Source organism: Acidobacteriota bacterium (assembly GCA_033549365.1).
Taxonomy (GTDB): domain Bacteria; phylum Acidobacteriota; class Aminicenantia; order Aminicenantales; family Saccharicenantaceae; genus JAWSUF01.
The window spans coordinates 113,353-170,057 of sequence record JAWSUF010000002.1 but is presented as its reverse complement, the minus strand read 5'-3'; the positions used below and the strand labels follow the sequence as shown (position 1 = coordinate 170,057).

General features: G+C 60.2%; 57 protein-coding genes (2 of these 57 only partly in view). 23 read left to right on the top strand and 34 right to left on the bottom strand.

Annotated features, from left to right (window positions below; all coding sequences use genetic code 11):
* The 5 genes in view from raiA to recJ are tightly spaced (at most 16 nt apart) and all read right to left on the bottom strand, a layout consistent with a single transcriptional unit that may run on beyond the window.
* Window positions 1–318, bottom strand: partial view of a ribosome-associated translation inhibitor RaiA gene (gene raiA, locus SCM96_03575; GenBank protein ID MDW7759701.1) — the 5' portion only. It extends 228 nt beyond the left edge of the window; 318 of the gene's 546 nt are visible here — the first part of the coding sequence; it begins with the start codon at window positions 316–318; its stop codon lies beyond the left edge, outside the window.
* A gap of 2 nt (window positions 319–320) precedes the next feature.
* A complete protein-coding gene (rpoN, locus tag SCM96_03570) occupies window positions 321–1,757 on the bottom strand; it encodes an RNA polymerase factor sigma-54 (protein MDW7759700.1) in 1,437 nt (478 codons plus the stop codon).
* Window positions 1,758–1,769: 12 nt separating this feature from the next.
* Complete coding sequence (gene lptB, locus SCM96_03565) at window positions 1,770–2,495, bottom strand: LPS export ABC transporter ATP-binding protein (protein ID MDW7759699.1); 726 nt, start codon at window positions 2,493–2,495, stop codon at window positions 1,770–1,772.
* Between the two features lie 16 nt (window positions 2,496–2,511).
* The gene (locus SCM96_03560; protein MDW7759698.1) at window positions 2,512–4,347 is read right to left on the bottom strand and encodes an LptA/OstA family protein; all 1,836 of its coding nucleotides are present in this window, start codon (window positions 4,345–4,347) and stop codon (window positions 2,512–2,514) included.
* The gene (gene recJ / locus SCM96_03555; protein ID MDW7759697.1) at window positions 4,344–6,035 is read right to left on the bottom strand and encodes a single-stranded-DNA-specific exonuclease RecJ; all 1,692 of its coding nucleotides are present in this window, start codon (window positions 6,033–6,035) and stop codon (window positions 4,344–4,346) included. The genes SCM96_03560 and recJ overlap by 4 nt, the downstream gene beginning before the upstream one ends.
* A 91-nt stretch (window positions 6,036–6,126) precedes the next feature.
* On the opposite strand from recJ, the gene ftsY reads away from it, so the two are divergent.
* The 5 genes from ftsY to SCM96_03530 are packed head-to-tail and all read left to right on the top strand — an operon-like array spanning window position 6,127 to window position 10,454.
* Entirely contained in the window at window positions 6,127–7,017 is an 891-nt protein-coding gene (ftsY, locus tag SCM96_03550) for a signal recognition particle-docking protein FtsY (GenBank protein MDW7759696.1), read from the top strand.
* A complete protein-coding gene (ribD, locus tag SCM96_03545) occupies window positions 7,014–8,138 on the top strand; it encodes a bifunctional diaminohydroxyphosphoribosylaminopyrimidine deaminase/5-amino-6-(5-phosphoribosylamino)uracil reductase RibD (GenBank protein ID MDW7759695.1) in 1,125 nt (374 codons plus the stop codon). The genes ftsY and ribD overlap by 4 nt, the downstream gene beginning before the upstream one ends.
* Window positions 8,114–8,698, top strand: coding sequence for a riboflavin synthase (locus SCM96_03540; GenBank protein ID MDW7759694.1), 585 nt, complete (start codon window positions 8,114–8,116; stop codon window positions 8,696–8,698). Before ribD ends, SCM96_03540 begins: the two co-directional genes overlap by 25 nt.
* Window positions 8,695–9,912, top strand: a complete 1,218-nt coding sequence (locus SCM96_03535; GenBank protein ID MDW7759693.1) for a bifunctional 3,4-dihydroxy-2-butanone-4-phosphate synthase/GTP cyclohydrolase II — start codon at window positions 8,695–8,697, stop codon at window positions 9,910–9,912. The genes SCM96_03540 and SCM96_03535 overlap by 4 nt, the downstream gene beginning before the upstream one ends.
* Window positions 9,913–9,950: 38 nt before the next feature.
* Window positions 9,951–10,454 carry a HEAT repeat domain-containing protein gene (locus tag SCM96_03530; protein ID MDW7759692.1) on the top strand — a complete coding sequence of 168 codons (504 nt, stop codon included), beginning with the start codon at window positions 9,951–9,953 and terminating at the stop codon, window positions 10,452–10,454.
* On the opposite strand, the gene dtd is transcribed toward SCM96_03530, so the two are convergent.
* Complete coding sequence (gene dtd / locus SCM96_03525) at window positions 10,455–10,913, bottom strand: D-aminoacyl-tRNA deacylase (protein ID MDW7759691.1); 459 nt, start codon at window positions 10,911–10,913, stop codon at window positions 10,455–10,457.
* Entirely contained in the window at window positions 10,910–12,496 is a 1,587-nt protein-coding gene (gene murJ / locus SCM96_03520) for a murein biosynthesis integral membrane protein MurJ (GenBank protein ID MDW7759690.1), read from the bottom strand. The genes dtd and murJ overlap by 4 nt, the downstream gene beginning before the upstream one ends.
* A 76-nt stretch (window positions 12,497–12,572) precedes the next feature.
* On the opposite strand from murJ, the gene rpsT reads away from it, so the two are divergent.
* On the top strand, window positions 12,573–12,851 hold the full coding sequence (gene rpsT, locus SCM96_03515; GenBank protein ID MDW7759689.1) for a 30S ribosomal protein S20: 279 nt from the start codon (window positions 12,573–12,575) through the stop codon (window positions 12,849–12,851).
* On the opposite strand, the gene holA is transcribed toward rpsT, so the two are convergent.
* Complete coding sequence (gene holA, locus SCM96_03510) at window positions 12,835–13,938, bottom strand: DNA polymerase III subunit delta (protein MDW7759688.1); 1,104 nt, start codon at window positions 13,936–13,938, stop codon at window positions 12,835–12,837. The two genes, rpsT and holA, sit on opposite strands and share 17 nt — an antisense overlap.
* Window positions 13,935–14,450, bottom strand: a complete 516-nt coding sequence (gene lptE, locus SCM96_03505; protein MDW7759687.1) for an LPS assembly lipoprotein LptE — start codon at window positions 14,448–14,450, stop codon at window positions 13,935–13,937. Before lptE ends, holA begins: the two co-directional genes overlap by 4 nt.
* Before the next feature lie 81 nt (window positions 14,451–14,531).
* On the opposite strand from lptE, the gene SCM96_03500 reads away from it, so the two are divergent.
* The 8 genes from SCM96_03500 to SCM96_03465 all read left to right on the top strand — a co-directional run bounded on the left by SCM96_03500 (window position 14,532) and on the right by SCM96_03465 (window position 22,769).
* Window positions 14,532–15,332, top strand: a complete 801-nt coding sequence (locus SCM96_03500) for an ABC transporter ATP-binding protein (protein ID MDW7759686.1) — start codon at window positions 14,532–14,534, stop codon at window positions 15,330–15,332.
* Window positions 15,329–16,249 (top strand): helical backbone metal receptor, encoded by a 921-nt coding sequence (locus SCM96_03495; GenBank protein ID MDW7759685.1) that lies wholly within the window; start codon window positions 15,329–15,331, stop codon window positions 16,247–16,249. Before SCM96_03500 ends, SCM96_03495 begins: the two co-directional genes overlap by 4 nt.
* The gene (locus SCM96_03490) at window positions 16,246–17,238 is read left to right on the top strand and encodes an iron ABC transporter permease (protein MDW7759684.1); all 993 of its coding nucleotides are present in this window, start codon (window positions 16,246–16,248) and stop codon (window positions 17,236–17,238) included. Before SCM96_03495 ends, SCM96_03490 begins: the two co-directional genes overlap by 4 nt.
* Window positions 17,235–17,843, top strand: a complete 609-nt coding sequence (locus SCM96_03485; GenBank protein ID MDW7759683.1) for a hypothetical protein — start codon at window positions 17,235–17,237, stop codon at window positions 17,841–17,843. Before SCM96_03490 ends, SCM96_03485 begins: the two co-directional genes overlap by 4 nt.
* 50 nt (window positions 17,844–17,893) lie before the next feature.
* Window positions 17,894–18,265 (top strand): hypothetical protein, encoded by a 372-nt coding sequence (locus tag SCM96_03480; GenBank protein MDW7759682.1) that lies wholly within the window; start codon window positions 17,894–17,896, stop codon window positions 18,263–18,265.
* Window positions 18,255–18,581: a YtxH domain-containing protein gene (locus SCM96_03475; protein MDW7759681.1), complete on the top strand. Its 327-nt coding sequence runs from the start codon at window positions 18,255–18,257 to the stop codon at window positions 18,579–18,581. The genes SCM96_03480 and SCM96_03475 overlap by 11 nt, the downstream gene beginning before the upstream one ends.
* Before the next feature lie 78 nt (window positions 18,582–18,659).
* Window positions 18,660–19,979, top strand: a complete 1,320-nt coding sequence (locus SCM96_03470) for a M20 family metallopeptidase (GenBank protein MDW7759680.1) — start codon at window positions 18,660–18,662, stop codon at window positions 19,977–19,979.
* Between the two features lie 402 nt (window positions 19,980–20,381).
* Window positions 20,382–22,769 (top strand): DNA internalization-related competence protein ComEC/Rec2, encoded by a 2,388-nt coding sequence (locus SCM96_03465; protein ID MDW7759679.1) that lies wholly within the window; start codon window positions 20,382–20,384, stop codon window positions 22,767–22,769.
* 8 nt (window positions 22,770–22,777) lie between these two features.
* Here SCM96_03465 and SCM96_03460 read toward each other — a convergent pair whose 3' ends face one another.
* Entirely contained in the window at window positions 22,778–23,641 is an 864-nt protein-coding gene (locus tag SCM96_03460; protein MDW7759678.1) for a hypothetical protein, read from the bottom strand.
* Between the two features lie 107 nt (window positions 23,642–23,748).
* Between SCM96_03460 and lpxK the strand changes: the two genes are divergently transcribed.
* From lpxK to SCM96_03425, 7 genes are all read left to right on the top strand, one after another.
* Window positions 23,749–24,762, top strand: coding sequence for a tetraacyldisaccharide 4'-kinase (lpxK, locus tag SCM96_03455; protein ID MDW7759677.1), 1,014 nt, complete (start codon window positions 23,749–23,751; stop codon window positions 24,760–24,762).
* Window positions 24,759–25,658, top strand: a complete 900-nt coding sequence (locus tag SCM96_03450) for a hypothetical protein (GenBank protein MDW7759676.1) — start codon at window positions 24,759–24,761, stop codon at window positions 25,656–25,658. Before lpxK ends, SCM96_03450 begins: the two co-directional genes overlap by 4 nt.
* Complete coding sequence (gene rph / locus SCM96_03445; protein ID MDW7759675.1) at window positions 25,655–26,455, top strand: ribonuclease PH; 801 nt, start codon at window positions 25,655–25,657, stop codon at window positions 26,453–26,455. Before SCM96_03450 ends, rph begins: the two co-directional genes overlap by 4 nt.
* Window positions 26,452–27,381, top strand: coding sequence for a UDP-glucuronic acid decarboxylase family protein (locus SCM96_03440; GenBank protein MDW7759674.1), 930 nt, complete (start codon window positions 26,452–26,454; stop codon window positions 27,379–27,381). Before rph ends, SCM96_03440 begins: the two co-directional genes overlap by 4 nt.
* Complete coding sequence (locus SCM96_03435; GenBank protein MDW7759673.1) at window positions 27,378–28,064, top strand: glycosyltransferase family 2 protein; 687 nt, start codon at window positions 27,378–27,380, stop codon at window positions 28,062–28,064. The genes SCM96_03440 and SCM96_03435 overlap by 4 nt, the downstream gene beginning before the upstream one ends.
* Before the next feature lie 106 nt (window positions 28,065–28,170).
* Window positions 28,171–29,592: an SPFH domain-containing protein gene (locus tag SCM96_03430; protein MDW7759672.1), complete on the top strand. Its 1,422-nt coding sequence runs from the start codon at window positions 28,171–28,173 to the stop codon at window positions 29,590–29,592.
* 15 nt (window positions 29,593–29,607) lie between these two features.
* Window positions 29,608–31,902, top strand: a complete 2,295-nt coding sequence (locus SCM96_03425; protein MDW7759671.1) for an aminotransferase class I/II-fold pyridoxal phosphate-dependent enzyme — start codon at window positions 29,608–29,610, stop codon at window positions 31,900–31,902.
* A 203-nt stretch (window positions 31,903–32,105) separates the two neighbouring features.
* On the opposite strand, the gene SCM96_03420 is transcribed toward SCM96_03425, so the two are convergent.
* From SCM96_03420 to SCM96_03355, 14 genes are all read right to left on the bottom strand, one after another.
* Window positions 32,106–33,329 (bottom strand): AAA family ATPase, encoded by a 1,224-nt coding sequence (locus tag SCM96_03420; protein ID MDW7759670.1) that lies wholly within the window; start codon window positions 33,327–33,329, stop codon window positions 32,106–32,108.
* A gap of 73 nt (window positions 33,330–33,402) precedes the next feature.
* Complete coding sequence (locus SCM96_03415) at window positions 33,403–33,978, bottom strand: SIS domain-containing protein (GenBank protein MDW7759669.1); 576 nt, start codon at window positions 33,976–33,978, stop codon at window positions 33,403–33,405.
* 135 nt (window positions 33,979–34,113) lie between these two features.
* Window positions 34,114–34,809 carry a lysophospholipid acyltransferase family protein gene (locus SCM96_03410; GenBank protein ID MDW7759668.1) on the bottom strand — a complete coding sequence of 232 codons (696 nt, stop codon included), beginning with the start codon at window positions 34,807–34,809 and terminating at the stop codon, window positions 34,114–34,116.
* Window positions 34,810–34,820: 11 nt separating this feature from the next.
* Window positions 34,821–36,611: a Na(+)/H(+) antiporter subunit D gene (locus SCM96_03405; protein ID MDW7759667.1), complete on the bottom strand. Its 1,791-nt coding sequence runs from the start codon at window positions 36,609–36,611 to the stop codon at window positions 34,821–34,823.
* Window positions 36,598–36,858 (bottom strand): hypothetical protein, encoded by a 261-nt coding sequence (locus SCM96_03400; GenBank protein ID MDW7759666.1) that lies wholly within the window; start codon window positions 36,856–36,858, stop codon window positions 36,598–36,600. The genes SCM96_03405 and SCM96_03400 overlap by 14 nt, the downstream gene beginning before the upstream one ends.
* Window positions 36,855–38,339: a monovalent cation/H+ antiporter subunit D family protein gene (locus SCM96_03395; GenBank protein ID MDW7759665.1), complete on the bottom strand. Its 1,485-nt coding sequence runs from the start codon at window positions 38,337–38,339 to the stop codon at window positions 36,855–36,857. Before SCM96_03395 ends, SCM96_03400 begins: the two co-directional genes overlap by 4 nt.
* Window positions 38,339–39,880: a monovalent cation/H+ antiporter subunit D family protein gene (locus SCM96_03390; GenBank protein MDW7759664.1), complete on the bottom strand. Its 1,542-nt coding sequence runs from the start codon at window positions 39,878–39,880 to the stop codon at window positions 38,339–38,341. The genes SCM96_03395 and SCM96_03390 overlap by 1 nt, the downstream gene beginning before the upstream one ends.
* Window positions 39,873–40,286, bottom strand: a complete 414-nt coding sequence (locus SCM96_03385; protein MDW7759663.1) for a cation:proton antiporter subunit C — start codon at window positions 40,284–40,286, stop codon at window positions 39,873–39,875. Before SCM96_03385 ends, SCM96_03390 begins: the two co-directional genes overlap by 8 nt.
* Complete coding sequence (locus tag SCM96_03380) at window positions 40,283–40,717, bottom strand: MnhB domain-containing protein (protein MDW7759662.1); 435 nt, start codon at window positions 40,715–40,717, stop codon at window positions 40,283–40,285. The genes SCM96_03385 and SCM96_03380 overlap by 4 nt, the downstream gene beginning before the upstream one ends.
* On the bottom strand, window positions 40,714–41,037 hold the full coding sequence (gene mbhE, locus SCM96_03375; protein MDW7759661.1) for a hydrogen gas-evolving membrane-bound hydrogenase subunit E: 324 nt from the start codon (window positions 41,035–41,037) through the stop codon (window positions 40,714–40,716). Before mbhE ends, SCM96_03380 begins: the two co-directional genes overlap by 4 nt.
* A complete protein-coding gene (locus SCM96_03370; protein MDW7759660.1) occupies window positions 41,034–41,279 on the bottom strand; it encodes a hydrogenase subunit MbhD domain-containing protein in 246 nt (81 codons plus the stop codon). The genes mbhE and SCM96_03370 overlap by 4 nt, the downstream gene beginning before the upstream one ends.
* Window positions 41,280–41,774: a monovalent cation/H(+) antiporter subunit G gene (gene mnhG / locus SCM96_03365; GenBank protein ID MDW7759659.1), complete on the bottom strand. Its 495-nt coding sequence runs from the start codon at window positions 41,772–41,774 to the stop codon at window positions 41,280–41,282. It lies immediately after the preceding gene.
* Window positions 41,774–42,046, bottom strand: coding sequence for a monovalent cation/H+ antiporter complex subunit F (locus tag SCM96_03360; protein MDW7759658.1), 273 nt, complete (start codon window positions 42,044–42,046; stop codon window positions 41,774–41,776). Before SCM96_03360 ends, mnhG begins: the two co-directional genes overlap by 1 nt.
* Window positions 42,046–42,801, bottom strand: a complete 756-nt coding sequence (locus SCM96_03355; protein ID MDW7759657.1) for a Na+/H+ antiporter subunit E — start codon at window positions 42,799–42,801, stop codon at window positions 42,046–42,048. The genes SCM96_03360 and SCM96_03355 overlap by 1 nt, the downstream gene beginning before the upstream one ends.
* A gap of 360 nt (window positions 42,802–43,161) precedes the next feature.
* Here SCM96_03355 and SCM96_03350 point away from each other — a divergent pair, with 360 nt between their 5' ends.
* On the top strand, window positions 43,162–44,508 hold the full coding sequence (locus tag SCM96_03350) for an AAA family ATPase (protein ID MDW7759656.1): 1,347 nt from the start codon (window positions 43,162–43,164) through the stop codon (window positions 44,506–44,508).
* A gap of 9 nt (window positions 44,509–44,517) precedes the next feature.
* Here SCM96_03350 and SCM96_03345 read toward each other — a convergent pair whose 3' ends face one another.
* From SCM96_03345 to SCM96_03330, 4 genes are all read right to left on the bottom strand, one after another.
* The gene (locus tag SCM96_03345; protein ID MDW7759655.1) at window positions 44,518–45,678 is read right to left on the bottom strand and encodes an ATP-binding protein; all 1,161 of its coding nucleotides are present in this window, start codon (window positions 45,676–45,678) and stop codon (window positions 44,518–44,520) included.
* A 61-nt stretch (window positions 45,679–45,739) separates the two neighbouring features.
* On the bottom strand, window positions 45,740–45,994 hold the full coding sequence (locus tag SCM96_03340) for a hypothetical protein (protein MDW7759654.1): 255 nt from the start codon (window positions 45,992–45,994) through the stop codon (window positions 45,740–45,742).
* A gap of 355 nt (window positions 45,995–46,349) precedes the next feature.
* Window positions 46,350–47,651, bottom strand: a complete 1,302-nt coding sequence (locus SCM96_03335) for an amidohydrolase family protein (protein MDW7759653.1) — start codon at window positions 47,649–47,651, stop codon at window positions 46,350–46,352.
* A 23-nt stretch (window positions 47,652–47,674) separates the two neighbouring features.
* Window positions 47,675–49,039 (bottom strand): amidohydrolase family protein, encoded by a 1,365-nt coding sequence (locus SCM96_03330; protein MDW7759652.1) that lies wholly within the window; start codon window positions 49,037–49,039, stop codon window positions 47,675–47,677.
* Window positions 49,040–49,415: 376 nt separating this feature from the next.
* Here SCM96_03330 and SCM96_03325 point away from each other — a divergent pair, with 376 nt between their 5' ends.
* Window positions 49,416–49,775 (top strand): nucleotidyl transferase AbiEii/AbiGii toxin family protein, encoded by a 360-nt coding sequence (locus SCM96_03325; GenBank protein MDW7759651.1) that lies wholly within the window; start codon window positions 49,416–49,418, stop codon window positions 49,773–49,775.
* A 384-nt stretch (window positions 49,776–50,159) separates the two neighbouring features.
* On the opposite strand, the gene SCM96_03320 is transcribed toward SCM96_03325, so the two are convergent.
* The 6 genes from SCM96_03320 to pilB all read right to left on the bottom strand — a co-directional run.
* Window positions 50,160–50,735 carry a type II secretion system protein gene (locus SCM96_03320; protein MDW7759650.1) on the bottom strand — a complete coding sequence of 192 codons (576 nt, stop codon included), beginning with the start codon at window positions 50,733–50,735 and terminating at the stop codon, window positions 50,160–50,162.
* Window positions 50,736–50,932: 197 nt separating this feature from the next.
* Window positions 50,933–52,333: a sigma-54 dependent transcriptional regulator gene (locus SCM96_03315; GenBank protein ID MDW7759649.1), complete on the bottom strand. Its 1,401-nt coding sequence runs from the start codon at window positions 52,331–52,333 to the stop codon at window positions 50,933–50,935.
* Between the two features lie 4 nt (window positions 52,334–52,337).
* Window positions 52,338–53,618 carry an ATP-binding protein gene (locus tag SCM96_03310; protein ID MDW7759648.1) on the bottom strand — a complete coding sequence of 427 codons (1,281 nt, stop codon included), beginning with the start codon at window positions 53,616–53,618 and terminating at the stop codon, window positions 52,338–52,340.
* A 19-nt stretch (window positions 53,619–53,637) separates the two neighbouring features.
* Window positions 53,638–54,840, bottom strand: a complete 1,203-nt coding sequence (locus tag SCM96_03305; GenBank protein ID MDW7759647.1) for a type II secretion system F family protein — start codon at window positions 54,838–54,840, stop codon at window positions 53,638–53,640.
* Window positions 54,841–54,843: 3 nt separating this feature from the next.
* Window positions 54,844–55,965, bottom strand: coding sequence for a type IV pilus twitching motility protein PilT (locus SCM96_03300; protein ID MDW7759646.1), 1,122 nt, complete (start codon window positions 55,963–55,965; stop codon window positions 54,844–54,846).
* Window positions 55,966–55,975: 10 nt separating this feature from the next.
* Window positions 55,976–56,705: the end of a type IV-A pilus assembly ATPase PilB gene (gene pilB / locus SCM96_03295; GenBank protein ID MDW7759645.1), read on the bottom strand. Its footprint extends 995 nt past the window's final position; 730 of the gene's 1,725 nt are visible here — the last part of the coding sequence; the start codon falls outside the window, past its right edge — the gene reads right to left on this strand; its stop codon occupies window positions 55,976–55,978.

Here is a 56,705-nt window from a genome sequence, read left to right as displayed (position 1 = left end):
AAACCCTTTTCTCTCCCGGCCGCTCCGGCGCCGTTTTTCGCGATTCTTCTCGATGTCCTTCTTTATCTTTTTTTCCAGGGCGTCGAAGGCCAGATTCAGAGAATCCATCATATCGGAGGTTTCCTCTTCCACCACAATGGAACCGCCCTTGGTTTTCAGGTTGACTTCGGCGATATGGCGGTTTTTCCTGACCGTCAGAATGACATCGACCTCGAGGACGGAGAACCGCAGTCGCCTCATGCCCTCCAGTCTTTTTTGGCAATAGGCCTTGATGTCCGGGGTCAGATCCGACTGGCGAGCCGTAAAATTCACGTTCATTTTCAACCCTCCATATATGACTTTCGTTTTCGAATGTGCGACGGCGGAATTTTCAGTTGTTTCCGGTACTTGGCCACCGTTCTCCGGGCGACGCGAAGATTCTCACGGGTCAATATATCACCAATTTCGATGTCGCTCAACGGACGGCTCTTGTCCTCGCTCCCGACGATCTTGCGGATCCGATCCTTGACCTTGAGCGAGGAAACATCCTCTCCGTAGGACCCCTGAAGGGATTTGTGAAAGAAGTATTTGAGCGGAAACGTGCCCAGAGGCGTCGACATCTGCTTGTTGGCCACGACACGGCCGACCGTGGATTCATGGACCCCGATCTCCTGGGCGATCTCCATCAGCGTCAGGGGCTTGATGCTGTCCACGCCCCGATCGAAAAAGTCCTTTTGTTTGTCGATGATATATTTGGCCACCTTGGCGATGGTCCGGTTGCGCTGGTCCAGGCTTCTCAGAAACCACAGGGCCTTCTTCATCTTGTCCTTGAGGAACAGAAGCGTTTCGGGATCGCCGTCCCCCGCCCGGGACAGCATGGCGTTGTAGAATCGGCTGAGTCTCAGCCGGGGCAGCCCTTCGTCGTTGAGATGAATCTTCAGGTCGTCGCCTTCCTTGACGACCAGGATATCGGGAACGACGCTCACCGTCCGATCCTGAGCGTATTTCAGGCCGGGCGCCGGATCCAGACTTCGGATCAGATCGATGTGCGCCTTGATGTCTCCGGGCGCCAGATTGAGGACTTTGGCCAATTGGAGATAATCCGATTTTTCCAGCAGGGAAAGGTGTTCGGTCACAATGGTCCGGGCCGTGGCATCATCGATGTCCAGATGGTCCATCTGAGCCAGGAGAGCTTCCTTCAGATCCAGGCTGGCCGAGCCGACCGGATCGAACATCAAGATTTTTTTCCGGACGGCGTCGAGGGCCTCGGGAGCCGTCCGGATGAGTTCGGCCAGTTCCTCAACCGGCTCCGCCAGATAGCCGTTTTCCTTGATATTGCCGATGATGAATCGGGCGATTTCGAGATCGCGGGGATCGTCGAAAGCCAGAGAGGCCTGCCAATTCAGATGGTCCCACAGACTGGGATTCCGGGCGAGAGTGTTTTCCAGCGAAACACGCTCCCGGTCCTCATGGAAATCCGGCCGGAAGCCCTCGTCGAGGTAGTCCCGAAAAAACGCTCCGACATCGAAGGCCTCATCGTCGACGGAATCCTTGTCCCCCAACATTTCCGCCTGATCGGGAATCTCGCCGTCCTCACTTTCGTCTTTGGGCGGAGCCTGGTCCTCCTCCAGTTCGATCATGGGATTCTGGGACATTTCCTGATCGATGATTTCGATGAGTTCCAGGTTGGTCAACGGCAGAAGCCGGATGGCCTGCTGAAGAGCGGGCGCCAGATAAAGCTTCTGGACGATTTTTTGATCCAACCGTTGTTTCAACATGAGGCGTCTTTATTATAGACGGAATTCGCTGCCCAAATAACTCTCCCGGACCTCCCGGGACGAAAGAATGTCCCGGGGGGTTCCTTCAAGAATCATTTTTCCCTTGTCGATGATGCAGGCCTTGTCCGTGATTTCCAGGGTTTCCCGGACATTGTGGTCCGTCACGAGGATGCCCATCCGTTTTTCTTTCAGGTGTTTCAGGATGTCCTGAAGATCGAGAACCGCCAGGGGATCGATTCCCGTAAACGGTTCGTCGAGGAGGATGAAATCCGGAGAGGTGACCATGGCCCGGGCGATCTCGAGCCGCCGGCGTTCTCCTCCGGACAGCGTATAGGCCTTGGCTCGGGACAGCCGGGCCAGCCCGAACTCCTCAAGGATGTCCCGGGGATCGCGCGGTCTGTCGCGAAAGGCGTCCGGCCGGGCTTCGATCACGGCCAGGATGTTTCCCTCGACCGTCAACTTGCGGAAAATCGAAGGCTCCTGGGGAAGAAGGCTGATGCCCTTTCTCGCCCGGACGTACATGGGCAACCCGGTGATATCCTCGCCGTCCAGATCAATCCGGCCGCCGTCCCCCTGAATGAGACCGGCCATGATGGAGAACGTTGTTGTCTTGCCGGCGCCGTTGGGGCCGAGCAGGCCGACGATTTCACCACGGCGGACTTCGACGGAAATCCCGTCGACGACTTTTTTGCGGCCGTAGCTCTTTTCGAGACCGGCGGCTTTTAAGGAACCCCTCATGAACTCGGCAATCCGGTCATCGGATGATGACGGTGGTGGATCTGTCGCGCTTGATATTTTCGATGGCGATTCTACCATCGTCCAGATAGAAAGTCAATTTGTCCCCCTTTGTCTCCCCCTTGTCCCGCTCGGCCAGGACGGGATGGCCGGTGAGAACCACGGTGGCCTCCGCTCTTTCATAAACGGCCCGTTCCCCCCGGCCCTGACGGGCCTCCTGATCGATCACGACGTTGCCTTCGGCCTCAACGCGGTCCATGCCGCCGCCGGTCCCGGCCAGAGTCACGGCCAGGCTGTCGGCCCGCAAGGTGAACGACTGGGTTTCCAGACGGCCCGCCCCCGTGTATCGGATCAGGTTTCTCTCCGGAATGAAGACCATCTCGTCCGAGTGCATTTCGAGCCGCTCTTCTTCGTCGTCGTCATCGCCCGTCTTGCGAAAGAGCAGGGAGTGGACGTCGCCGCGGAAAACCACCCGGCCCGTCTCCTGAAGGATATCGAGTTCCGAGGCGCTGACGGATTCCCGCTCCTGCCAGATCCGGACCTGATCGCGGAAGAAAAACCGCCGATCGTCCGCCCGGGTGTTCATGCGCCCACAGGTGATGAAGACGGGTTTCCCTCCGGAAAAAAAACCCACCGGCGCTCCGCTTTCTCCGGACCGCATGATCAAGCGGACCTCTCCCGAGGCCTCGACATTCTCGGTGCGCATATGGACGACGATTCGATCGGCCTCGATATCCAAAGGCCCCGAATCCGCCCGGGGTCTCCGCCCCGGACCTTTTTTCAAAACCAGAGCGCCGTGCCCATGGTTGTAATCGACGCGAGCGGCCGAAAAGCGGCGGGGCTCTTCTGAGTCGCCGGCCGAGTCGATCGTGATCCGGACGTCGGGCCAGGCCGCAAGATCCTTCAGTTCCCCTTCGGGCGTGAAATAGAGAATGGAATAATCGGAATCCAGGCGCGTGACGCCCCCGTCCGGAGCGGCAATGACCAGCCTGCTGTTTCCCCTGGCCTCGAAATGTGTAGAGACCAGGGTTTCGGGGTACAAAACCGTCCGGGCCTCATCAGCCTCGATACGATAGGCGCCGGCGCCGAAATCCGGGCCTTGAAAAACAGCCTTGACGCCGCCCTCAAAAACAGCCGTTTCCAAATTTTCCCGGTCGCCCGACAAGATGAACATCAGCCGCCCCCCCTCGGCCCGGCTGCCGCCGCGCTCCAAAACAGGCGCGCCGGTCACTTCGCCGGTTCCGGAGTCCCTGTGGTAAAACAGCCGGTCTCCGGTGATGGTCAGAGGGATGTCCCGGGAGGCCTCAGCCCGGGATTCCACGCGGAGATCGCCCTCGAGCTCCAGCTCTCCGGACCCGATGGCGTAGCGGAGGCTGCGGGACGTCCCTTTGAGTTTTCCGGTGGCGAAGGCGGCGCCCAAAACGGTGTGAAAGGCCTCCTGGATTCTGTCATATTTAAATCCCGGAGCTTCGATCACGATGTCCTTTTCGCGAACGCTCACGTTTTCGAGAAGATCGAACCGGGTCCGGTCTTCGTCGAGAGCGACATGACCTGCGGAAATGACGATTTTCCGGCCTCCGGTGCGGCCGAAATCGATGATTTCGACGTTTCCCTCCAGGTGCTGAAGACCGTCCTCACCGGCATAGACGCTGTCGGCCCGGGTTCTGAAGGACTCCCGGCCGCCGCTGAATTCGGAATGGCGGGCGCCGATTTTCCTCTCCAGGCGTCCGCCTTCGGGAGGAAGGGGAATTTCCCCGGATCCCGGATCTCCGGGCCGGGCCGTCACCAGGCGGAAAATGATCGCCGCAAACAGGATCAGGAAAGCGGCGATGGCGGCGCGCCGGACGTTTTTCAAGGCCGGATATCCTCGATCGTCAAGGTGGTTTTGGTTTCGCCGAGGTATTCGGAAACGGCCACGGAATAGACCAGGTCGACGGTGCGTCCCCGGGCGAGACGGGCCGCCCAGTCGGCCTTGTCCCAACCCACGGCTTCAAAAAACCGGCCGTTGCGCCGGGCCAGAAACTTCATATGCCGGCCGCGCATCGTCCGCGGCTCGCTCATGATCTCCGCTCCCCGTGTCAAAAACAGCGGTTTGGGATTCCCCGGGCCGAACGGATTCAGACGTTCGAAATGCTCCATGAATTCCGGGGTGATGGCCTCGAAATCCAGGCCGGCGTCGATTCGGAGCTTTCTCTTGAGATCCTCGCCGGAAATTTTCTCCTCGGCCAGGGCGTTCACGGCCTCCCGAAGAGCGGTCATGTTCTCCCGGGCCAGCGTGCATCCCACGGCCAGCTTGTGGCCGCCGTATGACTGAAACAGCGGGGCGCAGGCGTCGAGAAGATCGATGAGCGCGAAATCCGAAATGCTCCGGCCGGACCCGACGGCCCGGCCGTCTTCGTAGGAAAACAGGATGACCGGACGATGAAAGGTCTCCTTGATTTTGGAGGCCACGATCCCGATGACGCCCTTGTGCCAGGTCTCGCAGCCCAGGATCAGACACTTGTACCGTTGGTCGAGGCCGCGGGCTTCGACCATCTCCCGGGCCTCCCGGAAGATTTTTTCCTCCGTCCCCTGCCGCTTCGTGTTGAGCGCTTCCAGCCGGGCGACAAGATCCCGGGCTTCCCCGTCCGTCTCGGCGAAAAAGAGCTTGACCGCAAGATCCGTTTGCCCCATGCGTCCGGCGGCATTGATTCTCGGTCCGAGCCGGAATCCCAGATCGGAGGCCTGGACCGCCCGGTTTTGCAGACCGCAGACGTCCATCAACCGTTTGAGACCCGGGTTGGCGACATCCTCCAGCGCTTTCAGGCCGTGTCTGACGAACAGCCGGTTTTCCCCGATCAGACGGGCGACATCGGCCACGGTGCCGATCGAGACGAGTTTCATGTAGTGCGGCAGAGACGCCTCGCGCCCCTCGGTGATGAGGAGAGCCTGGATGAGCTTGAAGACCACACCGACTCCGGCCAAAGCCTTGTCGGGGTAGCCCGATTCGGACAGAACGGGATTGAGAACGGCCACGGCGTCCGGCAGATCACTCCCGGGGTAGTGATGGTCCGTGATGATGACGTCCACGCCGCCGGCTCCGGCCCGGGCCGTGAAACCGACCGCCTTGATTCCGCAATCGACGCTGATCACAAGCTTCGCCCCCCGGCCGGGAAGGATGTCGGCATGGTGGTCCTTGATCCCGTAGCCGTCTTCGAGCCTGTCGGGAATATAGTAATCGACATCGGCGCCCAGGGTACGAAGGGCCTTGTGCAGCATGACCGTGGAGAGAACGCCGTCGGCGTCATAGTCGCCGAAAATGAGGATTTTCTCGCCCCGGGCCGTTGCTCGGCGGATCCTGGCCACGGCGGCCTCCATGCCCTTCATGAGGAAGGGGTCGTGAAGATCCTCAAGCCCTCCGTAGAGAAAGGTCCGGGCGGCTTCGACGGTTTCAATCCCGCGGTTGGTCAGAATGCGGGCGATCTCCGGCGGCAGACCCAGGGCGGAGGCCAGCCCGGCCGCGGCCGGGTGGGGTTCGCAGAGATGCCAGATCGTATCGTTCATTGCCCTCAATGTAGCATAATCCCCGGTTGCGGACAACGCCCGGGCTCCCGTCGTTGACATTCAAACGATTGAAAAATATAATGCTTATGCCGTGATCACCGATCTATCCGAAGGTCTCTTTCGAACCCGGCGGATCTTTCGCCGGCTGGGGGACCTGTTCCGCAGCGGAAAAAAAAGAGAGGACATTCTTGAGGAGTTGTTCGAACTCCTGGTCCTGGCCGACGTGGGCATCCCGACGACGGAAAAGCTCCTTGACGGTCTCCGGGCCCAATGCGGAAAGGACGACCCGCCGGAAGTCCTGCGGGACATTCTCAAGAAAGATCTGGCCGCGATGCTGGACGGGAAAAGCTCGGAATTCGCCGCCGACTCCGGACGCGCCGTCGTTTTGATGGTCGGCGCCAACGGGGGCGGCAAAACGACGACTCTGGCCAAACTGGCCCGGCGGGCCGCAGGCCGGGGGAGCCGGGTCCTGATGGCGGCGGCCGACACCTTCCGGGCCGCGGCCTGCGAACAGCTTCAACTGTGGGGAAAAAAACTCGGCATTCCCGTTGTCTCCGGCCGCCGGGACGCCGATCCCGCCTCTATCGTCTTCGACGCCGTCCGGACTTACCGGGACGACGGCTACGACCTTCTTCTCATCGACACCGCCGGCCGCCTTCATACCAACAAGAATCTCATGGGCGAACTCGAAAAAATCCGCCGGGTGACATCCCGGGAAATCCCCGAAGAACCGCGGGAATCCCTGCTCATCCTCGATGCCGCGGTCGGTCGCAATGCCCTGGCTCAGGCCCGGGAATTCCTGTCCTTTTCCGGCCTGACCGGCGTCGTGCTCACCAAGCTCGACGGCACGGCGAAAGGGGGAAGCGTCCTGGCCGTCGCCGACGAACTCGGCCTGCCCATCAAATTCGTGGGCCTCGGGGAAAGCGAGGCCGACCTGGCCGAGTTTTCTCCCGCCGATTACATCGAGGCCCTGTTTTCATGAGCAGGCGGACGGATCGCGCTTTCATGGACATGGCCTACGGACTGGCCGCCAAAGCCGCGGGTCTCACGAGTCCCAATCCGGCCGTGGGCGCCGTCGTCGTCCGCCGCGGCGTCATCGTCGGCTGGGGATATCACGCCCGGGCCGGAAGCCCGCACGCGGAAATCGTCGCTTTGGAAAAAGCCGGGCGGCGGGCGAAAGGGGCGACGCTCTATGTGACGCTCGAACCGTGCGTTCATTGGGGAAAAACGCCGCCCTGCGCGGAGGCCGTTTTGGCGGCCGAACCGGCCCGTGTCGTGATCTCCGCCCGCGATCCCAACCCCGTCGTCCACAACAGGGGTATCGCCCGGCTCCGGGAAGCCGGTCTTGACGTCTCCGTCGGGATCCTGGAAGAAAGAAACCGGAGGCTCAACGAAAGCGCCGTCAAATTCATCACCCGGAAAATGCCGTTTGTCACCCTGAAAGCCGCCGTGTCTCTCGACGGAAAACTGGCCTCGCGGAGACTCGACGCCCGCTGGATCTCCTCGGCCGCTTCGCGGGAATATGCCCATCTCCTGAGAGAGGACAACGATGCCGTCCTGATCGGCGCCGGCACCCTGATCGCGGACGATCCTCTCCTGACCGTCCGCCACCCCTTCCGCAAAGGCAAGGCCGTGATCCGGGTCATTCTCGATTCAAAACTCAGATTTCCGCCGTCCGCCCGCATCCTTTCGACGCTCGACGAGGGACCGGTTCTGATCGTCGCCGGTGAAGGCGCCTCCCGGCGCAAGGCGGATCTCCTTCGCCGCAAGGGGGCCAAAGTGGTTGTCTTACCTTCGCCGCAGGGACGACCGGACCTTCAATCCGTTCTCGGCGAACTCGCCCGGAGAGACATTGCGGCTCTCCTCGTCGAAGGCGGACGGGACATTCATACCGCTTTTCTGGAAAGGGGTCTGGCCGACAAAATACTTCTGGTGGTCGCCCCCCTTCTCCTCGGCGGCCGGGACGCTCCGGGTCTTTTCGAAGGCCGGGGCGCCCCCCGCATCGCCGACGGCATTCGGCTCACCGAACCCCGGTTTTTCTCCATCGGGGAAGACCTCGTCCTGGAAGGATATCCGTCATGTTCACAGGCCTCATCGCTCTGACCGGTGAATTCAAAGGTTACCGAGGCGGCCGGAAGGAGCTTCTCTGTTCCGCCCCGCCGCTTCCGGGCCGGCTGGAAATCGGCGACAGCCTGTCCGTCAACGGCGTCTGTCTCAGCCTTTTGAGCCGGGAGGACGGCCTGTTGGCCTTCAATCTCTCCCGGGAGACCCTGGAAAAAACAACGCTCGGACATCTCCGCATCGGAGAACGCCTGAACCTGGAGCCGCCCTTGACCCTGAAGGACCCTCTCGGCGGACATCTGGTGACCGGTCATATCGACGCCGTCGGTAAAGTCCTGAAATCGGTCCCGCGGCCGCCGGGGAAACGGCTGTCGGTGTCGTTCCCGGCCGCGATCCGTCCGTTTTTCATCCCCAAGGGATCGGTCGCGGTCAACGGCGTCAGCCTGACCGTGGCCTCTCTTGGGCCGTCCTCATTCGATGCCGAGTTGATCCCCCTGACTCTTCAGGGCTCGAACATGGGGCTGCTGAGGCCCGGTGACACCGTGAACATCGAATGTGACATCATCGGCAAATACGTGTATAATTTCGCCCGAAAACCATGAACACAACATGCCCCACAATTACCGTTGAAGACGCCGTCGCTCATGTCCGGGAGGGGCGTCTCATCATCATTGTCGACGACGAGGACCGGGAAAACGAAGGCGACCTCATGACCGCCGCCGAAAAGATCACGCCCGAAATGATCAACTTTATGGCCCGGGAGGGACGGGGACTCATCTGCCTGCCCCTGACGAAAAACCGCCTGGAAGAACTCCAGCTCCCGCTCATGGTCGCCGACAACACGGCCCGCTATCAGACAGCCTTCACGATCTCCATCGACGCCAAGGACAAGGTGTCGACGGGAATCAGCGCCGCCGACCGGGCGGCCACCATTTTGACGGCCGTCGATCCGGCCACCCGGCCGGCCGATCTGTCCCGGCCCGGCCATATCTTCCCCCTCCAGGCCAAGGAAGGCGGTGTTCTGGAGCGGGCAGGTCAGACTGAAGCGGCCGTGGACATCGCCCGCATGGCCGGCCTGAACCCGGCCGGCGTCATCTGCGAAATCATGAACGAAGACGGCACCATGGCCCGCATGCCCCAACTCATCGAGTTCAGCCGGGCTCACAACATCCCCATTCTGACCATCGCCGATCTCATCAAGTACCGGATGAAGAACGAAACCCTGGTCAGGAAGGTCGACGAAGCCGACCTGCCCACCCGTTTCGGCAAGTATCGGGTTGCCGTTTTCGAGGACGACATCCGCGGCGAACAGCATGTCGCCCTCATCAAAGGCGATATTCTGGGTGGAGAACCCGTTCTCGTCCGCGCCCATTCCCAATGCCTGACGGGCGACACCTTCGCTTCCATCCGGTGCGACTGCGGCGATCAGCTTCACCAGGCCATGGCCTTGGTCGAAAAGGAGGGGCGCGGCGTCATCCTCTACATCATGACTCATGAAGGGCGGGGCATCGGGTTGTCGAACAAGATCCGGGCCTACGCCATTCAGGACCAGGGCGCCGACACCGTCGAGGCCAATTGCCGCCTGGGATTCAAACCCGACCAGAGGGATTACGGCATCGGGGCCCAGATCCTGGTCGCTCTGGGCATAAAAAAAATCCGCCTGATCACAAATAACCCCCGGAAGTTCATCGGGTTGGCCGGCTACAACCTGGAAATCAGCGAGCGCGTGCCTCTGGAGATTTCCCCCTGCCGGGACAACAGGAATTATCTCAAGACCAAAAAAGAAAAACTGGGGCATATTCTCGACCAGGTTTAACGGCGGCCCGGCGGAATCCGCTGAGGAGGATTTGAGACATGCCTCCCGCAGGCCGGGACGGGCGCCTGATCGGCGACGCGTTCCTGAAAAAATTGAGCCGGACCCCGGTCCGAAGCCGGCGATTGAAAATCCTCAAAGCCTGCGCGAGAATCGATGAGCCGTGGGTTGAAGACGTTCTCTGGGCCTCCCTGTCCGATCCCGGCGAAGACATCCGCGATTACCTCATCGGCGTCCTCGGCGGACGCCGGGACCGCAACCCCGATCTCCTTCGCCGGCGTCTGGCCGTCCCTCCCTGGTACGCCAGGTGCGCCGCGCTCCAAATCCTGGGACTTCGGGGATCCCGGGACGCCCTGCCATGGGTTGCGGAGTTTCTCGACGATTCCAACATCGAGATCAGAAGATACGTCGCCGGCGCATTGGGACACCTCGGCGGCCGTGAGGCCCTGAAGCTTCTTGTCCGCATGATGAAGGACGAAAGCCCCCATGTCCGGGCGGCGGCCGGAGAGGCCCTCGGCAAGGCCAGCCCCATCCGGTTTTCCTGATCAGGCCGGACTCCGGACCGATCCCGCTTCGAGGATGAAGGTCACCGGACCGTCGTTAACGATGCGAACCTCCATGACCGCCTGAAAGACTCCGGTTTGAACGGGAATGCCCCGTCGGCGGAGCGCGGCGACGAATTGATCGAACAGGGCCGCGGCGGGCACGGGATCTTCAGCGCCGTCGAAGCTCGGCCGGCGGCCTTTGCGGACGGAGCCGGCCAGGGTGAACTGGGAAACGGCCAGGGCCTCGCCCTCGACCTCGGATAACGACAGATTCATTTTTCCCGCCTCATCCGGAAAAATGCGCAATCCGGCGATTTTTTCCGCCAGAGCTTCGGCCTCCTTTTCGGTATCTCCTTTCCGGATCCCGACAAGGAGACAGACTCCGCGGCCGACGGCGCCGGCCGTCCGGCCTTCGACTTCCACCGAGGCCTCTTTCACCCTCTGGAGAACGATGATCATGGTTCCTTCCTTGCCCCCGGCCGGCTGCGGAAAAGCGCATTCCGGAGGCTGTCGAATTCCCGGCGGTTCAGAACAAAAACCGCCGCACCGTAGACGATGATCCCCGTCAAAATGGTTGCGGCCAGGGCGACAATCCCGGCCATGCCGGCGGCCGCTTCGCGGGAGACGGCATGCGAAACTCCGATGACAGCGCCCGCCATCACCGCACAGGCCGCAAAGCTCCGCAGGACCACAGCCCAAAACCCCGTGTCGGCATACCGGCCGAGCCGCTTTCTCAGAAGAAATCCGAGAACCCCGGCATGAATCATCTGGGTGAGGGAAAGGGCCAGGGCCAGCCCTCCGACCCCGAGCACGGTTCCCAGAGGCAACGCGGCGGCGATATAAATCAAAATAAGGACGAACGCCACAGCCGCCGGAGTCCGTGTATCCTGGAGGGAATAGAAAGTCGTCACCAGGATTTTCGTCACGGAAATGAACGGAAGCCCCAGCGCCAGGAAAAACAGGCACTCCGCGCTTAAGGCCGTGGAACGCGCCGTGAATTCCCCCCTTTCGAAGAGAACCTGCATGATGGGCCGGCTGAGCAGGAGAAGCCCGGTCATGGCCGGAAGGGTCCCCAGAACAATAAGCCGCAGGGAAAACTCCAGTGTTTTGCGGATGCCTTGGCTGTCGCGGGCGGCCGCCTGGCCCGAGAGGGAGGGGAGCAGCACAACGGCCAAGGCTATGGAAAAGAGACCGAATGTCAGTTCCTCGACCCGTGACGCGTAGTACAGGGCTGAAACACTGCCCTCCTCAAGATGTGAGGCCATAAACCGGCTGACGGCGAACTTGACCTGATAGGCGCCGAAGGAGAAAACGCCGGGAACCATAAGGACGGCCACCCGGATGACCCCGGGATGGCGGATGGACGGCCGAAAGGGAAGCCTCAGCCCCTCCCGGTGAAGAGCGGGCCACTGGAACAGAAGCTGCAGAATCCCACCGGCCAAAATCGCCGCCGCAAAGATCCAGGCCGGCTCCTCGGCTCGCGAGGCGAACATTACGGCCCCGGCAATCACGCTGATATTGAATAGAACGGGAGCGAAGGCCGGCACGGCAAAGCGCTGGAGGGAGTTCAGAATGCCTGTGGCCAGGGCGGCCAGGCTGATGATCAGAATAAAGGGGAACATCAACCGGGTCAGACCGATGGTCAAGGCCCATTTGCCCTCCACGTCGCCGAACCCGGCGGCGACCGTTTTCACCAGGATCGGCGACAGAAAAATGCCCAGAATGGAAACGGCAGCCATCACCAGGGCCAGGACACCAAAAAAAGAACGGGCGAAGGCCCACATCTCTTCCCGGCCTTCCCGGACACGCATATCCGTAAAGACGGGAATAAAGGCCGCCGTCATGGCGCCCTCGGCGGTCAGGCGGCGAAGCAGATTGGGCAGGGTGTAGGCCAAGGTGAAGGCATCGGCCGAAGTTCCCGTTCCCAGGAAATAGGCCTGAAGCATGTCCCGGACATATCCCAGAACCCGGCTGACGAGCATGGGCAGAGCCACGGACGCCGTCGATCTGATGATCTTGCTCTGTTTCTCGTCGTGTTCCATAATGCCCCGGCGATCGGTCCAGGTTGACTTTTTGTGGACGCTATTCTATCATAAGCGTCCTTTAAAGGAGATTGTTATGCCGCGTCACAAATCCGCCGTCAAGCAGTTGCGCCAGAGTTTGCGCAAAAACGCCGTCAACAAAAAAAGCAAATCCCGGCTGCGGAGCGAAATCCGGAATATCAAGACCGCCATCAAAAACGGGGACGCCGAAACGGCCGCCGCTCTTCTTCCCAAGGCCATGTCCGTGATCGACAAGAGCGTCAAGAAAAAGACCATCCCCGAGAAAAAGGGCGACCGCTATAAATCCCGGCTCAGTCGCAAGGTCCGGGAAGCCGCCGTCAAGACGACCGCCTGACCTCACTTCTTTTTCTCATCCGGCAGTAGCGGTAGAGGATTGCGTCCAAAACGACGCGGGGAGGGATGTCCGCTCTTTTGACCATCAGATCCGCCTCGCTCAACGATTGAAACAGGGCATTCAAACGTTTTCCTCCCAGGCTTTTGACCGCGGAAAAAAACGCTTCATACTTGCGCCGGTAAAAAAATCCCGTGGTTTCCTTGATGTAGGGAAAGAGCAGGGTGAAGATCTCTTTCGGGGTCTTGCCTTCGGCCAGGAGAGTTTTCCCCCGCAGAACATGGCCGAGAAAGTCGCCGATTTTCCCCAGAATCGCTTCCGGAGTCGCCCGGGTCGAGCTGAAATAGGCGTCGAGAACGGCCAGGCATTTGACGAAGTCGCCGTCTTCCAGAGCGTCCTGGATATCGAAGTCTCCGAGCGTGATGACCCAGGGAACGATCTCACCGACATCTTTGAGGCTGATGGTTTTATTCTCTCCGATATAAACGGCCAGCTTGGCGATTTCGCTGTCCATCCGCCTCAGGTCGCCGGAGGACAGCTCACAGAACTTGTCCAGGGCATCCGCGTCGAAAGTCTTGCCCTCCCGGCGGGCCCGCTCGGCAACCCATTTTCTGAGTTCGGAGGCCCGGAGGGGTTTGAATTCAGTCAATCGGACCTGGGACGCCGGCCGCGATTTGAAGAACTTGATCAACGGACGGGGACGCTTGGATTCCCCCGGTGCGATGACGACCAGGACCGTCCGGTCGGGAGGCGAGGCCAGATAAGCGGATAAAAGATTTTCGTCCTCCGGCGCAAGGTCGACAAATCCTTTTTTGCCGGCCGGCTTTTCCCCCTCTTTCTCCTGGTTCTTGTCCCCGGCTTCGGTCGCCCTGACGACGATCACCCGGCCGGGAGAAAACAGCATCGGGGAGGTCCGGGCGCTGTCCAGAATATCCGGCCATGAGGTTTCGTCCAGATAAAATCGTTCGACCGGAAAATCGGGCGGGCATCCGTCGTAGAGAGCGGCCTGAATCGAGGCGATGAATTCCTCGCTCCGAAACACATCCGTTCCGCAGAAAAACCAACAGGGGACGGACGCGTCCCGCGTCAAAAACCCTCCAGGATGCTGACGACGAGACTGCGGGCGAATTTTTCGGCGACTTTGTCGATGGCTTCGGATTCGACGGACTCGAAATCCGATCCTTCGGGAACTTCGTATTCCTCGGTGAAAACGAACGAGGCGTCGGAAAAAATCACCCTCTGCCGGACGAGGTCCCGCAGGGCGATCCGGGCGACGATCCGGATGTTGTACCTGTCGGCCGCGGCCTGTTCGGTGAAGGCGATGGGACTGACCCGGAACGAGACGATTTCGCCGTCAAGCAGGGCGTCGGCGCCCTCCGTTTCCTGCACGACCTGGACCTTGCCGCGGATAACCATTTCGCTGATGACGCTGCGGGTCAGCTTGAGGTCCAGCTCGAAACGGGTCGTGCTGTTTTTGAACATGGGGATGCTCATCTTCTGAACGTGGGCCGGAAGGAAACTTCCGGTGCCGCGCAGCCGGTAGCCGCACTCGAAAAACGTCAGAACGGCGGCCAAAAGAAGAATGAGATAGCGGAGTTTCATACCGCCGGGATTATATCACAGGACACGGCCCCTTCACGAGCCGAAGCGGAAAAGCTATACTGAGATTCGAAAGAACCGCCCATGACCGTGTTGGATGTCCACAACCTCAGAGCCGGATACGAAAACGGGTTCGTCCTGGAAGACGTCTCGTTTTCCCTCGAAGCCGGCGATTTCACCGCCGTTCTGGGAAAAAACGGTTCGGGGAAAAGCACGTTGATCAAGGCCGTTCAGGGTCTTCTCAAGACCTGCGAAGGGAACGTCACGATTCTGGGGCGCGAGGCTCTGAGTCTCTCCCGGCGGGAGTTGGCCGGACTGGTCGCCTATGTTCCCCAGTTTCACGAACCGGCATTCGACTACACGGTCGAAGAGGTCGTGACCATGGGCCGATACGCCCGGCGCGGCCGCCTGGAGAGGCTGTCGTCTTCCGACCGGGACGCCGTCGAAGACGCCATGACACTGGCCCGCGTCACCCACTTGAGGTCGAAGCCCGCGGCCCGCCTGAGCGGAGGCGAGGCCCGGCGTGTCGACATCGCCCGCGCCCTGGCCCAGGACGCCCAGATTCTTCTTCTCGACGAACCGAGCGCCCATCTCGACATCTGCTTCCAGGTTGAGATTTACCGCATGCTCCACAAACTCCAGATCGAACGCCAAACAACCATCCTGGCCGCCGAGCACAATGTCAATCTGGCGGCTCTCTTCAGCCGCCGGCTGATGCTGCTTAAAAACGGACGTTTGGAAGCTTGGGGAACACCGGTCGATCTCATCACTCGAGAAACGATCCGCGACATCTTCGAAGCCGAGGTCGACGTCCGGACCAACCCGCGATCCGGGCTGCCGGAGATCTCTCTCATCGCCGGGGACGGAGAGGCGGAAAGGCCATGAGACGGAAGGTCCGGATTCTGGTCCTGATGCTGGCGTTGCCGGGCCTTGCGATCGAAGCCCCTTCCCAGGACAGAGTTCTGACGGACGATTTCGGACACGTCTTCACTCTCCCGGACCGGCCGCCCCGGCGCATCGTCTCTTTGGCGCCCAACATCACCGAAATCCTGTTCGCCGTCGGCGCCGGAGACCAAATCGTGGGCGTCACGCGCTATTGCGACCATCCCGCCGAAGCCCGGGAGAAAGACCGGGTGGGCGGTTTCATCGACCCTTCGATCGAAATGGTTCTCCACCTGAAGCCCGATCTGGTCATCGGCTTCCGGGGCAATCCCATCCGGACTCTGGAACGGATTCGAACACTCGGCCTGCCGGTTTTCGTATTCGACATCGGGTCCGATCTTGAAACCCTGCCCCGATTCATCGAAAAGATCGGACGTCTCGTCCACCGTGAGGAAGGGGCATCGGTCCTGGCCGAAGAGGTCGCCGCGGCTCTGGCCGCCGCCGAACGGGAACGGTCCTCCCGGTCCGCCGAGCCGTCGGTTTTCCTGACGCTGAATGCCCGGGGTCTCTGGACCTGCGGCCGGGACAGCTATCTCGACGATATCCTGAAACGGGCCGGCGGGTGGAACATCGCCGGAGACATCTCTCGCGAATGGGTTCATTTCAGCCGGGAGCGACTGTTCCGAGACAATCCCGACGTCATCGTCATCCTGGCCCCCTCCCTTGAGGATTTCGCCTCCGCACGCGACAGGTTGTCCCGGGAATACAGGCTCGAGAGCCTTCAGGCTTTTCGAACGAACCGCGTCTGTTTTCTCGACGAGAACGCGGCCAGCCGGTTCGGACCGAGGCTTGTCGACACGCTGAAATCCCTCGCGGCCTGCCTGCATCCCGATCCCGCCTTAGGGAGGGCCTCCCGGTGAAGGCCCGGACCGCATCGCGGACAACAGCCGGCGCCCTGACCGTGCTGGCCGTCACGGGTCTTCTGGCCTCGCTCCTTCTCGGCCCGGCGGCCACGACTCCCGGAGATCTTCGGGATTTTATCCTTCACGGGGATACGACCTATGCCGTGATCTTCATTCACCTCCGGCTGGCCCGGGCCTGCCTTGCCTTTCTGGTCGGGGCCGCCCTGGCCCTTTCAGGCGCCGTTTTGCAGGGATTTTTCCGGAACCCGATGGCCGATCCCTTTGTCGTCGGAGTCTCCTCGGGCGCGTCTTTCGGAGCGGTTCTGGTCCTTGTCCTAGGCATCCGGACGGGAGCAGGCTTCGCCGTTCAGGGAAGCGCGGCCTTTATCTCCGGCCTGACCGTGGTCGGGGCCGTTTATGTCCTGTCCCGGCGCAAAGGCGTCTTCAAGGTGGAAACACTCCTGTTGACGGGCATCGCGGCCGGTGCTCTGGCCTCCTCCCTGACGTCTTTTCTTCTTTTCATGCGGGCGGACTCCTTTGAACAGGCTGTTTTCTGGCTCCTGGGCAGCCTGGCTTCGGCGGACTGGAACCAGGCCGCGGCCGTCGCTCCTCTCATTCTGGCCGGACTGGCCGTGGCCCAAGCTCTGGCCCGCGACATGAATTTGCTTTCTCTGGGCGACGACGCAGCGCTCGCACTGGGATGTCCCGTCGGACGCATCCGGACGATTTTTCTGGTTCTGGCCACGCTCCTGGCCGCTCTTTCGGTTTCCGTAAGCGGCATCATCGGTTTCGTCGGTCTCATCGTGCCGCACTGGATCCGGATTCTCACGGGACCGGACCATCGCCGTCTGTTCCTTCTGTCCTCTTTCGCCGGAGGGGTTTTTCTGGTCTATTGCGATCTTCTGGCCCGGACGGTTCTGGCCCCGGCCGAACTTCCGATCGGCGTCATCACCGCCGCCGTCGGAGCGCCGTTTTTCATCTATCTCCTTCAGCGCAGGCGGTCATGATCTATTTTTTCACGCGGGACTTCCGTCATCGGATGCGGTTTTTCTCTTCCGATCCCGTGCAGCCTCCCCTTCTCAAGTTTTCCAAGTCCCGCATCGCCTGGGAGAAGGCCAAAAAAAAGCTTCTTCTGCTTCCCATCCGCATCCTCCGCCAGGAACAGGCGTTCTCCCACGCTCCCGGACCGGCGGATCCTCCTCCCCTCGTCCTCCACGGCCGCCGCAAGGGCCAACGCGAGATGCGGCGGAGTTTTTTCTTTTTCCTTCAGCGCCAGAAAAGCCGGCACTATCTTGTTCTGGGACTCGAAGCTCTGTTGCTTCCAATCAGCGGGCTGGCCGCCTTTCTCCCGGGTCCCAACATTTTCTTCTATACTCTGGCCATTGTCATGATCACCCAGTGGCGGGCCGCCCGCGGCATTTCCCGTCTTCTGAAAAGGCGGGGAGAGATCGAATTCGTTTTCGATCCTCATCTTGCGGCCTGGGAAAAAGCCGCCGCCGGACGGGATCCGGAACAATGCGCCGCATGCCTGAACGCCGTCGCCGCGGCTCACGGTCTGGGAAATCTGGAAAAAATCCTTCGCCTGAACCCCCCCACAGCCGGGAATTCCTGACGGGCGATTCATTTGACAAATATGATGTTTTGTCATATCGTGAAGATAAGATGGTGCTGACCCTGGAACAGGTTTTAGTTGTCGTTTTGACGGTTTCGGCCGTCGCCGCCGTCACATTTCTGTGCATCACGCTGGTCCAAATCAAGAAGACCGCTCGGGAAGCTGAGCGGACCTTTGTGGAAATCCGCTCCCTGACGGCCGACCTCAAGCGGCTCGAGCAGAAAGCCGGCCTGCAACTCGACGAACTCGGCTCGACTTTGCAATCCGCGCGAAGGGCCGCCAACGTCATGTCCGGGACCGCCCATCATATGACGTCGGGCGCTTTCGGGCCGGCCATAAGGTATTGGCCGCTTATTTTGCCCTTGATTCGGGGCAGCTGGCGTCTATGGAAAAAAAGAAAGGAGAAACGATATGAGCGCTAACAGAGACAGTCATCTGGCGGAAGCCCTGGTGTCATTCCTGGCGGGAGCCGCCGCCGGATTCGTTGTGGGCATTCTTATGGCTCCGGCCAGCGGGCAGGAAACCCGGAAAAAACTCAAGGATCAGGTCGGGAAAGCCGGCGACGCAGCCAAGGAAAATTACGACAAGATCGCCAAGGAAGCCGAAAAGGGCATCCGCGTCGTCCGCGAGAAAACTTCCGAAGGCATCGACGCCATCAAGGAATTCATCGAAAAGAAAAAAGACGAATTCTCCCGCAAGTCTCCGTTTTTCCCGGAAGACGAAGCCACGGAAAAGTAAACCGCAACTTCAACGGCCGGAGGCGGGAGGCTTCAGCCGGCTGATGGGATGATCCGAAGAACGTAAGAGGGGTTGAGAATGGAAGTGTGGAGAGGGGTGTGCGCCGGAGTTTGGGCCGCCGTGTTCTTCACAGCAAGCTTCTTGGCCTTGATTTCTCCTCTCGGCGCCGTCGACACACGGACGGCCCGGCTTATCGACGAGGCCATCGAGCGCCACAAGCCGGAAATCATCAAGATCCGCAGGTTCATTCACATGAACCCCGAGCTCAGCAACAGGGAATTCGAGACGGCGCGCCTCATCGCTTCGAAACTCTCGGCTCTCGGCCTGGAAACAAGGACGGGAGTCGCCAAAACCGGAGTCGTCGGACTCCTGCGGGGCGGACAGCCCGGTCCGACCGTGGCTCTAAGGGCCGATATGGACGCCCTGCCGATTCAGGAAACGACCAATGTTCCCTTTCAATCGCTCAACCCGGGGGTCATGCACGCCTGCGGCCACGACATCCACATGGCCGTCGCTCTCGGCACCGCCATGGTGCTCAAGGACTTGAAGGATCGCGTCAAAGGCGGCGTCAAGTTCATATTTCAACCGGCTGAAGAAGGTCCCCCGGCGGGCGAGGAGGGCGGGGCCGCCCTGATGATCCGCGAGGGCGTCCTGGAAAACCCCAGGGTCAGCGCCATCTTCGGACTTCATGTTTGGAATGAAAACGTCGGACAGGTTCTCTTTTCCCCGGGCAACATCATGGCCGCCTCCGACGGGTTTCAGATCGTCGTCAAAGGCCGGAGCGCCCACGGCGCCAGACCCCAGGAAGGGGTGGACGCCATCGTCGTCGCCTCCCATATCGTCGCCGCGCTTCAGACCGTGGTCGGGCGCTCCATCGATCCGACGGATCCCGCCGTCGTCACCGTGGGCCGCATCGAGGGCGGCACACGGGCCAACATCATCGCCGACAAGGTCATCCTCGAGGGAACCATCCGCACGCTGAGCGACGCCAACAGAAAACGGATCCCCGCGATTATTGAAACCCTTGTCAAAGGCATCGTCCAGTCCTTCGGCGCCTCCCATGTTTTCGATTACCGGCCCAACCTTCCCCCCGTTCACAACCATCCCGAACTGGCCAAAACCATGCTGCCGTCTCTCATCCAGGCCATGGGGAAAGACAAGGTTCTCGATCTCGCGCCGCAAATGGTCTCCGAGGATTTCGCCTTTTTCGCCCGGAAGATCCCCGGTCTGTTTTTCTTTCTCGGCGTGAAGAACCCGTCCCAGGCTTCGCCCGCCGCTCTTCATACGCCCCGGTTCAATCCCGATGAGCGGGCCATCGCCGTGGGCATCCGGGCCATGTGCCATCTGATTCTCGACGCGCTCGAGATTCAGAGTGCCATCGGCAATCATCACCCCTAACCCCTTTCGGGGTTGTGCGTGAAAACTCCAAGTTTTTTACTTTCTTCTTATCTGGAGTTTTCACCCTTCGGGCGTGCCGATCTCACCATCCCGGCTTCGTCGAAGCCCACTCGACGTAGCTCAACTACGCCTTCGTGAGCCTCTTCCTTGCCGGAACGGCAACCTCGACACGCGCACAGTCCCTCTCTTCGGGGTTGTGCGTCATAACGCCGGGGTTTTTCTTTTTTCTCCATAATCCGGCGTTATGACCTTTTAGGCGTGCCGATCTCACCATTCCGACTGCGTCGCAGCCTGTTCGACGTAGACGCGGCGTCGGTTTCCGCGGGACGCAGTCGGGAGAGTGAGAATCAACAAGCCGCCCATTGCGTCTATTGAATATAGCCGATCCGACAAGGCCGAACGATGAGATATCCGTGCCTGTATCTGGCCGTTGCGACGGCGGCCGGGATCCTGGCGGCTTCGGCTGCGACTTTGAAGCCCTTCCCAGTCGCTGTCGTCTTTCTGACCCTTCTTGCGGCGGCCTGGGCGGCCTTCGCGGCGAGGAAGAACCGGACGGCCCTCGTGATCGTCCTGGGCGCGACTGCGGCCTTCGGAGCCGCCGTTTACACCTATGAAGACGCCCGTTATGCCGCCATTCCTCTCCGAACATTCCAGGCCGAGGGCTACTCGGATTTCACAGGCATTCTGGTCAAATCTCCGTCCCGGGACACGGACCGCGACATCCTCCTTATGCGCGTCGACGGCGTGCGCACCCAAGGTCAGGACATCCCCATGGAAGGCCGGCTTCGCGTCACCGTTCCCGTCACTCCGGGCGGCGGCGGACGGATCCGCCTTCATGCCCGCGACCGCATTCGTATCTCCGCCCAACTTTCCAAGGGCGGAGATTACCACAATTTCCACCCGCCCTTTTACTCCCGCTTCCTCAAAAACCGGAAGATCCACGCCCGGGCCTTCGCCAAAAGCCCCCGGCTCGTCGAAAAGATCGCCGACGGCCCGCGTTTTTCGCCCGCCCGCATGATGTCCCGGCTGCGTCTGGCCGCGCAGGACAAGATCGAGAGCCGCTTTTCAGCTCCGCCTCCGGCATCCCTGACACCGACGGGCGCCGTCCTCGAAGCGCTCATGCTCGGAGAAAACGGCCGGCTGGATGCGCCGACCCTGCACCGCCTCCAGGCCTCGGGTCTCTATCATCTTTTCGCCATCTCCGGAGCGCACATCGCCATTCTCTCGTTGATGATCTACGCCTTTCTTCGCCTGATCCGGTTGCGGCGGAGAATCTCCCACCTCGTCTTGATCTCCGCTTTGATCGCCTATGCCATGTTCGTCGAAGGCCGCCCCTCGGTCTTTCGGGCGACCCTCATGGCCCTTGTCTATCTGGCCGGACGCCTGCTCTGGCGCGATGCCCCGCCCCTGAACTCGGCAGCCTTCAGCGGCTTGGTCCTCCTCCTCGACAATCCCTTCAGCCTGTTCGACATCGGGTTTCAACTGACATTCGCCGCCACGCTGTCCATCATTCTTTTCGCTCCCCGCCTGATGCGTCTCCTGCCGCGCCTGCCTCTGCGGGCGGGGGAAATGGCGGCCGTCTCGACGGCCGCCCTGGCCGGTGTTCTGCCTCTTGTCGCCCGCCATTTCAACCGGGTGACATTCTCTTCCATTCCTCTCAACCTGCCTGCCGTCCCGCTGGTCGCGGCGATCATGCTTGCGGGTTTTCTGTTCATTCCCCTGTCTTTCATCGCCCCCTTCGCCGCCGGCCTCGCCGCCTCTCTTCTCGAAATTCTCATCCCCCTCTTTCTTCGACTTTCAGGAACGCTGGGAGGCACGGCCCCGTTTTCCTACCGCATTCCCACTCCCGGGTGGCTCGTTCTTCTCGGTTATGGAGTCGGTCTGGGGCTGCTTCTTATTCCTTTTCGAAAACGCCGGGTCCGGGCGGCCGCCCGATCGGTTTCGGCCGTTTTTTCGATTCTCCTGGTTGTCCATCCCTTTCCGTCCCGAAGCCGGGATTTGAGGATGACCCTGATCGATGTCGGACAGGGAGAATCGATTCTCATCGAATTTCCCGGAAAAAGACGCATGCTTGTCGACGGCGGCGGGCTTCACGACAACTCCTTCGACCTGGGGGAAAACGTCGTTTCGCCGTTTCTCTGGCGGCGGGGCATCCGGCGGATCGACATCCTTGTTCTTTCGCATCCCCATCCGGACCACCTCAACGGCCTGGTTTCCGTGGCCCGGAATTTCAAAATCGGTGAATTCTGGGAAGCCTTTCCCCCCGAGCAGGGAGCGGTCTATGCCCGATTGGAGAAGGCTCTGGTGAAATCCCGCCGCCGTCGTGTTTTCCGGGGCGACGGAGAAACGGCGGGCGAAGCGCGGATCGATGTCCTGCATCCGGATGAAAGAGACCGCGAGACAAGCCTTTTGGAAAACGACCTGTCCCTTGTCCTGAAAATCGTTTATGGGGAAACGGCTTTTCTCCTGACGGGCGACATCGGCCGGGCGGCCGAAGAGAAGCTTGCCGGCGGAACGGCGGATCTTTCAGCGACTGTCTTGAAATCCCCCCATCACGGCAGCCGGACATCGAGTTCGGCCGCCTTCCTCGAAAAAGTCCGCCCCGCCGTTGCGGTCATTTCCGTCGGCCGGGACAACAACTTCGGTCTTCCCAACAGGGAGGTTCTGGAGACATATGAAACGGCAGATACCCGGGTTTTCCGGACGGACATCCACGGCGCCGTTGAGATCACATCGGACGGCCGGGAGATCCGGATCCGGACATCGCGGGCCGGCATCCCGGCCCTGTGAACATCGCCCTACCTGAAGTAGATGAAGCCGATCTGGATTCCGAGGACGCGGTCGTCCTGGGACCTCGGAATAATATCGGCCGGACGGAATGTCTTATCCGTGGCGATGATCAGGTGAAATTCGTCGCCGTCGCCCAGCATTTCCTTTTTGATCGGATAAGACTTTTCGAAATGGCTTTCTTCGGGAATGAATTCATCCAGCACGAGGTCGTTGATCTTGAAAATGACCCTCTGATCCTTGACGGCCTCGGGGTTGACGCCGCCCCGGATGACGAGCAGGGCGTCGCGGTGCGGATTGTCGATCAGACAGCGGGCTTCCTGCTCCGTCCACCGCCATTGCTTGAGATAGGACCCGGGTTCGATCTCCAGGTTGTACCAGCCGGACTCATAGATGACCTCGGGCGTATCGGGGGGAGGGAGGGTGACTTTATAGTTCCTGTTCAGGACTTCCAGTTTCGATTTGCCGGCGACATCGTAGGGGGAATGCAGGCCGACGGACAGCCGAAGCGTCTCCTCGCCCCGGAACCGGGGATCGAATTCATCGATGAACGGGGGGATGTAGATGCGTCTCTGAACCGTGTATTCCTGATTGGGTTCCCACTGGGAAGTCGGCACCTCGGGAACATAGTCATCCTGAATCAACAGGTTTGCGCCGTGCCAGAAATGGACGAACACGCTGTAATCCTGATCCAGTTTTTCAAATTCCGAGGACGTTTTCCACGTATAGAAGACATCGGTCATCAGATTGTCCGTCAGGTTTTTCTCGGAAAACTCGACGCCGATGTCCACGCCTTTGACCTGGGATTTCTTGGCGCAGGAAAAGCCCGCCGCCAGGATCGCGATCATCAAGACAATCAAGGCTGTTTTCTTCATAACGACAATTCCTCCTTATCCACCGAAAAAGAATCTCGGTTGACTCATTATAAGAAAAACTCCGAATCGTGTAAAGACACCGGGGTTTTGATATAATCTTGGGATCGATGCGCGCCGCAACCATCCTGTTTTCGCCTTTTTCGAGAGCCGTCTGCCGGATCAAACGGCGCCTGTACGGGAGCGGCCGGTTCAAGCCGGCATCCTGCCCCGTTCCCGCGGTCAGTGTGGGCAACATCGCCTTCGGCGGTTCGGGAAAGACGCCGCTGGCCATGGAGATTCTGTCCCTGTTCCTGGCCGCCGGCCGCCGGCCAGCCTTCGTCAGCCGGGGATACAGGGGCCGCTGGGAAAAAAAAGGCGGTGTTGTCTCCGACGGTCGCACGTTGTTCGGCACATGGCGGGAGAGCGGCGACGAACCCCACATGGTCGCCCGGGCTTTCCCGCAAGCCGGCGTTTATGTCGGGCGCGACCGCCGGGCCTCCTGCCGCCTTGCGGCCGCGGACGGATTCGATGTCGTTGTTCTTGACGACGCCTTTCAACATCTGCGCCTGCGCCGGGATCTGGACATTGTTCTGCACAACCCCGAAGCCGGACGCTCTCTCCGGGAAGGTCCGCGCGCTCTCCGGCAAGCCGACGTCATCGTGATCCCTTCCGGCTCCGGTCCGCAGATCGATCGCATGAAACGGAAAAATCCCGGCGTCGATATCTTTTCCTGCACACCGGCGGCGCGCGTCCTCCTTCGCAGCGGAGACACAGCGGAACGGCCGCCCGACGCCCTGAGCGGGCGGCGGGTGCTGGCCGTCTGCGGGATCGCTTTTCCCGAACGTTTTTTCCGTCTTCTCGAAAAAACAGGGGCCGCGATCGCCGGGCGCATGGTCTTTCCCGACCATCACGCTTACCCCGAGGCCTCGCTCCGGTCGATCCGAAAGACGGCCGGCCGCCTGAAACCCGACGCCGTCGTAACGACGGAGAAGGATCTTTCCAAACTCGACGGAAAGATCGGGGAACCGGCGACGGCGCCTCTTTATGCGCTGCGCATCGGCCTCGATATCGATCCCGGATTCAAACGCCGGGTTTTGGCCGTTCTCGCCCCCGAAAGGCGCGGCGCGGGAGTTTCGTCGTGAAAGACCGGCTCGCCGTCGGCGCCTTTCGCCTTTTCGAGACGGTCATCGGGATTTTCCCCCGGGGGCTCTGCCGAGCGGCGGGGGATATTCTGGGAATATCGGCGTTTTTCCTTGACGGCCGGCGGCGGAGGATCGCCCTCGGCAACCTGGAGAAAGCTTTCGGGAACGAACGTTCTCCCGAGGAGAGAGCAAGGATCGCCCGGGCCTCCTACAGAAACTTCGGCCGCATGGTTTTCGATCTCTTCAAGCTGGCCCGCATGAGCGATTCAGCTCTCGGCCATATTATCCGTCTTGACGGAGGGCAGCATATCGCCGCTGCGCTGGCCCGGGGGCGGGGGGCCCTTGTCTTCACCGGCCATTTCGGAAACTGGGAAATCGCCTCTTTCGCCGTCTCCCGTTTGGGGCCTTTGAGCGTCGTCGCCCGCCGCTTGGACAGTGCACCCCTGGAAATCCGCCTGAGGGCTCTCAGGGAACGTTTCGGAGCCGCCGTCATCGAAAAAACCCGGGCGGCCCGGGCCGTTCTGCAGGTTCTTCGGAACAACGGAATCGCCGCCATCCTCATCGATCAGAACGTTCTCAGAAGCCAGGGGGTCTTCGTGGATTTCTTCGGTTATCCGGCTTCAACCACCCCGGCCCTGGCCGCGCTCGCACTCAGGGCGGGCTGTCCCATCCTGCCGGTTTTCGGCCGCCCGGAATCCGGCGGAACCTACCGCGTGGTCGTGGGTCCGCCGGTCTCCTTTGAGGCCGCCGGACGGTCGCCCGGTGACGTGTTGAAATTGACCCAAATATGCACTAAGATGATCGAGACGGAAATCCGACACGCCCCGGAGCAATGGCTCTGGGCTCACGACCGCTGGAGGAGTCGACCCCACAAAAACTCGGATGTGTCGCCATGAAAAAAAAAGAAACTGCATCAGGAAAACCCGCCGCGTCCCGGGACGGTAACCGCCGCCCGGACGAACTCCGCCCCGTCAAGATCCGCCTGGACGTCTTCGAATTCGCCCATGGTTCGGCCTCCATCGAAATCGGCCGCACCAAGGTCGCGGCCGCGGCCACCGTCGAAGAGCGGGTGCCGCCCTTTCTCAAAGGGCGGGGCAAAGGCTGGGTGACGGCGGAATACGCCATGCTGCCCTGCGCGACGGAAAGCCGGACGCCCCGTGAACGCGGCCCGGGACGCATTTCGGGCCGGAGCATGGAAATCCAACGCCTGCTCGGCCGGGCCCTGAGGACGGCCGTCGATCTGTCGGCCATCGGGGAGCGGCAGATCATCGTCGACTGCGACGTCCTTCAGGCCGACGGCGGCACCCGGACGGCCTCGGTAACGGTCGGCTGCATCGCTCTGGCCCTGGCTCTGAAGAAAATGATGGACGCCCGGCTCATCGACCGCATGCCCCTGCGGCATCTCGTGGCCGGGATCAGTGTCGGCCTGGTCGACGGGCAGCCCTTTCTCGATCTCGACTACGAGGAAGATTTCCGGGCCGGTTTGGACATGAACGTCATCGAAACCGACGACGGGCAACTCGTCGAGGTTCAGGCCGGCGCCGAAAAAATGCCGTTCTCCCGCAAGGAGCTGGCCGGACTTCTCAAACTGGCCGACAAGGGCATCGCCCGCCTCGTCCAGGCCCAGAAAAACGCCCTGAAAAAAAAGAGCCTGATGTTCATGGCTTACGGGCGGAGAAAGGAGCGGGGATGAAAAGGATCCTGGTCACGGGGGGCGCCGGGTTTCTCGGCAGCCATCTCTGCGACTCCCTGATCGCCGACGGCGCCGACATCGTCTGCATCGACAACTTCTTTTCCGGCTCCAAGGACAACATCCGCCACCTGGCCGCCCATCCGTACTTCGAGTTCATCCGACACGACATCATCCACCCGCTTTTCGTCGAAGTTGACGAAATCTACCATCTGGCCTGCCCCGCCTCGCCCATCCACTACCAACACAACCCCATCAAGACCGTCAAGACCAATGTCATGGGCACAATCAACATGCTCGGGCTGGCCAAGAGGACGGGTGCCCGCATCCTCCTGGCCTCGACCTCGGAAGTCTACGGCGACGCCCAGGTCCATCCCCAGCCTGAAAGCTATTGGGGCAACGTCAACCCCATCGGCATCCGGAGCTGTTATGACGAAGGGAAGCGTGTCGCCGAGACGTTGATGACGGATTATCACCGATCGAACGCCGTCGACGTGCGGATTGCCAGGATCTTCAATACCTACGGGCCCCGCATGGCCGTCGACGACGGCCGGGTCGTGTCGAATTTCGTCGTCCAGGCCCTGAAGGGCGAACCCCTGACGGTTTACGGAGACGGAAGCCAAACCCGGTCATTCTGCTATGTCTCCGATCTCATCGACGTTTTGCGCCGTCTGATGGGCGCGGAGAACCTGACAACACCGGTCAATGTCGGCAACCCGAACGAATTCACGATCATGGAACTGGCCGAAAGCGTGCTTCGGCTGACGGGGAGCGCGTCGAAAATCGTCCGCCGCCCGCTGCCTTCGGACGACCCGGTGCGCCGGCAGCCCGATATCACGCTGGCCCGGGAAAAGCTGGACTGGGAGCCCCGGATCGGCCTTGACGAGGGGCTGAGCCGGACGATCGACTATTTCAGGAAAAACCTATGAAACTCTCGGTTGTGATTCCCGTCTACAATGAACGGAACACCCTGCACGAAATCCTGAGACGGGTCCGGGAATTCCCGACGGGTCTCGAAACGGAGATCGTCGTCGTCGACGACTGTTCGACGGACGGGACGCGGGACATCCTGGAAAAGCTGGACCTGCCCGGCGTCCGCGTTTTTTATCAGCCGAAAAACGCCGGCAAGGGCGCGGCTTTGCGGCGGGGATTCGCCGAGGCCGAAGGGGATATCATTCTCATTCAGGACGCCGATCTCGAGTACAACCCGGCCGAATATCCGGTTCTGCTGGGACCGATTCTCGACGGCCGGGCCGACGCCGTCTACGGCTCGCGTTTCCTGGGCGGTCCCCACCGGGTGTTTTTTTTCTGGCATTACGTCGGCAACAAGTTCCTGACGACGCTCTCCAATGTTTTCTCCAATCTGAACCTGACCGATATGGAAACCTGCTACAAGGTTTTCCGGGCCGGCGTCCTGAAAAAAATCACGCTGAAATCCAACCGTTTCGGCTTCGAACCCGAAGTCACCCTGAAGCTGGCCAAGCTCAAATGCCGCATCTACGAGGTGCCCATCTCCTACAGCGGCCGCGACTACTCGGAAGGCAAAAAGATCGGCTGGAAGGACGGCCTGGCCGCCTTTTTCCACATCCTCCGCTACGCCTTCTTCGACTGACACCGCCGGCGGCTTGACTTTCCGGGGGAGGATGGATAATATCTTGTTTCAAGGCGCGGTTTCCATTTTTTTCAACCAAGCGGCTTGAATTATTGAGGAGGTCGTCATGGCATTTTTGTCCTGGCTCATTCCGGCCGGCATCATCATCCTCTTTCTCGCGCTTCTCAGCCTTCTGTTGGCCAAGCAATATCGCAAAGTGGGGCCCAATGAAGCCCTGATCATATCGGGCGGCCGAAAACGCACTCTGGTCAAAGACGGTGTGCGGCGGAAAATCGGCTACCGCTACCGTCTGGGCGGCGGAACGCTGGTTCTCCCGTTCATCGAATCCGTCGATGTCCTGCCCATGGATGTCCTGCCGCTCAACATCCGGACACCTGAAGTCCTGACCCACGGCGGCGTGCCCATCCTGGCTGAAGCTTCGGCCCAGGTCAAACTCAATTCCTCCGAGGAAGCCATCCACCTGGCCGCCGAACAGTTCCTCGGCGTCGGGCGCGACGGCATCCGCGACGTGGCCGTGAGCGTCCTCGAGGGCAAAGTCCGTGAGGCGATCGGCTCCATGACGGTCGAGGAACTTTTCAGGGGCCGGCAGGAGTTCTCCTCACGGGTCGTCAAGGCCGTTAAAGAGGACTTCAACCGGATGGGCCTGGTCATGCTGTCCTTCACGCTCCGTGACATCAGCGACACCCAGGGATATATCGACTCGCTGAGCCGCCCCCAGATCGCCGCGGCCAAGCGCGACGCTTCCATCGCCCAGGCCGAAACCGAGAAGGAAGCCGTCATCAAGTCGTCCCAGGCCCGCAAGGAAGCCGAGGTCGCCCGTCTGGCCGCCGAAGCCCAGATCGCCAAAGCCCAGTGGGAGAACGAGGCGAAAAAGGCCGAGTCCCAGACCGCCGTCAACGTCAAGAAAGCCCAGGCCGATTTCTCCTATGAACTCGAGCGCCACCGCCTGAACCAGGAAATCCGTAAGCAGGAAGCCAAGGTCCGCCAGATCGAGAAGGAAGAGGCCATCAAAACCGAGGAACTCGAGATCGCCCGTCGCGAAAAGGAACTCAACTCGACCGTCATCAAGCCGGCCGACGCCCGCAAATACCAGGTCAAGGCCGAGGCCGAAGCCGAGGAGTTCCGGATTTTTGCCGAAGCCCGCGGCAAGGCCGAAGCCCTGAAAGCCCAGGGAAAAGCCGAAGCCGAACAGCTCCGTTCCCGGGGTTTGGCCGAGGCGGAAGCCATGGCCAAGAAGGCCGAGGCCTGGAAGGCTTACAGCGACGCCGCGGTCATGGACACCTATATCAAAGCTCTTCCGGAAATCGCCCGGGCCGTCTCCGAACCGCTGTCGAAGGTCGACAAGATCGTCATCGTCGGCGGAGGAGGAGATAAAGGTCTGGGAACGTCCAAGATCACCGGCCAGGTGGCCGAAATCCTGGCCCAGATGCCCGACGTCGTCGAATCCCTGACCGGCGCCGACATCCGCAAGTTCCTCAAGAACAAGCTGAACCCCGAGCCGGCCAAGGAGACGAAGCCCAAGGCATGACCGGGCAGGCGCACCATGGTCTCCGATAAAGTCACCCAGATCGCATCATCCCCGACTCTCAAGATCTCGGCCAAAGCCAAGAGCATGAAGGCCGAGGGCCTCGACGTCATCGACCTCAGCGTCGGAGAGCCCGATTTCCCGACGCCGGAAAACGCCAAGGAGGCCGGCATCCGGGCCATCCGCGAAAACTTCACCCGCTACACCCAGAACGACGGAATCCCGGAGCTTAAGAAAGCGATCATCAAACGGTTGAAGGAAGACTACGGCCTGGAATACGCGGCCAATGAGATCATCGTCTCGCCCGGAGCGAAAAATTCGCTCTACCACCTCGTCCAGGCCCTGGTCAACGACGGCGACGAGGTCATCATTCCCGCGCCGTATTGGGTCACCTATCCCGAGTGCGTCCGCCTGGCCAAGGGAAAGCCGGTCGTCGTCCCGACGCGGGAGGAGGACGGATTCCTGCTGACGCCCGAAGATCTTCGTGCGGCCGTGACGCCGGCCACGCGGGCCCTCATCCTCAACAACCCTTCGAATCCGACCGGATCGGCCTATAGCCGGGAGCAGCTCGAAGCCCTGGCCCAGGTCGTCCGCGAGGAGGACATCTTCGTCATCGCCGACGAAATCTACGACAAGCTCGTCTATGACGGCTTCCGGTTCACGAGCTTCCCCGGGCTGGGCGAGGACATCCGGAAGAAAACCGTGCTCGTCAACGGCGTCTCGAAATCCTACTCCATGACGGGATGGCGCATCGGTTTCGCCGCCGGTCCGGCCGCCGTGATCGGGGGCATGTCCAAGATCCAGAGCCACTCGACCTCGAACGCCTGCTCCATCGCCCAGAAGGCGGCCGCCGAAGCATGGGCCGGGCCGCAACATGAAGTCTCGCGGATGGTCTCGGAATTTCAGAGGCGGCGGAATTACTGCCTGATGAAGCTGCGGACGATCCCGGGTGTTTCCTGTTTCAACCCCCAGGGCGCCTTCTATCTGTTTCCCAATGTCCGATCGTGTTTCAACAAGGAATTCAACGGATCGCCCATCCGCAACTCTTACGGCTTGGCCTATTACCTTCTGAGGGAGGCCCGGACGGCCATCGTGCCGGGCGACGCCTTCGGCGCCGACGATTATATCCGCATCTCCTACGCCACGAGCATGGAGAACCTCGAGAAGGGGCTGGATCGGATCGTCGAGGCCATGGCCAAGCTCAAGACATCGAAGAAGGTCCGGCGCGTGGCGCTCCAGAACGCCGTGACGCGGACACGGAAGGCCGTGACCGTCGAATCGCCCATCGACGCACCGCTTCGCGACTCGCTTCTGGCCGAGATCGAGAGCCGCCTCGAACGCGAGAACATGTTCGAGTGGAATGCCAACATCAACGGAGCCGTCGTGCGGCTGCGGACGAACGTCCCCCATCTCAACGATTTCTGGATGGAGAACTGGTATCCGGCTCCGCTCGACGACGACCTCAAACCGCACGGCGTCATCACCGCCGTGGACGGCATTCCGGGCCGCGAGCCGCGCGCCTTTTACCATCCCGAAACGAATACCGGCATCCTGGTCAACTGCGACGCCTACGGCCCGTTGCGGAATTTGGCCCTCGGCCTGGTTATGGACGTGGGCGAGAGGATGTTCGGCGCCCATGCCGTGCGCGGCATGTCGGCGGACATCGACGGCAAGGGTGTTCTGCTCGTCGGCCCTCCGGGAACGAAAAAAACCGAGCTGTTCTTCGATCTCATCAAGGACGAACGTTTCCGTCTTCATTCGAACGAGGCCGTGTTCGTGCGATTCACGAACGGCGTTCCGGCGGCCGACGCCGTCGAACGGAAGCTCTTCATCCCGACCGTGAGCGTCGAATCCTTCGATAAGCTGGCGCCGCTTTTCGATTCGAGCAAGTGCGAGAACGTCGTCACCCGCAAGGAAGACTGCCGGGATGACGCCTGCCTGCGCGGCGAGGACTGCCGCCTGGACCGCGGATCGCCCTATTGCTATAAGGCCTCAAAGGACGCCCATGCCCTGCTCGATCCGGTCTGGATCGGGGGATCGGCCGGTTGTGTCCGGAAGACCGCCCTGCGCTGGATCTTCATCCTGAGAAACGACGCCGTGTCGCCCGCCGACGTCAAGCTGGAGAGGGACGAGGCCCTGAGGATTCTGGAGGCGGGAGAGACGCCGTTCTTCAATCCTCATCTTTTGGTCCGGACGCAGGAGCGGATCGATCAGCAGAAGGCGTTTTTCCGGAGGCTTCTCGAAACCGTCGACTGCCGCCTGTTCAACAGCGGCACGGCCGGCGCCGACCGCCTCCGCGAAATCCTCTCCTAACCCTGCCCTGCTCCGCTGCCCTGCTCCGCTCTGGCTGCTGTAAGTTACTTATAATAAAAGAAATGTCTTATTTCAGCCTGCTTTGGCTGCTGGATGTTATTGATAATATTATAAATCCGTTATAATTATCCTAAAAAACGCCCGTCTAACGTTCATTTCTTTCATAATCAACGACTTCCAGCAGCCAAAGCAGGTTGATGTTGTTATGAAAAAAATCGAGAGGCTGAGATACGTAAAATCCCGGGTCCGGGCTTTTTATAAACATTCCCTTCACGGGTGAGCTGAACAAAGGGGACGTTTCCCAAAATACGTGCCTGATCCATATGATGGCGGTCGACAGGGCCGTCCTGGAGCTTGGCCTCGAAAAGACACCAGGGTTTCCCGTTTCGCGTTATCAGAAAATCCGATTCCTTTCCGTCCCGAGTTCGCACATAACGGAGATCATAGTCGACGGAGCCGGCATCATGCCAGAGATTGACGAGAGTTTTCAATTCGATGGCAACATAATTCTCAAAGCGTTTGGCGGGGTCTCGGCAGAGCCCCCAATCGAAAAAGTACGCCTTGCGTTCCTTCTTGACGGCCCGGGCGACTTTTTTGCTGAACGGGGAGACGAAGAAGAGGGCATAGGTCAGTTCCATGGCTTTGACGGCGTTTCGGACGGCTGTATAACTTATTTCTAAATCTTCTTTAAGAGCATTCAGAGAAAGAGGAGCGCCGACCCTTTCCGGCATGAGCAGCATCATTGTTGCGACATGTTCGACGGCCAGGATCCTGGTCAGATCCCGAATGTCCTCTTTTGTGAGCGCATCCACCATCTCTCTCTGCCAGCGATGATAGAACGCCTCTTCCGCCTTGAGAAGGGGCTCCGGAAATCCGCTGAATCGAAGAAGCAGCTCCAGAGCACTCTGTTCCGGTTGCCCGGAAGAGATTTTCCTTTCGATAAATTCCTCCGCCTTTTCTTCAGGATGCGGTTCCAAATGGGGGCGGCCGGCGACTTCGGATAAAGAGAGAGGATTCAGGTGAAAAAGAAAGTAACGGCCGGCCAGGGAATCTCCGGACTTTCGGAACCATTCCAGACGGGCGCTTCCCGTGACAAGAAATCGGCACTCCGTTTCGAATTTGTCGAAAACACCCTTGAGAATGTTTTTCCACTTGGGCATCTTGTGGATCTCGTCGAAACACACCCAAGGCCATCGATTCTTGGACCGAATATCCCGCATCGCACTTTCGAAAAAAGATGGGTCTTTTTTAAATGCATTGCGTACCTCTCGAAGGTCCCAATTGAAATAAAGCGCGGCGGAACCCTGCTTGGCCAGGATCCCTCGCGCAAGCGTCGTTTTTCCGGCCTGCCTCGGACCGCCGATAAAAATCATTTGGCGGCCGAGCTTGGGATCAAAAGCGATTTTTTCGAGATGCCGGGCGATCATATGGCAATTTTATCTCAACAAAGAAAAAAGTCAAGACTTTTTTATCGATATAGAAAAATCTGCCAGAGCGGAATTAAGATGTGAGGCGGGATTCGACGGCGCCGGCCAGGAGGTGGAGAATCAAGAGATGGACTTCCTGGATCCGGGGTGTCGAACGCGAGGGGACATCCAGAAGGATATCGGGGCGGGTATCGGGATCCGCGACCAGCCTGCCGCCGCCCTCGCCCGTGAGAGCGATCGTTGCCAGACCTGCCTTTTTTGCCGATCGAAACGCAGCCAGAATATTCGGCGAGTTGCCGCTCGTCGTAAGGCCCAGAGCGACGTCACCGGGTTTGCCGAGGGCCTCGATCTGCCGGCTGAATACGGCGGCGAAGTCGCTGTCGTTGCCGATCGAGGTCAGGCAGGAGACGTCCGCCGTAAGGGCGACGGCCGGGATTGCGGGCCGGTCTTTCATGAACCGGTTGACCATCTCGGCCGCAAAGTGCTGGGCCTCGGCCGCGCTTCCGCCGTTTCCGAAGACAAGGATCTTGCCCCCGCCGACGAGAGAGGCCACGCAAGCCACCACAGCCTCTTCAAGGAGGCCGCTTCGCGTTTCGGCGAACCCGGTTGCGCTCTGAATGAGGTCATCGAGAGCCGTCTTCATGTCCATGGGCGCCATTATATCACAGCCGAATCCGTCCTGATTCTACTTGGAATCCTGCATATTTTGAATTCTTATTAATTCATTCAGAATCAATAATATGCAGCAGTCCAAGCACAAGAAAACAAGCGATTTCCAATATTATCAATCTTTTACAGCAGCCAGAGCGGCGCGCACCGCATCCCGGAGAGCATCCAGGTCTTTCAGGTCGAGTCCGGCCGTCGGTACGGGCTCGAGGAATGTCACCCGGACCGTTCCCCGGCGGACAAAAAACGCGCCCTTCGGCATGATCTCGAACGTGCCGCGGATCACGACGGGAGCAATCGGCGCCTGGGCCTCGAGGGCCAGGAAGAACCCGCCCCGCCGGAAGGCCTGAAGCCTCCCGTCGCGGCTCCTCGTCCCTTCGGGAAACATGAAGAAGGAATATCCCCGCTGCTTCATCATACGGGCCGCCCGGAGAATGCTTTTCTTCCCGCCTTCCTTTCCCTTGCGGTCGACCGGAATAAATCCGACAAACCGCATGCCGAACCCGACAACCGGAATGCGGAAAATGCTCTTTTTCAGAATGACCCGGACCGGCGGCGGCAGAATCAAGAAAAGCAGCGGGCCGTCGAGAAAACTCAAGTGATTGGCCATATAAACGGCGGGCTGCCCGCGCGGGATATGTTCCCGCCCTTCGACCTCGATCCGGATGCCCAGCACCGCCCGGCTGAGAGCCATGGCCCACCGGCCGATCGCGACCAACGGGCCTCTCCATCCCAGCGCCATGCAGATCAGGACAACGGGCGTGACCAGAATGATGATCACCGTATAAATAAAAACCAGCGCGACCGTTCTCATGTTCAGGACATTTATACCTTGAGAAGCGCCAGAATCGCCAAAACGGCGAAGACGCCGAGCACAAGGATCACCAGCACCCGCGTGGAGGACGGGCTTTCCGGACCGTGAGCGAGAGGTCCGTAAGCATGCCGTCCGATCCGCGCGGCCTCGCCCCGCTCGATCCGGGCCGTCAGCCCCATGAAGAGAGTCGCGGGGTTTCGGCTGAATCGGACGGCACGCGCGACGACGCCCTCGGCCATCCGGTCGGTCGCATCAAAGAACCGCCCGACCAGCCCGACGATCCACCGGCCCGCCGCCACGCCCGGCCGCCTGTAAAGCCAGTCCACATCCAGCAGCACGGCCGCCTTGGGCTTGAGAATCTTCCGCATCAGCCAGAACACGGCGAAGGAAAAGGCGAGAATTTCAAGAACTTCGATGATATGAATCGGAACATAGGCGTTGAAGACATCCGCCGCCGGAAGAAAGCCCTGGAGAAGAGACGGCACGACGCCGAAGGCGACACAAAGCGCCGCCGCAACGGCCATGGCCGCCGTCATGTTCCGCGGCACGGGCGCGGCATGCGACACCCCCTCCCTCTCCTCCGCTCCTTTCCCACCGAACCAGGCGAAATACGGCAGCTTCAACCCGACGCTCAGAAACGTCCCCACCGACGCCAGAAGCAGCAGCAAAACCGCCCAATCAACATGCGCCTTGCCGGCCGCGGCCACAACCATGGTCTTGGAGACAAAGCCGTTGAAGAGCGGCATCCCGGAAATCGACAGCCCGCCGATCATGTAAAGCCCCACCGTCCAGGGCATGGCCCGGGCCAGGCCGCCGAGTTCCGAGAGTTTCCTCTTTCCCGTGGCCTGAATCAGGGCGCCGGCGCCCATGAACAGAAGCGTCTTATAGAGAATATTGTTGATCGCGTGGGCGGCCGCCCCGTTGACGGCCAGCGCCGTCCCGATCCCGGCCCCGGCCACCATGTAGCCGACCTGACTGATGATGTGGTAGGACAGAATGCCCCGCATGTCATCGGCCAGCATCGCGTAGACGACGCCGTAGACGGCCATCATGACCCCGAGCCCGATCAGGATCTCCCAGCCCGGAAAGACCCGCAGCAGAACATAAACGGCGACCTTGGTCGTAAACGCGCTCAGGAAGACCGATCCCGTCGGCGTCGCCCGAGGATAGGCGTCGGCCACCCAGGCGTGAAGCGGCGGCACGGCGGCGTTGACGGCAACGCCCGCCAGAATCAACCAGGCTGCAGCCGTCGCCCCCGCCGGAGCAAAAGCCGCGACGGCCGTCCCCCCGCCGCCCGCCGCGTGCATGAGGATCCCGGCGAAAAGAAGACCGCCGCCGAAAAGATGGACCAGGACATAGCGCCAGCCCGCCTTTCTCGACTCCCGCGTCCGGGCCGCCCAGATCAGAACGGTCGAGGCGACGGCCATGATTTCCCAGAAAAAGATCAGCGTATAAAAATCGCCCGCATAGACGACGCCGAGCGAGCCCCCGGCATAAAAAAGCGCCGCAGCCGGTTGCAACGCCGTCTTGACATGAAACGCATAAAGTCCCCCCGCAAGCGCGATGAAGGCGAAAGCGACGGCAAACCCGCGGCTCAGCGCATCGGCCTTCACCAGGACAAGCTCGAGCCCCGCGATCCGCAGCAGGCCGCGTGCCCCCTCGGGCATCGTCCAGGCGGCATAGAGCGCAAGGCCCGCCGCCGCCATAAACAGCCACGGCCGGAGGCGCCGCGGCAGAAACGGCAGAAGAAGTCCCCCGGCAAGAAAAGGCAGCGCAGGATGCAGGCCTTCAATCCCGGTCATAGTAGCTCTCGCTTCTCTTGATGAGGCGCATCACCAGGGACTTGGCCGCGAAAATCAGTATCAGCGCGCCCGCCCCGCCGAACAGCCCATAAAACAGCGGAATCCCGTCCCACCAGTGGTGGTATTCCCCGCCATGGAGAAAAATTCTCTCGATCACAAGAAACACCAAAGCTGCCGCCGCGATTATTGCCGCCGCCAACCCCGGCCCCCCCTGCCGCTCCGGACGCCTCCCTTTTTCCCTCATCATCCCCCGCCTCCCAGAATCCCGGCCGCAACCCTCCGGGCCAGATCGAAAAAGCGGAAGAAGAGATCCGGGAACAGCCCGAAGACAAGCGACAGAATCGCGGTCGCCACAAGCGGCACCACCATAAAGGCAGAGGCCTCGCCCTTCCCTTCAAGCCCTTTCCCCGGCTTGAAAAACGCCTTACGGACGATGGGCAGCAGGTAGGCGGCGTTCAGCAACCCGCTCACCGCCAGAACGACAAGCGGCAGGACGAGCCCGGCCTCGATCGACCCCCAGCCCAGCCACCACTTGCTGACGAATCCGTTCAAGGGCGGCACACCGGCCAGCCCGATCGCCCCGGCCGCAAAAGCGCCCATCGTCCAGGGCATGACCCGGCCGACGCCGTCGAGCTCGCTGATGTTTTCCCGATGCAGGTTGACATAAATCGCCCCGGCGCAGAAAAACAGCGTGATCTTCATCGTCGCATGAAAAGCCAGATGAAGGACACTTCCCGTCAAAGCCCCCGACGAAAGAAGCGCCGCCCCCAGCACAATGTAGGACAAGTGGCCGACCGTGCTGTAGGCCAGCCGCCGCTTGAGGTTGTCCTGCCGAAAAGCCAGGATGGAGGCCAGCAGAATGGTCGCCCCGGCGAAGACGGCCAGAATCGTGTCAAAGCCCATCTCGCGCATCAGGACCGGACCGAAGACGAAGCCGACGACGCGAATGACGCCGAAGACGCCCGACTTGACCACGGCCACGGCGTGAAGAAGCGCGCTCACCGGTGTCGGCGCGGCCATGGCCGTCGGCAGCCAGCCGTGAAGCGGCATGACCGATGCCTTGACGCCCACTCCCGCCATGAAGAGAACGAAGAGCGCCCGCAGCGTCGCTTCCGGAACACCGGCCAAACCGGCCAGACCGCCGGCCTGAAAATCGAGCGATCCCGTCGCCCCGTAAACAATGACGGCGGCGGCGATAAGGCACAACCCGGCCGAAAGAGTATAGGCCAGGTACTTCCGGCCGGCCCGGACGGCGACCGGAGTCTCTTTATGGATGACCAGAGGATAAGTCGCCACCGTTAAAATTTCGTAAAACACGATGAAGGTCAGGAGGTTCGCCGCAAAAGCCACCCCGATCGTCGCCGAAAGACAGACGGCGAAGGAGGCGAAGTAGCGGGCCTGTTTTTTCTCGCTCAATCCGCGGACATAGCCGATCGAGTAGAAAGACGTCAGGATCCAGAGCCCCGAAGCGACGACGGCGAAGAAAACCCCGAAGGCGTCGGCCCGGAGAGCCAGCCGGATTCCCGGCGCAATCTCGAAAAGCGACAGGACCGCCTCGCGCCCGGCCAGAGCGTGCGGCAGAAGCGACAGCACGAGTCCGAACTTGACGACCGCCGCAAGAATCGTCCAGAACTCCCGGAGGTTCGGCCGGCGCGAGAAAATCAGGATGAACGGAACGGCGGCCAGCGAGACCAGAACGGCCAGGAGCGGCACGTTCGAGGTAAACATCACATCAACCCCGGCGGAAGGATTTTCATGATGACGCCCTTGACGAGGAAGGCGTTGAACAGCCCGAGCGCAAGAAGCGCCGCAGCCAGAACGAGAACCGGCCCAAGCATGGAAGGCGGCATGTCGCCGGCCGCCGCCTCGACGCCGTTCGTTCCCGGCGCAGCACCCGCCTTATCAGCACTCACGGCTCCGCCCGCCGCCTCTCCCTTCTCCGCCTTCTCCATGTAGAGGCGTTCGATGACGCGGAAGAAATAGACGGCGTTCAGCAAACTGCTCACCAGGATCACGGCCAGAAAGATCCAGTTCCCCGCCTGGACGGAGCCCAGGGCCAGGTACCACTTGCTGAAGAAGCCGGCCAGAGGCGGCACGCCGACCATGGACAGGGCGCCCACGGTTAAGGCGGCCGTCGTCCAGGGCATCTTCCGCCGCACCGAAACGTCGAGGCGGTCGATCCGCGAATGCCCGAGCCTCAGCCGGAACGATCCGGCCACGAGGAAGAGCAGAGCCTTCATGACGGCGTGGTTCAGCACGTGGAGCACGGCGCCGACGATCCCCAGCGGCGAGGCCAGCCCGATGCCGATCCCGATGTAACCGACCTGAGCGACCGAGCTGAAGGCCAGCATCCTCTTCAACTCCTTCTGGGCGATGGCCATCACCGAACCGTAAATGACGGCCATGGCGGCCAGCCAGCCGATCGCCGAGGTCACGGGAAGTGTCCGGGCCGCAAACTCCGCGCCGAAGACAAAAAACAGCACGCGGATGAGGACGTAGGCTCCGACCTTTGTCCCGGTCGGCGCGATCAGGGCCGAAGCCGACGACGGAGCCCGGGTGTAGGCCTCGGGCAGCCATCCGTGGAGCGGAAAGAGGGCCATCTTGACGGACATTCCCGTGACCATCAGAACCAGCCCCACAATGACGGGCGGTTCGGTCCGCACGTGAGGCAGGATCGCGGCCAGGTCGGCCATGTTGAGAGATCCCGTCATGACAAAGACGAAGCCCACACCCAGAAGATAGAACGAGGCGCCGATCGCCCCCATGATGAGATAACGGAAGGCGGCCACGGGCGAGCCGCGGTCGCCGGCGGCGATGAGCCCGTAGAGCGCCAACGAGCTGATTTCGAGCCAGACATAGAGGTTGAAAAAATCGCCCGTCGCGACGATGCCGTTGAATCCGCAGAGCATGAGAAGAACCAGGGCGTAGTAAGGAACATCGCGATTCTCGCCGCGGATTTCGGCCCGGACGGACAGGCGCGCATGCACGAGCACGGTCAGGGCGACGGCGTTGATGACCAGGATCACGAAAGCTGAGAGCGGGTCGAGGACATATTCGATGCCGATGGGCGGCGGCCATCCGGCCATAAGATAGCGGATCCGCCCTTCATCCAGCACCCGGACCATGTTGAGAACGGAGAAGGCCGTCGCCGAAGCGGCCGCAAAAAGAGCGATCCCGGCGGCCGCCCGCTTCGCAACGAGCGTGACAAGCGGGAGAATGACGGCGCCCGCAAGCAGAATGAGGACGGGCATCACAGGAGCGTCAGGCATCCTCCTCCTCCCATTCCGAAGCCTCGTCCTCCCGTCTCATGCGTTCCATGAGCTCGGGCTCATTGAGCGTTCGATAGCGCCGGTAAATGGTGACCAGCAGGGCATAGCCGACACCGGCCGTGGCCACGCCAACCACGATGGCCGTCAGCATGAGCGTGTGCTGGAGTGGATTGACGTAAAACCCCGATTCGGCCGTTCCAACGACCTTGTCGACGATCGGGATCGTGGCCTCCTTCTTGACCGCGCTCGATATGAAAAAGATGATGACGGCCGCCTGGAAGATGGTCATGCCGATGAGCTTCTTGACCAGATTGCGCTTGACGATCATGCCGTAGAGGCCGAGAACGAGCAGGATGACCACAAACCAGTAGGCATAGTGGCCGACAAAGAATTCCAAGCCCGTCATCTGTCCCCCGCCTCGAGGATGTCGTCGTAGATGGAGACCAGAATGCCCACGACGGCAAGCCCCACGCCGACTTCGATAATCAGGATGCCCAGGGATCTCAGAGCCGCAGCCGTACCGGAAAGAGGCAGGTAGGCATAGTCCAGGAATGAGCCGCCGCCGATCATGGCCGCGACACCCGTGCCGAAGTATATCAGCACACCCACCGCACCCAGAGGCATGCCGAGACCGCGGGGGAACTGGAGCTGGGCGATGTCACCCCCGACGGCCAGGCGGATGAGGATTACGGCCGCGGCCAGCATGGTGCCGCCCTGGAATCCGCCGCCCGGACTGTAATGGCCGTGAAAAATGACGTAGAGCGCAAACAGCATGATGAAGGGCGAAAGCGTGCGGCTGACCAGGATGACGATGTCGTCGGTCTCGTAGTCCCTCACGGCTCGATTTCTCCCTTGGGATTTTTCCGCTTCCGGCGCAGGATGAGAAGGCAGGCCAGTCCGGCCGCAAAGATGACCGTTTCCTCGCCCATGGTGTCGAAGCTCCGGTAATCGGCCAGGATGACGGTGACCATGTTCGGCGTCGCGGCATCCCTGTAGGCGTTACGGATGTAATAGGACGGGGCGTTGGGCGTTCCGGCCGGGCTCGTATCCCGGTGCAGAACGGCCGTCGGGTCGCCCCGGTTCGGAAGTCCCGACGCGGCATAAATCAGCAGCCCGGCGAACAGGGCGAGCGCGGCGAAATTGGCGGCTTTGATCAATCCCGGCATTTCCTTGTCGTTTTGAAGATGGTGACGACGAACAGCACGCCGCTCACGCCGCCGCCGACGACGGCCTCGGTGAAGCCGACGTCTACGGCGCCCATGGCGACATAGAGAAGAGCGGAAAGAAAACTGAACACGGTCAGGCTGACGACGGCGGTCAGGAGATTCCGCGACTCGAGGGCCAGGAGAGCCGAGGCCACCAGGAAAATGAGAAGCGTGACTTCGAGTTCCCAGTGCATTCAGGGCTCCTTTCTTTTAATCGGACAGGCCGGGCCGCCGCCGTTCTCATCGTCGTCATCGCCCTCAGCATCATCCCGGAGGAGGCAGACGCAGGCCTCGACGTCCAGGCCCTGGCCGCCATCCATTTCGTCCTCGTGGCCGACCGATTCGGAATCGGTGTGATCCTCGCCTTCATGCGTCCCGTCCGCACTTTCCGACCGGAACCAGGGCCGCAGACCGAACCGGAAGGCGGCTTTGGCCAGGGCGTGCGTGGCCGTCGGGCTGGTCAGTCCGACGAAAACCATGATCATGACCAGCTTGACGCTGTTCAGGGACAGCCCCTCGTGGACGACCAGGCCGAGAACGACGAGAATGATGCCCAGGGTGTCGCTCTTGCCGACGGCGTGAGCCCGGCTGTAGAAATCCGGCAGGCGGACGAGCCCGATGCTCCCGACGAGGAGAAAAAACACCCCGACACTGACGATGATGTTGGAAATGATGAAATTGATGGGCATCACTTCCTTCTTCTCACCATCGCGCCCAGGTAGCGGGCCACGGCGATCGTCCCGATGAAATTGAGAACGGCATAGGCCAGGGTGATATCAATGAACATGTCGAGGCGGTCAAAAATGAAGCCGACGACGACGACAAGGACCATGGTCTTTGTCCCGAAGGCGCCGGCGCCGAGCATCCGGTCGAAGAGCGTCGGGCCGCGGAGAACGCGGTAGAGCGGAATGAGGATGATGACGGTCAGGAGGACGCCGAGATAGACGAAATATCGTTCCATCAGGTCCGCCTCGTCGTCTTGAAAACCCGGAGACGGCTGACGATCTGGCCCGGTTTCTTGTCGTAGAGACGGGCCACCTGTCCCGGGAGGGAGCCGTCGGCGATGCCGGTGAAGGAAAAGTCGGTCAGGGCGTGGACAAAGAAGGCTTCGCCGTCGAGTTCGACGGTCAGCGTGCCGGGGGTGAGGGTGATGGAATTGGCCAGGATGACCCGGGAAGCCGTGGTCGGGAGCTTTGTCCGGAAGCGGATGAGGGCCGGATCGGCCGGAAGCTTGGGATGGAGAACCACCGCCGCCACCTGAATGGAGGAGATGACGATCTGCCAGAGGAGCCAGGGGATGTAAATGAAGAGCCGCCGGACGCGGATCGGGGCGGACTGGCAGAGATCGTCGCGAATGAAGAAAAACTTGTTCAGTCGGAAATTGACGGCCGTGACGAGCAGGGCCGAGGCGATGCCGGCCCCGATGTGAAACGCGTCGTAGTGGCCGCTCAGGAGGAGCCAGAGGCCCATGAGGAGCGCAAACTGGACGGCCATGTTGCGGTAGAAGACATAGGCCGCCCGCCGGGATGGAAAGCGCAGGACGCGAAAAAAGCCCGTCCCGGAGCGCATCGGCCCGCAGGCTTTTTCCACAGTCCGGATTTCTTCTTTTTCGTCGATATCCACGTCGCGGTCCTCGTCCCGGCGGATGCGCCGGTCGGGCCGGCGAAGCGCGCCGTCAAGATAGGGAAAATAACATTTTCCGACAAGCCCTGTCAAAGATAACCCCCCTCCTGGCGGACACCGTCATTCCACTTTACGAGGAATACCTGACCTTCGGGGGGGTTCCCGGGTGTCGTCCTGAAATCTTCATGTCCTATTTCAATCAGGAAGTCGTCCATGATTACCGAATTAAACATGGATCTATGCTGGGCCGCGAGTAATTTCTTTATTATCTGACACTTCAAGCAGCCCAAGCAGGCCAAAACAGCGTATATCGCTTAATATCAGCTACTTTAAGCAGTCTGAGCGGGGAGGGCGTTTCGTTAAAACACCCTTTATTATGATACATATTTTTATCAAAACACCCTTGACTATTAAACAGAACTCCGAATAAAATATCGTGTCAAAGAGGGACAAATGTTTGAAAGAGCAATACTTCGCAGACTTCACGAATGGAAGAGCCAATCGGATCGCAAACCCCTTATTCTTCGGGGCGCTCGTCAGGTCGGAAAGACCACGGCCGTTCGGCTGTTTTCACCGGTTTACGACCAGTTTATCTCTCTCAACCTCGAGAAACCCGAAGAGGCCGGGCTGTTCTCCCGATCCCTAGCTCCCTCTGAACTCATGCAAGCCATCAGGTTTTTCAAAGGGCTTCCGAGCATTCAAGGCCGCACTCTTCTTTTTCTCGATGAGATTCAGAACTCTCCCGAAGCCGTGACCTCCCTGCGTTATTTCTTTGAAGAACTCCCCGGTGTTCACGTGATTGCGGCCGGCTCACTTCTCGAGGTCGCCCTGACTCAGAAACAGATCGGCATTCCTGTGGGAAGAGTTGAATACGCTCTGATGCACCCCCTGACCTTCAGAGAGTTTCTTGGCGCCACAGGCGAAGCCCATGTCCTCGAAGCCCTGGACACCATTCCCGCCCCTGAATACGCCTTGGGCGGGCTCATGAATTTATTTCACCGATTTGCTCTTGTCGGCGGCATGCCCGAAATCGTCGCTCGATATGCCGAACATCGCGACAGCGTGGCTCTCGCGCCTCTTTACCGCTCTTTGTGGACATCCTTTCTGGACGACATTCCCAAGTATGCCCGAAACGAGACCATGAAGCGTGTCATCCGCCATTGTCTCGAAGCGGCCCCCCTGGAAGCCGGCGAGCGGATCAAGTTCGCGGGTTTCGGCAAATCGAACTACCGCTCGCGGGAGGCCGGCGAGTCTTTAAAGACTCTTGAACAAGCCATGCTCCTTCACCTCCTCGCACCCACGACATCGACGGAGATTCCTCTCGTTCCCGACCGTCGAAAATCGCCCAAGCTGCTGTTCCTGGATATCGGTCTGATCAACTTTTCGGCCGGCATCCAAGGGCACTACTTCGAGTATCCCGATCTTTATTCTTTCTATCGTGGCCGGATTGCGGAAATGATTGTCGGTCAGGAGCTGATCGCCGTCGATCCCCACCACGGCAAGCCTGTTTTCTGGGTGCGGGAAAAAAGCCAAGCTCCTGCTGAAGTCGATTTCGTTCTCCAACATGGAAGCCTCGCCGTTCCTGTCGAGGTCAAGGCCGGAGCCAAGGGCACGCTGAAGTCGCTCCACCAGTTCATGAACAGGTGCCCCCATGAGTTTGCCGTCCGACTTTACGCGGGCCCCTTGGAGCTTGCGCGAACGAAAACCTCCGAAGGCAAGCCATTTACCCTCCTCAACCTTCCTTATTGCCTCGCCGGAGAATTGCAGGCCTACATCCGCTGGATGATCGAGAGAGGATGAGCGGCCGGGTCAGCGGATGATTTTGCCGTCCCAGAGCTCAGAGAGGAACCTGCGCCAGGGCATCACCCGGATGCGGCCGACCCGGCGCTCTTCCCTTTCGTTGCAGACGACAATCGCACTCTTCGGCCCATATTCATCCAGAAACACGTCGAGCGACTTCAGTTCATTCGAGTCGACGCGGCGGCTTCCCTTGACCTCGACCGCCGCTTCGCCGTCGCCCAGCACGAAATCCACTTCATGGCCGGTTTTTGTTCTCCAGTACCGGATGGGATAATGCAGATCCCGATACGAGGCATGAGCCGCAAGTTCCATAAGGATGAAGTGTTCGAAGGCCCGCCCGAAGCCCGACCCGCGTTCTTCCGGGACATGGCGCTTGATGACGGCCCCGGCAACACCGACATCGAAGAGATAAAATTTAACCGCCTTGGTCAGGATCTGCCGCGATGTTTTTTTGGTGAACGGTTCGACCATCCGCCCCAGGAGCGTATCCACAAGGATCTGGAAGTATTCCCGGACCGTTTTGGCGTCAATCCCGGCATCGCGGCCGATATTCGCAAAATTGAGCAACTCCCCGTGAGAGGCGCCCATGGCGTCAAAGAACCTGGCAAAGCCCGGGATGTTCCGGGTCAACCCCTCGGCGAAGACCTCTTCTTTTAGATAATCCTGAATATAGCCCGAAAGAGATTTTCGATAAGTCTCCTGGAAGTAATGGCTGGGAATCATCCCCCGGTTCAGGGCTTTGAGCAGGTCGAAGTCCTCGAGTTCGGATGTGACCAGAGGGAACATCTCGTATCGCCAAGCCCGCCCGCCAAGAAGGTTCGCTTTTCCCCTCTTCAATTTCCGGGCGCTCGATCCGCAAAGAATGAAACGAAGGCCGTGACTCTCGATCAGTCCGTGGACCTCGTCCAAAACGCCGGGCACTTTTTGAACCTCATCCAGAATGATCGGATTTTTGAGGGATTCCGGATCTTTGGCCAGGATTTGCTCCCGGAGAAGGGCGGGTCGTTTGGTGAAGTCGAGGGCGACATCCGTTTTGAGAAAATCGAACACCACGCTTGAAGGAAACGCATGTTTCAAGAAGGTGGATTTTCCCGTTTTCCTGGGCCCCCACAGGAAGGCGGATTGCCTCGCCGGGAGCTTGATGTTCAAGAGCCTCGGCAGAATATCCATTATGGAACATTCTCCATATTAGTATTACCAATAAGGAATATATTCCCTAATGGTTTTATTGTCAAGTCTGATCCGGTTCGTCAGGTCTTGACATAAATGGGTTTTTGATTTTGACGCCGGCGAGAGTTCGGCCGGAGGTCAGGTCTTCGGAAAGAAGCACGGCGGCGCCGCCGCGCACCGCCGCCGCAGCCACGAGGGCATCCCAAAACGAGAGCTTTTCCCGGCCTTCGAGATCGACGGCCATGAGAACCGATTCGCCGTCGTTCACAACGACGCCCCAGGTCAACATGTCCTCGACGATTTCCCGGGCCTGCATCGGCTTCAGAGGCCGGGGTATTTTCCGGGTCAGCGTGACATAGAGTTCTTTGCCGGGCCTTGTGGTGTTTTTCGCCCGCGGTCGTATCGTAGGCGTAGACGATACCGCATTTCTGCTTGCTTATAAATTTGCCTATAAGCAAAAATATGCGCTAAAAATTTTGCTTATACGCAAAAAAGATTGACTTTCAGCGAATCCGGGTTTCACCGCTTCTCGGACGGCGTCCATGTGATCTCCGCCGACCGGTTTCTTACCGGACTTGTATAAGCATCCAAAGCAGATTAAAACAGCATATATCGTTTATTATTAGTGACTTCCAGCAGCCAAAGCAGGCTAAAATGCGTTAATGTGTTTATTATCTAACACTTCCAGCAGTCTGAGCGGGGACAAGGTGGCCGTCGATGAAGACGCGGGAGACGCGCGTCAGATAGTGGAACGGGTCGCCGGTGAAGATGACGATATCGGCGTCTTTTCCGGGCTCGAGGCTTCCGACACGATCCGCAACACCCAGGATTTCTGCCGCCGAAAGCGTCACCGCCCGAAGGGCCGCATCGCGGTCGAGTCCGCCCTTGACGGCCAGCGCCGCGGCCAGGGCAAGCTCCTCCTGTGTTCCGATACCAGAAGCGTCCTCGGCCGATAGTGCCACCTTAACTCCTGCTTCAGCCAGCAGGGCGGCGTTTTCGATCTTCACATTCATCGTTTCGATTCGCTTCGACCCGACACCCATCGGCCCGACGACGACCGGAAGACCGCGTTCGGCGATCTCTCCGGCCAGCCTGTATCCCTCCGCCGCGCCGACCAGGACGGCCCGGAAGCCGAATTCGTCGATCAGCCGGAGAGCCGTCCGGATGTCGTCGGCCCGATGACACTCGATAAAGGCCTGGAGTTTCCCTTCGAGGAGATCGGCCAGGGGCTCGAGGTCCAGATTTCGCGTCAGGGGCGCAGGCGCCGCGTCGCTCTTCCACCCCTTCGCCGCCGCGGCCGCTTTTTCGGCATGTTCTTTTCTCTTCCGGCCGTATTCGGCCGCCTCCAGCAGCGTCTTGCGAACGACGTAGGCGCTTCCCATGCGCGTCGACGGCAGGCGGCCCTTGCCTCCGAAGGCATCCTTCGGCCCCTCGCCGAGCGAGAACTTGATTCCGGCGGGTTCCAGGAGAACCATGTCCTCGGCCGTTTTCCCTCTCGGCTTGACGACGGCCGTCCGTGCGCCGATGACATTGGCCCGTCCCGGAGCGATCATGAGCGTCGTGATGCCGGCCCGGGCCGTCTGTTCGAACCGCTTGTCGAAGGGATTCAGGGCATCGAGAATGCGGAGCCCCGCCGTCACCGGATCGGACAGCTCGTCGCCGCCCGGCGGCCCATACATCTCGCGGAGGCCGATCGCCGCATTCGACTCAACGAGGCCCGGCAGAATCCAGCCTCCCGCCGCATCAACGATCTCCGCCCCATCGGGGATCGGCACATCGGCCGCCGCGCCGACGGCCTTGATCTTGCCGCCTTCGATCAGCACGACTCCGTTTTCGATCTCCGGTCCGGCCATCGGCACGACCCGGCCGTTCCTGATCACAAGCACGCCTTTCCCGGATTGTTCCGCGATTGTCGTCTCCGCGCTCATCACAACCGCAGCCAGGACCGCCGCCCCGATTAAAGCTGCACGCACTTTTCTCATCTCAGCCCAACCCTTCACTTTCCATCCTTGTCCGCCGTGTAAACGACCTTCCCGTCAACGAGGACCATCACCGTCCGCGTCATGATGTCGAACGGATCGCCGTCGAAAACGGCCAGGTCGGCGTCCTTCCCCGGTTCGAGGCTTCCGATCCGCCCCTCAAGACCCATGGTTCGGGCCGGGTTGAGCGTGATCGCTTTCAGAGCCTCGCCCGGATCCATGCCGTACTTCACGGCCACGGCCGCCTGATAGCGGAGGAAGGACTGCTGAACGACGTCGGCATCCGACATGATGTCCACGTGGACGCCTTTATCCCGGAGAAAACCCGCCAGGTTGATGAGCCGCCCCTCGTCGTCATAGGTCGTCATCTGCGGCCCGACGACAACCGCAACGCCGCTCCGGGCCAGTTCATCGGCCACTTTATAAGCTTCGACGGCATGGCCGAGCGAAAGCCTCAGGAAGTTGAACTCCTCGGCCAGCCGCACGGCGGTCATGATGTCGTCGGAGGTGTGCACATGAATATGGACCGGGATTTCCCGGCGCACGACCTTGAGCATGGCCTCCTTCTTGAGGTCCCGTGGCGGCGGCACGGCCTTTGGATCCTTGGCCTTTTCTTTTTCGTAGCGGTCCAGCGCAAAACCGTAATCGGCCGCCTCGACCAGCGCCTTCCGGACAAGATAGGCGGCCCCCATCTTGGTCGTCGGCATGACGCCCTTGGCGGCATAAGCGCCTTTCCGGCCAAGCGCCATCTTCATGTCGGCGGGAAACAGGATGACCATGTCGTCCACGGTCCCGCCCCGAAGCTTCAGAACGGCCGACTGCCCGCCGATGACATTGCCGCTTCCCGGACGGGCCGCAACGGCCGTTACGCCCTCGGCCAGGGCATTTTTAAACTGGTCCCGGTCCGGACCGAGGCCTTCAGGGTGAATGGAGTCGATGATCCGGAGTTGGGGGGTCACCGGGTCGGTCGTTTCGTTGTCTTCGGTGATCCCTCCCGACGGCCCGAGCCCAAGGTGCGAGTGGGAATCGATAAGCCCCGGCGTAACGACTCGCCCTTTCGCTATGATGACATGCGCACTTTCCGGGACGGCGATCGATCCGGCCGGTCCGACAGCCGTGATCTTTCCGTCGCGGATGAGAACGACGCCGTTTTCGATCTCGAGTCCCGTCCCGGTGAGCACGCGCCCGCCGATAACGGCGGTCAATGCGGACGTTTCAACACCGCTTTCCGCATCCCCGCGCAGGCTACCGCGCGTCTCCCCATCCGTTCCCGCCCATGCCGGGCCCGCCCCGGCCGTTCCCTTCAGGAATATGAAAATAGCCGCCGCAGCCGCCACGAGCAGAATCCCGATCGCCGCAGCCGATTTCTTCTTGTGAATCATGCGAGCAACTCCTTCCGAATGACACAGAACTCTCAATCTTCAATTCACGCGACTGAGAAGCAATTCTAACAGCCCGGACGACCGGAATCAAACCGCGGCGGCGGCTTCGCTCATCCCGGCCGGAAATACTCGACCCACAAACGCGTTCTCACAGGCCCTGCTTGACAAAGCTCCCACTATGATGACGCAACATTCAGATCATTCGTCTCATGAATCAAGATCCGGGTTGGCTTCTCTATTGAATCCGGCGGAATTGAAATTCTGTTTCTTTGAAGCCGTTTCGGTCCTGACATCCGCCACCACGATTTCTTCTATCTCAACCGAAGCTTTCAGGGAACACGGGAGGAGTTCGAAGCCCTCCGCATCAAGAACCACTTTGCACAGATCGCTTTTTCTATTCTATATCCTTCATTATGATCTCGCCTCGCTGTTTGCGGGAAAAATCCACACCGTTCTCTTCCGGCCTTACAGCAAGTGCCGCGACTGGTATGACCTGCTTTGGTATTTGACGTCCGCACCGCGCATCGAGCCCAATCTCGAAATGCTCGACAACGCCCTCGCCCAAAGCGGCTGGACCGGTCCCAAGCCGACTCCCGAAAACTGGAAAGGATTTCTGAAATCGGCCGCCGAAGCCATGGACGAAAAGCGGGTTCAGGACGATGTCCGGAGACTTCTCGAGGATCCCGCCGAGGCGGATCTCCTGACCCGGTCCGGATTCCTTTCTCTTCTCGGTTAAATCCGCAGGCGATCTTGCCGAAAAACACGCGCTCCGGGGCTTCGACGCCCTGCATCTCGCCTCGGCCCTGTCGCTTCGCCCGGCTTCAGGAGACGCCTCGCTCTATTTCGCAACCGCGGACACCCGCCTCCGCAACGCCGGCCGCCTCGAAGACCTTGAAACGTCTTGACATCTTCGAAACATGAAGAGTTGGGTTCATTGAATGTTTTCCGCTCCCGTAGATGGGGATGAAGCTATCCGTATGGACCGATTTTATTCCAAGCCGCAACAAACAGCAGGCGGCAATATTCTTGAATACTGAAAAGCGACTCAAAAAAAAGGGGCGGCCGGAGCCGCCCCTTCACACGTTTTCAATAAATCTAAGCGGAATAAATGAAGTCAGACTTATTGCTGCTGGGATTCGGCTGTCGTGCGAGGTGCGACGATCCAGTTGCCGGACCAAGCGGCCAAGTGGTTATTGAAGTCTGCCATGGTGCGTACAGTATAGAGGGACGCTTCTGGATCCAAAGGATCATACGATGTGATCGTATAATCTCCCGTCCCAATTCCACCTCTGCCACCGCTGAAAATGACAAAATCTTCTTCTCCAACTTGATCGGGATCCACATTAGTGAGCATTCCAGCGCTTGCATCCTCGCCAACATAGACTTGATAGGGATTATTCCAAGCATCATTAATCGGAATCGATCTCACATAGAATGGGGAAAGATTCGTAATAAATTGATTGCCCAGTGAGAGGTCTCCGCTTTGTTCCACCAGTAACCAAGTCGAATTGTCCGTGATGTAATCCATGGCTCCCGTCGAAATCGTCATGATTTCCTTCATGCAAGATTTCTGCCGGGCTTTCTGCATGGCGGTCAGCGCATTCGGGATGAGCAGGGCCGCCAGGATGCCGATGATCGCGACGACGATCAGCAGCTCGATGAGAGTGAAACCCTTTGCCTTCTTGAAGTTAAACATTGTTTTACCTCCTCACCTTGCCGAGTTTCCCCCCGGTCAAGTCAATGTTTAAATTATTCATAACACCTCATAAGGTGCAAGAACCGTGCCAAGAGAGATTTCTGCGAATCCCCTGATAATGTGCAACATATCAAATCCCTTATCGACAATTATCGTCAATATTTGACAATAATTGCACTTTTTTCGCCCAATCGCGCTCATGATCTTCCCGTCGCCGTATCCTTGTCTTCCGCCGATGCGTTGATTTTGTGTTTGTCCACAAGGTAACGGAGCGTTCTGTAACTCACGCCCAGAAGCGGGGCCGCCCGCCGCAAAACGCCGCCCGAAGACTGCAGGGCCTGGATGACATATTTCCGGGTCAGCTCATCCAGGTATTCGGTCAGCTTGAACCCCGGCTTCAAGGCCACACGGATTTCGCTTCGGGCCTGGGGTGAGAGAATCTCCTGCGGCAGGCAGGCCGCCGTGATCGTCTCCCGGTCTTCGATGGCCACGACCCGCTCGATCACGTTTTCGAGCTCGCGGATGTTCCCCGGCCAGGAATAGGCCTCAAGGTAGCCGATGACTTCGGGGGCCAGGCGCTTCAGGGGTTTTCCCGCCCGGGTGCAGTGCTTTTCCAGAAAATGGGCCGTGAGCAGAGGAATGTCTTCGATCCGGTTTCGAAGAGGCGGCATATCGAGAGAGATGACGTTGAGGCGGTAATAAAGCTCCTCGCGGAAGCGGCCGGAGGCGATCCGCTTCTTGAGGTCGCGGTTGGTTGCGGCCAGGATGCGGACATCGATCGGAATTTCCTCCGTGCCGCCCACCCGGCGGATGCTTCGCTCCTGGATGGCCCGCAGAAGCTTGACCTGGGTCCAGGGCGACATTTCCCCGACCTCATCCAGAAAGAGCGTGCCTCTCTGAGCCGCCTCGAACATCCCCTTCTTGTCGGTCATGGCGTCGGTGAAGGCCCCGCGGACGTGGCCGAAGAGTTCGGATTCCAGAAGGTTTTCGGGCAGGGCGGCGCAGTTGATGGACACAAAGGGCTTGTCGCGGCGGGCGCTCAGCCCATGAACGGCCCGGGCCGCCATCTCTTTTCCCGTGCCGCTTTCGCCCGTGATCAGCACGGTCGAGTCCGAAACGGCGACTTTTTCGATGAGGTCGTAGATCTCCTGCATGCTCCGGCTCTTGCCGACCATCTTCTCCAGGCTGTATTTGTTCCGGAGATCGCGGCGGAGGAGGATGTTTTCCTCCATGAGCCGCAGCTTTTCCAGGCCGCGGGCCACGATGATCTTCAGCTCTTCGATGTCGAAGGGCTTGACGATATAATCCAGGGCGCCGGCCTTGAGGGCCTCGACGGCCTGAGCGATGCTGCCGAAAGCCGTGATCAGGATCACGGGCATGTCCGGCGTCCGCTCCTTGACCCGGGCCAGAACGTCCATGCCGCTCATGCCGGGCATCTTGATGTCGGTGATGACCAGGTCGAAGCTCTCCCGTTCGAGAAGATCCAGGGCGCGGGGGGCGGAGAAGGCCGTTTTGACGGAGTAGCCTTCCTTCTTGAAGACCGCCGTCAAGAGGTCGAGGATGCTCTTTTCGTCGTCGATGACCAGAAGGCGTTCCATGGCGCTAGGCCTTCCTCACAGGCAACGTGATCGTAACCTCGGTGCCCTCGTTTTCTTCGGAATGGATGTCGATCCGGCCGTCGTAGTCATCGACGATGCGGCGGACCGTGGCCAGGCCCAGGCCGCGCCCCCGGTCGAAACCGGAATAGAAGGACTGATAGAGATGGGCCTTGTCCTTCTTGGACATGCCGTGTCCGGTGTCGGCGAAGCGGATGCCGATGCGGTCGCGTTCCGGCTGAAGAAAATCCACGGTCAGGGTGCCGCCCCCGGGCATGGCCCGGACGGCGTTTTTGGCCAGATTCCAGAAAATCTGCTTGAACTGGCTGGGATTTCCGTAAAAGTCCATACGTGGACCGTCGTGATTTCCTTCGACCCGGATGCCGCCGTTCAGGTCTCCGGCGGCCCGGAGCATCTTGAGCGTCTCTTCGACAATGTCGTTCAGGTTGAAATCGACGAAGACCTCCGTGGGCGGCGCCGCGAAATCCATGAACTGGTCGATCGTTTTCGATACGCGGTGCGACTCCTTGACGACGATGTCCATGAGTTCCCGCTTGTCAGGCTCCAGGACCAGGTCGGAGGCCAAGAACTGGACGGCGCCGGAGATTGCGGCCAGGGGGTTTCGGATCTCGTGGGCCACGCCCGCGGCCATGCGGCCTGCCTCGGCCAGCCTCTCCTTGATGAGAAGCTCCTTTTCCGCAAGAGCGAGATCGGCCTGCGCCCGGCGCAGATTTCTCGACAATACGCTGACGAGAAAGGCGATCAGGAAAAAGACCGCCCAGGCCAGGAGGATGCTGAACAGAACGGACCCAAAGGACAGATCCGTGGCCTGCTCGGGGCGGAAATAGGGAATGAGGCCGAAATACATGCCGTCGACGAGAAGGCCGAAGAAGACGGCGGCGAGGGCCGCGGCGAGATAGGCCATACGGCCCGACACGACCAGGCCGGCGGCGATGACGACGAAGATGTAGAGAAAATAGGTGGAACTTGCGATCCCGCCTGAGATGTAGACGAATCCCGTGATAAGCAGAAGATCGAAGATAATCTGGAGGGCGGCCTGGACATGGAACAGTTTTCTCCAGTGATACAGGGCGAAATAGAAGGCCGAGAGGATGTATCCTGCGCCGACCAGGAGGTAGATCGGCATGATGGGGATGATGTCGGGCGCGGCCAGTTGAATGACGACGGTCGAAACCAGGACCGTGGTCAGAACGACCCCCCGGACGATGATGTACCAGAGGAGATAGTTCCTCTCTACGCCTCCGGACGCCCGTTTTGCCTCCGTCATGTCGCGATCCCGTCCTCCTTCAGAATTGTGACAGCATGCTGAAAATCGGAAGATACATGGAGATAATGAGCGTGCCGACGATGCCGCCGACGAAAATGAGCATGACCGGCTCCAGGATCGAGAGAAGCGCATTGACGGCCGCCTCGACCTCTTCGTCGTAGAAATTGGCCAGCTTGGCCAGCATGTCGTCCAAGGAACCCGTGGCTTCCCCGACGTTGATCATCTGGGTCATCATCAGGGGAAAGCGCCCGGCTTCCTTGAGTGACTCCGTCAGGCTCTTGCCCTCGGAAACAAGCCTCCGGGCTTCGAGAAGCTGGCTTTCAAGAAGAACATTGCCGGCGGTCGACGATGTGATCTTCATGCTCTCCAGCATGGGCACACCGCCCGAAATCAGCGTGCTCAGCGTCCGGGTCATGCGGGACAGGGCGACTTTTTCCATGAGATTGCCGAAAACCGGTATTTTTAAAATGGCCCGGTCGACAATCCAGCGGCCCTGGGGCGTTTTCCGGAAATATCGGAACCCCACAACAAAGGCAATGATGCCCAGCACGACAAAAATGAGGTAGCTCTGGACGAAATCCGAAAGCTTCATGACCAAAGCCGTGAGCATCGGCAGTTCGGCGCCCAATTCTTGAAAAATTCCGGTAAAGACCGGGATGACCTTCCAAAGGAGGAAGATCGCGATGATGATTGCGAAACTCACGATAGCTGAGGGATAGATCATGGCCTGGCGGACCTGGGAGCGCAGCTTGACGATCTTCTCGATGAACTCGGCCAGCCGCCTGAGCATGACATCGAGCGATCCGCTCTGTTCGCCGGAAGCGACCAGGTTACAGAACAGGTCATCGAAGGCCTTGGGGTGCTTGCGCTTGGCCTGGTGGAGGGTCGATCCGGCCTCGACGTCTTCCTTGACCGTTTTGATGACTTCCTTGAAATACTTGTTTTTCTGCTGTTCCTCCAGAATGCCCAGACTCTGGATGAGCGGCAACTCGGCGTCGATGAGGACGGAAAGCTGGCGGCTGTAGATCGCAAGCTCCTTGAGCTTGACCTTTTCGCGCTTGAGGAAGGGGATGGACGGCAGGGCGATTTTCGGCGCGACCGAGATGACCGCGATCTGTTCCTTCTGGAGGTTCCGGGTCAGCTCTTCGCGGGATTCGGCCATGCGCTCGCCGGACACAATGTCTCCGAAGCGGTTTTTGCCTTTCCATGCGTAGACGGCCATGTTTTACCTCTTCTGGTCGGAGGATCGGCGGGCCGCGGCCTGGGAGGTCGGATCCGCCTCGCGCCTCTGAATGATGTCGGTCAGTTCCTCGGGGAACGACGTGACGGCCATGGCTGTTTCCAGCGTGATCTGGCGCTTGAAATAGAGCTGGGCCAGGGACTGGTTGAAGGTCTGCATGCCGAATTTTTCCTGGCCCATCTGCATGGCCGAATAGACCTGGTGGATCTTGTTTTCCCGGATGAGGTTCCGGACGGCGGTGTTGGGGATGAGGATCTCCATGGCCAGAACCCGCCCCTTGCCGTCGGGTCGCGGCAGGAGGGCCTGGGTGATGACGGCCTCGAGGCTCATGGACAGCATGATCCGGACCTGGGACTGGTATTGCGAGGGGAAGATGTCGATGATGCGCGATATGGACTCCACGGCGGAGTTCGTGTGGAGGGTCGAGAATGTCAGGTGGCCTGTCTCGGCGACGCGGAGGGTGGCCTCGACGGTCTCCAGGTCTCGCATCTCGCCGACCAGGACGACGTCGGGGTCTTCGCGCAGGACCGAACGCAGGGCGTTGGCGTAGGACTGGGTGTCGACGTGGAGTTCGCGCTGGTTGACGATGGCTTTCCGGGGCTCCAGATAGTATTCGATCGGATCCTCGATGGTCACGATATGGACGTCCCGCTCGGAGTTAATATGCTCCATCATGCAGGCCAGGGTGGTCGATTTGCCGCAGCCGGTCGGACCGGTGACCAGGACCAGCCCCCGCGGCAGGTAACAGAGCTGGGCGATGCGGTGGGGAATGCCGAGCTGGCTGAAGCTCCACATGGTGGGCAGAAAGCGGCGGAAGGCGGCGGCCACGGCGCCCTTCTGCATAAACACGTTGGCCCGGAACCGGCCCATGTCCTTGATGCCGAAGGAGAAGTCGATTTCGAACCTCTCCTCGAACAGCCGCTTCTGTTTGTCCGAGAGGATGCTGTAGACGAGGTCCTTGGTTTCGGTCGCCGTGAGAGGCGAATGGTCGATGTTTTTCAGCCGCCCGTGGATGCGCATCCGCGGCGGGATGTAGGTCGTGATATGAAGGTCGCTGGCATCGTGCTCAACGGCTATTTTCAGCAGCTCATACATCGTTTTGGCCATGGCTCTCCTTCTAGTCCCGGACGCTTTCCCGGACGACTTCCTCGATGGTGGTGATTCCTTCCTTGATTTTGGCCAGACCGCTCTGCCGGAGGGTCAGCATGCCCTGTTCAATGGCTTTTTTCTTGATCTCGCGGGACTGGGCTCGGGAAAGGATGAGTTCGCGGATTTCCTCGGTCACGGTCATGACCTCGAACAGCCCGGTCCGGCCCTTGTATCCGGTCCTGTTGCAATAGTCGCAGCCCTTGGGTTTCAGGAGTTCGAGATCCTTGATGTCCTCCTCCTTGAAACCGACGTCCAGGAGGGCGACGTCGGGGACCTTGTCCGGCTCGGCGCATTTCCTGCAGATCTTGCGGACCAGCCGCTGGGCGACGACGAGGACGAGGGAGTCGGCGATGAGGAAGGGCTCGACGTCCATGTTGATAAGGCGGAGGATGGTGCTGGGCGCGTCGTTGGTGTGGACGGTGGACAGCACGAGGTGGCCGGTCAGGGCGGCCTTGATGGCGATGTCCACGGTCTCGTGGTCCCGCATTTCGCCGACCAGCATGATGTCGGGGTCCTGCCGCAGGAACGACCTCAGGACGCCGGCAAACGTCAGCCCGATCTCCTCCTTGATCTGGACCTGGTTGATGCCGGGAAGATAGAATTCGACCGGGTCTTCGGCGGTCATGATGTTGGTGTCGATGGTGTTGAGGTTGGAGACGGCCGAATAGAGGGTGTTGGTCTTGCCGCTTCCCGTCGGT

Bases quoted from the DNA above. Each gene is read 5' to 3' on its own strand.
- SCM96_03315 (MDW7759649.1), bottom strand. From the start codon at position 52,333: ATGGAACGCCTTCTGGTCATCGACGACGAAAAGAGCATCCTCGACCTC.
- SCM96_03430 (MDW7759672.1), top strand. From the start codon at position 28,171: ATGGCATTTTTGTCCTGGCTCATTCCGGCCGGCATCATCATCCTCTTT.
- SCM96_03440 (MDW7759674.1), top strand. From the start codon at position 26,452: ATGAAAAGGATCCTGGTCACGGGGGGCGCCGGGTTTCTCGGCAGCCAT.
- SCM96_03300 (MDW7759646.1), bottom strand. From the start codon at position 55,965: ATGGCCAAAACGATGTATGAGCTGCTGAAAATAGCCGTTGAGCACGAT.
- rph (MDW7759675.1), top strand. From the start codon at position 25,655: ATGAAAAAAAAAGAAACTGCATCAGGAAAACCCGCCGCGTCCCGGGAC.
- SCM96_03405 (MDW7759667.1), bottom strand. From the start codon at position 36,611: ATGACCGGGATTGAAGGCCTGCATCCTGCGCTGCCTTTTCTTGCCGGG.
- SCM96_03460 (MDW7759678.1), bottom strand. From the start codon at position 23,641: ATGAAGAAAACAGCCTTGATTGTCTTGATGATCGCGATCCTGGCGGCG.
- SCM96_03350 (MDW7759656.1), top strand. From the start codon at position 43,162: ATGTTTGAAAGAGCAATACTTCGCAGACTTCACGAATGGAAGAGCCAA.
- SCM96_03465 (MDW7759679.1), top strand. From the start codon at position 20,382: ATGAGATATCCGTGCCTGTATCTGGCCGTTGCGACGGCGGCCGGGATC.
- SCM96_03345 (MDW7759655.1), bottom strand. From the start codon at position 45,678: ATGGATATTCTGCCGAGGCTCTTGAACATCAAGCTCCCGGCGAGGCAA.
- SCM96_03360 (MDW7759658.1), bottom strand. From the start codon at position 42,046: ATGGAACGATATTTCGTCTATCTCGGCGTCCTCCTGACCGTCATCATC.
- SCM96_03475 (MDW7759681.1), top strand. From the start codon at position 18,255: ATGAGCGCTAACAGAGACAGTCATCTGGCGGAAGCCCTGGTGTCATTC.
- SCM96_03500 (MDW7759686.1), top strand. From the start codon at position 14,532: ATGACCGTGTTGGATGTCCACAACCTCAGAGCCGGATACGAAAACGGG.
- SCM96_03370 (MDW7759660.1), bottom strand. From the start codon at position 41,279: ATGCACTGGGAACTCGAAGTCACGCTTCTCATTTTCCTGGTGGCCTCG.
- SCM96_03540 (MDW7759694.1), top strand. From the start codon at position 8,114: ATGTTCACAGGCCTCATCGCTCTGACCGGTGAATTCAAAGGTTACCGA.
- SCM96_03340 (MDW7759654.1), bottom strand. From the start codon at position 45,994: ATGCAGGCCCGGGAAATCGTCGAGGACATGTTGACCTGGGGCGTCGTT.
- SCM96_03395 (MDW7759665.1), bottom strand. From the start codon at position 38,339: ATGTTTACCTCGAACGTGCCGCTCCTGGCCGTTCTGGTCTCGCTGGCC.
- SCM96_03320 (MDW7759650.1), bottom strand. From the start codon at position 50,735: ATGTTTAACTTCAAGAAGGCAAAGGGTTTCACTCTCATCGAGCTGCTG.
- murJ (MDW7759690.1), bottom strand. From the start codon at position 12,496: ATGGAACACGACGAGAAACAGAGCAAGATCATCAGATCGACGGCGTCC.
- SCM96_03425 (MDW7759671.1), top strand. From the start codon at position 29,608: ATGGTCTCCGATAAAGTCACCCAGATCGCATCATCCCCGACTCTCAAG.
- SCM96_03470 (MDW7759680.1), top strand. From the start codon at position 18,660: ATGGAAGTGTGGAGAGGGGTGTGCGCCGGAGTTTGGGCCGCCGTGTTC.
- SCM96_03495 (MDW7759685.1), top strand. From the start codon at position 15,329: ATGAGACGGAAGGTCCGGATTCTGGTCCTGATGCTGGCGTTGCCGGGC.
- SCM96_03485 (MDW7759683.1), top strand. From the start codon at position 17,235: ATGATCTATTTTTTCACGCGGGACTTCCGTCATCGGATGCGGTTTTTC.
- SCM96_03415 (MDW7759669.1), bottom strand. From the start codon at position 33,978: ATGGACATGAAGACGGCTCTCGATGACCTCATTCAGAGCGCAACCGGG.
- ribD (MDW7759695.1), top strand. From the start codon at position 7,014: ATGAGCAGGCGGACGGATCGCGCTTTCATGGACATGGCCTACGGACTG.
- recJ (MDW7759697.1), bottom strand. From the start codon at position 6,035: ATGAACGATACGATCTGGCATCTCTGCGAACCCCACCCGGCCGCGGCC.
- dtd (MDW7759691.1), bottom strand. From the start codon at position 10,913: ATGATCATCGTTCTCCAGAGGGTGAAAGAGGCCTCGGTGGAAGTCGAA.
- rpoN (MDW7759700.1), bottom strand. From the start codon at position 1,757: ATGTTGAAACAACGGTTGGATCAAAAAATCGTCCAGAAGCTTTATCTG.
- lptE (MDW7759687.1), bottom strand. From the start codon at position 14,450: ATGAAACTCCGCTATCTCATTCTTCTTTTGGCCGCCGTTCTGACGTTT.
- lpxK (MDW7759677.1), top strand. From the start codon at position 23,749: ATGCGCGCCGCAACCATCCTGTTTTCGCCTTTTTCGAGAGCCGTCTGC.
- SCM96_03420 (MDW7759670.1), bottom strand. From the start codon at position 33,329: ATGATCGCCCGGCATCTCGAAAAAATCGCTTTTGATCCCAAGCTCGGC.
- SCM96_03535 (MDW7759693.1), top strand. From the start codon at position 8,695: ATGAACACAACATGCCCCACAATTACCGTTGAAGACGCCGTCGCTCAT.
- SCM96_03435 (MDW7759673.1), top strand. From the start codon at position 27,378: ATGAAACTCTCGGTTGTGATTCCCGTCTACAATGAACGGAACACCCTG.
- SCM96_03480 (MDW7759682.1), top strand. From the start codon at position 17,894: ATGGTGCTGACCCTGGAACAGGTTTTAGTTGTCGTTTTGACGGTTTCG.
- SCM96_03390 (MDW7759664.1), bottom strand. From the start codon at position 39,880: ATGCCTGACGCTCCTGTGATGCCCGTCCTCATTCTGCTTGCGGGCGCC.
- SCM96_03400 (MDW7759666.1), bottom strand. From the start codon at position 36,858: ATGATGAGGGAAAAAGGGAGGCGTCCGGAGCGGCAGGGGGGGCCGGGG.
- SCM96_03410 (MDW7759668.1), bottom strand. From the start codon at position 34,809: ATGAGAACGGTCGCGCTGGTTTTTATTTATACGGTGATCATCATTCTG.
- SCM96_03310 (MDW7759648.1), bottom strand. From the start codon at position 53,618: ATGACGGAGGCAAAACGGGCGTCCGGAGGCGTAGAGAGGAACTATCTC.
- mnhG (MDW7759659.1), bottom strand. From the start codon at position 41,774: ATGCCCATCAATTTCATCATTTCCAACATCATCGTCAGTGTCGGGGTG.
- SCM96_03530 (MDW7759692.1), top strand. From the start codon at position 9,951: ATGCCTCCCGCAGGCCGGGACGGGCGCCTGATCGGCGACGCGTTCCTG.
- rpsT (MDW7759689.1), top strand. From the start codon at position 12,573: ATGCCGCGTCACAAATCCGCCGTCAAGCAGTTGCGCCAGAGTTTGCGC.
- SCM96_03305 (MDW7759647.1), bottom strand. From the start codon at position 54,840: ATGGCCGTCTACGCATGGAAAGGCAAAAACCGCTTCGGAGACATTGTG.
- SCM96_03385 (MDW7759663.1), bottom strand. From the start codon at position 40,286: ATGACGGGCTTGGAATTCTTTGTCGGCCACTATGCCTACTGGTTTGTG.
- lptB (MDW7759699.1), bottom strand. From the start codon at position 2,495: ATGAGGGGTTCCTTAAAAGCCGCCGGTCTCGAAAAGAGCTACGGCCGC.
- SCM96_03330 (MDW7759652.1), bottom strand. From the start codon at position 49,039: ATGATTCACAAGAAGAAATCGGCTGCGGCGATCGGGATTCTGCTCGTG.